Source organism: Pseudomonas sp. B3G-3 (assembly GCF_028640915.1).
GTDB classification, from domain to species: Bacteria; Pseudomonadota; Gammaproteobacteria; order Pseudomonadales; family Pseudomonadaceae; genus Aquipseudomonas; species Aquipseudomonas chlororaphis_I.
In genome coordinates, this window is sequence record NZ_JAQZAB010000062.1 from 1 (window position 1) to 56927 (window position 56927).

Annotated in this window: 48 protein-coding genes, 3 tRNA genes and 1 other RNA gene (1 of these 52 running past the window's edge); 37 read left to right on the forward strand and 15 right to left on the reverse strand. The window is 58.9% G+C overall.

All coding sequences use genetic code 11. The features are described 5' to 3' along the window. Window positions 1–37 precede the first annotated feature (37 nt). Both PVZ80_RS03530 and PVZ80_RS03535 read right to left on the reverse strand, forming a co-directional pair. Window positions 38–1260, reverse strand: a protein-coding gene (locus PVZ80_RS03530) for an IS3 family transposase (RefSeq protein ID WP_202946906.1) whose coding sequence is annotated in 2 segments (ribosomal slippage) — window positions 38–915 and window positions 915–1260 — 1224 coding nt in all. Because the reading frame shifts where the segments join, the coding sequence is not laid out codon by codon here. 67 nt (window positions 1261–1327) lie between these two features. Then, the gene (locus PVZ80_RS03535) at window positions 1328–1681 is read right to left on the reverse strand and encodes a hypothetical protein (protein WP_273863427.1); all 354 of its coding nucleotides are present in this window, start codon (window positions 1679–1681) and stop codon (window positions 1328–1330) included. An 86-nt stretch (window positions 1682–1767) separates the two neighbouring features. Here PVZ80_RS03535 and PVZ80_RS03540 point away from each other — a divergent pair, with 86 nt between their 5' ends. The 3 genes from PVZ80_RS03540 (at window position 1768) to PVZ80_RS03550 (ending at window position 6178) form a co-directional block, all read left to right on the forward strand. Next, on the forward strand, window positions 1768–2751 hold the full coding sequence (locus PVZ80_RS03540; RefSeq protein WP_273863428.1) for a DNA cytosine methyltransferase: 984 nt from the start codon (window positions 1768–1770) through the stop codon (window positions 2749–2751). A 98-nt stretch (window positions 2752–2849) separates the two neighbouring features. Beyond that, complete coding sequence (locus PVZ80_RS03545; RefSeq protein WP_273863429.1) at window positions 2850–5045, forward strand: sensor histidine kinase; 2196 nt, start codon at window positions 2850–2852, stop codon at window positions 5043–5045. Between the two features lie 2 nt (window positions 5046–5047). After that, window positions 5048–6178 (forward strand): hypothetical protein, encoded by a 1131-nt coding sequence (locus tag PVZ80_RS03550; protein ID WP_273863430.1) that lies wholly within the window; start codon window positions 5048–5050, stop codon window positions 6176–6178. Window positions 6179–6515: 337 nt separating this feature from the next. Here PVZ80_RS03550 and ssrA read toward each other — a convergent pair. From ssrA to PVZ80_RS03585, 7 genes are all read right to left on the reverse strand, one after another. After that, window positions 6516–6907: a transfer-messenger RNA gene (ssrA, locus tag PVZ80_RS03555) on the reverse strand. An 85-nt stretch (window positions 6908–6992) separates the two neighbouring features. Continuing rightward, entirely contained in the window at window positions 6993–7274 is a 282-nt protein-coding gene (locus tag PVZ80_RS03560; protein WP_273863431.1) for a hypothetical protein, read from the reverse strand. Between the two features lie 291 nt (window positions 7275–7565). Continuing rightward, window positions 7566–10376 carry an FAD-binding and (Fe-S)-binding domain-containing protein gene (locus PVZ80_RS03565; protein ID WP_273863432.1) on the reverse strand — a complete coding sequence of 937 codons (2811 nt, stop codon included), beginning with the start codon at window positions 10374–10376 and terminating at the stop codon, window positions 7566–7568. After that, window positions 10373–11044: a LutC/YkgG family protein gene (locus PVZ80_RS03570; protein ID WP_273863433.1), complete on the reverse strand. Its 672-nt coding sequence runs from the start codon at window positions 11042–11044 to the stop codon at window positions 10373–10375. Before PVZ80_RS03570 ends, PVZ80_RS03565 begins: the two co-directional genes overlap by 4 nt. Next, window positions 11041–12498 (reverse strand): LutB/LldF family L-lactate oxidation iron-sulfur protein, encoded by a 1458-nt coding sequence (locus tag PVZ80_RS03575; RefSeq protein WP_273863434.1) that lies wholly within the window; start codon window positions 12496–12498, stop codon window positions 11041–11043. The genes PVZ80_RS03570 and PVZ80_RS03575 overlap by 4 nt, the downstream gene beginning before the upstream one ends. After that, on the reverse strand, window positions 12495–13319 hold the full coding sequence (locus PVZ80_RS03580) for a (Fe-S)-binding protein (protein WP_009046915.1): 825 nt from the start codon (window positions 13317–13319) through the stop codon (window positions 12495–12497). Before PVZ80_RS03580 ends, PVZ80_RS03575 begins: the two co-directional genes overlap by 4 nt. Window positions 13320–13463: 144 nt before the next feature. After that, window positions 13464–15149 carry a lactate permease LctP family transporter gene (locus PVZ80_RS03585; RefSeq protein ID WP_038630580.1) on the reverse strand — a complete coding sequence of 562 codons (1686 nt, stop codon included), beginning with the start codon at window positions 15147–15149 and terminating at the stop codon, window positions 13464–13466. Window positions 15150–15410: 261 nt separating this feature from the next. Here PVZ80_RS03585 and PVZ80_RS03590 point away from each other — a divergent pair, with 261 nt between their 5' ends. Beyond that, a complete protein-coding gene (locus tag PVZ80_RS03590) occupies window positions 15411–16178 on the forward strand; it encodes an FCD domain-containing protein (RefSeq protein ID WP_009046918.1) in 768 nt (255 codons plus the stop codon). 81 nt (window positions 16179–16259) lie between these two features. Here the strand turns inward: PVZ80_RS03590 and smpB are convergent, their stop codons facing one another. After that, window positions 16260–16742, reverse strand: a complete 483-nt coding sequence (gene smpB / locus PVZ80_RS03595; RefSeq protein WP_009042112.1) for an SsrA-binding protein SmpB — start codon at window positions 16740–16742, stop codon at window positions 16260–16262. A 117-nt stretch (window positions 16743–16859) separates the two neighbouring features. On the opposite strand from smpB, the gene PVZ80_RS03600 reads away from it, so the two are divergent. From PVZ80_RS03600 to PVZ80_RS03610, 3 genes are read left to right on the forward strand one after another with little or no spacing between them, the layout of a single operon-like run. Beyond that, window positions 16860–18263 (forward strand): sodium-dependent transporter, encoded by a 1404-nt coding sequence (locus PVZ80_RS03600; protein WP_025810026.1) that lies wholly within the window; start codon window positions 16860–16862, stop codon window positions 18261–18263. Between the two features lie 7 nt (window positions 18264–18270). Next, window positions 18271–18705, forward strand: coding sequence for a type II toxin-antitoxin system RatA family toxin (locus PVZ80_RS03605; RefSeq protein ID WP_009046921.1), 435 nt, complete (start codon window positions 18271–18273; stop codon window positions 18703–18705). Further along, on the forward strand, window positions 18698–19018 hold the full coding sequence (locus PVZ80_RS03610) for an RnfH family protein (RefSeq protein ID WP_164485442.1): 321 nt from the start codon (window positions 18698–18700) through the stop codon (window positions 19016–19018). Before PVZ80_RS03605 ends, PVZ80_RS03610 begins: the two co-directional genes overlap by 8 nt. A gap of 58 nt (window positions 19019–19076) precedes the next feature. Here the strand turns inward: PVZ80_RS03610 and PVZ80_RS03615 are convergent, their stop codons facing one another. Further along, entirely contained in the window at window positions 19077–19604 is a 528-nt protein-coding gene (locus PVZ80_RS03615) for an outer membrane protein assembly factor BamE (RefSeq protein ID WP_009046923.1), read from the reverse strand. 98 nt (window positions 19605–19702) lie between these two features. Here PVZ80_RS03615 and fur point away from each other — a divergent pair, with 98 nt between their 5' ends. Continuing rightward, window positions 19703–20107 carry a ferric iron uptake transcriptional regulator gene (fur, locus tag PVZ80_RS03620; RefSeq protein WP_007920840.1) on the forward strand — a complete coding sequence of 135 codons (405 nt, stop codon included), beginning with the start codon at window positions 19703–19705 and terminating at the stop codon, window positions 20105–20107. 90 nt (window positions 20108–20197) lie between these two features. Here fur and recN read toward each other — a convergent pair whose 3' ends face one another. Then, entirely contained in the window at window positions 20198–21871 is a 1674-nt protein-coding gene (gene recN / locus PVZ80_RS03625) for a DNA repair protein RecN (protein ID WP_009046924.1), read from the reverse strand. Between the two features lie 252 nt (window positions 21872–22123). On the opposite strand from recN, the gene grpE reads away from it, so the two are divergent. The 8 genes from grpE to PVZ80_RS03665 all read left to right on the forward strand — a co-directional run bounded on the left by grpE (window position 22124) and on the right by PVZ80_RS03665 (window position 32602). After that, window positions 22124–22690, forward strand: a complete 567-nt coding sequence (gene grpE, locus PVZ80_RS03630) for a nucleotide exchange factor GrpE (protein WP_007920848.1) — start codon at window positions 22124–22126, stop codon at window positions 22688–22690. 102 nt (window positions 22691–22792) lie between these two features. After that, window positions 22793–24709 carry a molecular chaperone DnaK gene (gene dnaK / locus PVZ80_RS03635; RefSeq protein WP_009046925.1) on the forward strand — a complete coding sequence of 639 codons (1917 nt, stop codon included), beginning with the start codon at window positions 22793–22795 and terminating at the stop codon, window positions 24707–24709. 324 nt (window positions 24710–25033) lie between these two features. Further along, the gene (gene dnaJ, locus PVZ80_RS03640; protein WP_009042118.1) at window positions 25034–26158 is read left to right on the forward strand and encodes a molecular chaperone DnaJ; all 1125 of its coding nucleotides are present in this window, start codon (window positions 25034–25036) and stop codon (window positions 26156–26158) included. Between the two features lie 10 nt (window positions 26159–26168). After that, window positions 26169–26975 (forward strand): 4-hydroxy-tetrahydrodipicolinate reductase, encoded by an 807-nt coding sequence (dapB, locus tag PVZ80_RS03645; RefSeq protein WP_273863435.1) that lies wholly within the window; start codon window positions 26169–26171, stop codon window positions 26973–26975. 258 nt (window positions 26976–27233) lie between these two features. Next, complete coding sequence (gene carA, locus PVZ80_RS03650; RefSeq protein ID WP_009046927.1) at window positions 27234–28370, forward strand: glutamine-hydrolyzing carbamoyl-phosphate synthase small subunit; 1137 nt, start codon at window positions 27234–27236, stop codon at window positions 28368–28370. A gap of 104 nt (window positions 28371–28474) precedes the next feature. Continuing rightward, complete coding sequence (gene carB / locus PVZ80_RS03655) at window positions 28475–31696, forward strand: carbamoyl-phosphate synthase large subunit (protein WP_007920860.1); 3222 nt, start codon at window positions 28475–28477, stop codon at window positions 31694–31696. Then, window positions 31693–32169, forward strand: coding sequence for a transcription elongation factor GreA (greA, locus tag PVZ80_RS03660; protein WP_009042122.1), 477 nt, complete (start codon window positions 31693–31695; stop codon window positions 32167–32169). Before carB ends, greA begins: the two co-directional genes overlap by 4 nt. A 28-nt stretch (window positions 32170–32197) precedes the next feature. Continuing rightward, window positions 32198–32602 (forward strand): hypothetical protein, encoded by a 405-nt coding sequence (locus PVZ80_RS03665; RefSeq protein WP_016701662.1) that lies wholly within the window; start codon window positions 32198–32200, stop codon window positions 32600–32602. Window positions 32603–32614: 12 nt separating this feature from the next. Here PVZ80_RS03665 and PVZ80_RS03670 read toward each other — a convergent pair whose 3' ends face one another. Next, window positions 32615–32923, reverse strand: a complete 309-nt coding sequence (locus tag PVZ80_RS03670; protein WP_007920867.1) for a YhbY family RNA-binding protein — start codon at window positions 32921–32923, stop codon at window positions 32615–32617. Window positions 32924–33029: 106 nt separating this feature from the next. Between PVZ80_RS03670 and rlmE the strand changes: the two genes are divergently transcribed. The 16 genes from rlmE to PVZ80_RS03750 all read left to right on the forward strand — a co-directional run bounded on the left by rlmE (window position 33030) and on the right by PVZ80_RS03750 (window position 48537). Then, on the forward strand, window positions 33030–33659 hold the full coding sequence (gene rlmE, locus PVZ80_RS03675) for a 23S rRNA (uridine(2552)-2'-O)-methyltransferase RlmE (protein ID WP_007920869.1): 630 nt from the start codon (window positions 33030–33032) through the stop codon (window positions 33657–33659). Between the two features lie 201 nt (window positions 33660–33860). Further along, window positions 33861–35765 carry an ATP-dependent zinc metalloprotease FtsH gene (ftsH, locus tag PVZ80_RS03680; RefSeq protein ID WP_009046930.1) on the forward strand — a complete coding sequence of 635 codons (1905 nt, stop codon included), beginning with the start codon at window positions 33861–33863 and terminating at the stop codon, window positions 35763–35765. 8 nt (window positions 35766–35773) lie between these two features. Then, on the forward strand, window positions 35774–36625 hold the full coding sequence (gene folP / locus PVZ80_RS03685; protein ID WP_009046931.1) for a dihydropteroate synthase: 852 nt from the start codon (window positions 35774–35776) through the stop codon (window positions 36623–36625). Between the two features lie 16 nt (window positions 36626–36641). Continuing rightward, window positions 36642–37979, forward strand: coding sequence for a phosphoglucosamine mutase (gene glmM, locus PVZ80_RS03690; protein WP_273863436.1), 1338 nt, complete (start codon window positions 36642–36644; stop codon window positions 37977–37979). Window positions 37980–38045: 66 nt separating this feature from the next. Continuing rightward, a complete protein-coding gene (gene tpiA, locus PVZ80_RS03695; RefSeq protein ID WP_016701663.1) occupies window positions 38046–38801 on the forward strand; it encodes a triose-phosphate isomerase in 756 nt (251 codons plus the stop codon). 4 nt (window positions 38802–38805) lie between these two features. Beyond that, a complete protein-coding gene (gene secG / locus PVZ80_RS03700) occupies window positions 38806–39189 on the forward strand; it encodes a preprotein translocase subunit SecG (RefSeq protein ID WP_009042126.1) in 384 nt (127 codons plus the stop codon). A 29-nt stretch (window positions 39190–39218) separates the two neighbouring features. After that, window positions 39219–39304, forward strand: a tRNA-Leu gene (locus tag PVZ80_RS03705). Between the two features lie 96 nt (window positions 39305–39400). After that, window positions 39401–39477, forward strand: a tRNA-Met gene (locus PVZ80_RS03710). Between the two features lie 130 nt (window positions 39478–39607). Then, window positions 39608–40066 (forward strand): ribosome maturation factor RimP, encoded by a 459-nt coding sequence (gene rimP, locus PVZ80_RS03715; RefSeq protein WP_007920877.1) that lies wholly within the window; start codon window positions 39608–39610, stop codon window positions 40064–40066. A 47-nt stretch (window positions 40067–40113) separates the two neighbouring features. Continuing rightward, a complete protein-coding gene (gene nusA, locus PVZ80_RS03720; RefSeq protein WP_009046934.1) occupies window positions 40114–41595 on the forward strand; it encodes a transcription termination factor NusA in 1482 nt (493 codons plus the stop codon). A gap of 26 nt (window positions 41596–41621) precedes the next feature. Beyond that, a complete protein-coding gene (infB, locus tag PVZ80_RS03725) occupies window positions 41622–44135 on the forward strand; it encodes a translation initiation factor IF-2 (protein ID WP_273863437.1) in 2514 nt (837 codons plus the stop codon). A gap of 159 nt (window positions 44136–44294) precedes the next feature. Continuing rightward, window positions 44295–44690: a 30S ribosome-binding factor RbfA gene (gene rbfA, locus PVZ80_RS03730; protein WP_009046936.1), complete on the forward strand. Its 396-nt coding sequence runs from the start codon at window positions 44295–44297 to the stop codon at window positions 44688–44690. Between the two features lie 3 nt (window positions 44691–44693). Beyond that, window positions 44694–45611, forward strand: a complete 918-nt coding sequence (truB, locus tag PVZ80_RS03735; RefSeq protein ID WP_007920884.1) for a tRNA pseudouridine(55) synthase TruB — start codon at window positions 44694–44696, stop codon at window positions 45609–45611. A gap of 141 nt (window positions 45612–45752) precedes the next feature. Further along, complete coding sequence (gene rpsO, locus PVZ80_RS03740) at window positions 45753–46022, forward strand: 30S ribosomal protein S15 (RefSeq protein ID WP_009042128.1); 270 nt, start codon at window positions 45753–45755, stop codon at window positions 46020–46022. 196 nt (window positions 46023–46218) lie between these two features. Then, a complete protein-coding gene (gene pnp, locus PVZ80_RS03745; protein ID WP_009046937.1) occupies window positions 46219–48324 on the forward strand; it encodes a polyribonucleotide nucleotidyltransferase in 2106 nt (701 codons plus the stop codon). 137 nt (window positions 48325–48461) lie between these two features. Further along, window positions 48462–48537 (forward strand) — tRNA-Thr (locus tag PVZ80_RS03750). Window positions 48538–48609: 72 nt separating this feature from the next. Here the strand turns inward: PVZ80_RS03750 and PVZ80_RS03755 are convergent. Further along, window positions 48610–49623: a hypothetical protein gene (locus PVZ80_RS03755; protein ID WP_273863438.1), complete on the reverse strand. Its 1014-nt coding sequence runs from the start codon at window positions 49621–49623 to the stop codon at window positions 48610–48612. A gap of 338 nt (window positions 49624–49961) precedes the next feature. Between PVZ80_RS03755 and PVZ80_RS03760 the strand changes: the two genes are divergently transcribed. After that, complete coding sequence (locus PVZ80_RS03760; RefSeq protein WP_028681642.1) at window positions 49962–50258, forward strand: DUF6388 family protein; 297 nt, start codon at window positions 49962–49964, stop codon at window positions 50256–50258. Between the two features lie 58 nt (window positions 50259–50316). Here the strand turns inward: PVZ80_RS03760 and nadC are convergent, their stop codons facing one another. Continuing rightward, window positions 50317–51165 carry a carboxylating nicotinate-nucleotide diphosphorylase gene (nadC, locus tag PVZ80_RS03765; RefSeq protein ID WP_009046940.1) on the reverse strand — a complete coding sequence of 283 codons (849 nt, stop codon included), beginning with the start codon at window positions 51163–51165 and terminating at the stop codon, window positions 50317–50319. Between the two features lie 342 nt (window positions 51166–51507). Between nadC and PVZ80_RS03770 the strand changes: the two genes are divergently transcribed. From PVZ80_RS03770 to PVZ80_RS33920, 4 genes are all read left to right on the forward strand, one after another. After that, the gene (locus PVZ80_RS03770) at window positions 51508–53712 is read left to right on the forward strand and encodes a DUF1631 domain-containing protein (RefSeq protein WP_273863439.1); all 2205 of its coding nucleotides are present in this window, start codon (window positions 51508–51510) and stop codon (window positions 53710–53712) included. 62 nt (window positions 53713–53774) lie between these two features. After that, on the forward strand, window positions 53775–54335 hold the full coding sequence (gene ampD, locus PVZ80_RS03775; RefSeq protein WP_007922273.1) for a 1,6-anhydro-N-acetylmuramyl-L-alanine amidase AmpD: 561 nt from the start codon (window positions 53775–53777) through the stop codon (window positions 54333–54335). After that, on the forward strand, window positions 54332–55168 hold the full coding sequence (gene ampE / locus PVZ80_RS03780; protein WP_124303439.1) for a regulatory signaling modulator protein AmpE: 837 nt from the start codon (window positions 54332–54334) through the stop codon (window positions 55166–55168). The genes ampD and ampE overlap by 4 nt, the downstream gene beginning before the upstream one ends. 1531 nt (window positions 55169–56699) lie before the next feature. Further along, window positions 56700–56927: the 5' end (the start) of a methyl-accepting chemotaxis protein gene (locus PVZ80_RS33920; RefSeq protein ID WP_394324909.1), read on the forward strand. The gene runs 477 nt beyond the window's last position; only the first 228 of its 705 coding nucleotides appear in the window; the start codon lies at window positions 56700–56702; its stop codon lies beyond the right edge, outside the window.

The following is a 56927-nucleotide window of genomic DNA, read 5'->3' on the forward strand; positions in this document are numbered from 1 at the left end:
TGGACTTGCCCCTATCAAACCGGACACCGGCACCCCGTTAAGTTGATGCCTCAGCCAGGCGCCTGAACTCCCGAGGTGAGCGGTAGTTCAGTGCGCTGTGCGGATGTTCCTCGTTGTAATGCTCGAAGGCGATGGCCAGGTTACGCAGGGCCGTCGCTCGATCGGGCTTGGGCATGTGACGGATGTAGTCACGCTTCATAGTCTTCACGAAGCTCTCCGCCATGCCGTTGCTCTGCGGGCTGCACACCGGAGTTGTCAGGGGCAGCAGGCCGATCTGCCGGGCAAAGCCCCGGGTCTGTTCAGCGGTATAGGCCGAGCCGTTATCGCTCAGCCATTGCACCGGCGATGTCGGTAGCTGGTCACCAAAGCGTTGCTCGATAGCTTCCAGCATCACATCTCGAACATCGTCGCCACTGTAGCCATTTGGGCTGGCCACCCAACTGATGGCCTCACGGTCGCAGCAATCCAGAGCGAAGGTTACACGCAGTTTTTCGCCGTCCTCGCAGCGAAACTCGAAGCCATCCGAACACCAGCGGGTGTTGCTCGTGTCCACCGCGACGCGACCTTCATGACGCCGCGCCACCCCCGGCTGCTTGCGCCGGCGCTCCAGCAACAGGTCGTGGTCTCGCATGACGCGGTATACCCGCTTCACGTTGATCGGTGGCTGGGCCTGCTGCTCATGCTGTCGACGCAAAAGGCCCCAGACCCGGCGATAGCCATAGCTGGGCAATGCGCCGACGGCCTGCTTGATCCGCTCGACCAGGGCCGCATCGTTGAGCGTCCGGCGACGACGCGGCTGCGCCCCCGGAGTGGGCTGTTTGAGCCGAGCCGTCAATTGCGAGCGCGCCACACCGAGACTCTCACTGACCGCTTTCACTGGTCGTCCCCCGGCAACAAGGGTGAGTGCGCAATCCATTTTCGCGAGCGGGCGATCTCCACCGCTTCCTTGAGGATTTCAGCCTCCATGGTCTTCTTGCCCAGCATCCGTTGCAGTTCGCGGATCTGCTTGAGGGCATCGGCCAGCTCGGAAGCAGGCACCACCGCTTCACCGGCACTGACTGCCGAAAGGCTGCCGTCCTGGTAGAGCTTGCGCCAGTGGAACAGTTGGTTGGGATTGATGCCGTTGCGCCGGGCCACCACCGAGACGCTTTGCCCAGGCTCCAGGCTCTCGCGCACCATGGTTAATTTCTCCTCGACGCTCCAACGGCGACGCCGCTCCTGGCCGAGCACTTCGATGCTTTTGTCTTTGCTGGTAGTCATAAACACAGTCGTTTGCCTATCCCTTATGGTAAGGGGGAAACGGTGTCCTGTGTTTCAAGGGGCTCGTTCATTTCCCCAGATGCAGGCTCTCGAAAATCAGTTCAAGAAGGTTGTTGCCATAACGCTTGGTCTCATCTAGTTTTCGCCCCGGCTTCTTGTTGTCGCCGTAGTAGGTAAGCACGCCGGTTGAGAGATCTACATCGTCAGGCCAGTCCTGATCTTCAAGGCTGGAGAAGATCGTTAGCAACAGGGGATCTTCGCGTTTCCCACGGATTCGAAAGCCGCCCTGGTTGCTGAGCTTCAACAGATGAGTCAGCGGTTCATCACTGGCATTGCCATTGCGGCTACCGGCATAGCGAGCATCAATCACCAGATCTGCACTGCTCAGCACATCATGCGAGAAAACCAAGTTATCGCTCATTTTTCAGACTGTCCTTGGTCATAAAAACTTGAATGGTGCCGGTAACCTGGTAACCTGGCTACAACGATAAAACGGAATTTTTTTGTATGGATCAGATACGCGTTTTTGACATGTTTTGCGGGGCCGGTGGTGCCAGCCTTGGGGCTCGTGAAGGTGGAGCTACCATTGTTGGAGGTGTGGATCTTTGGGGACCTGCAGTCGAGTCCTTTCGCCTCAACTTTCCTGATGCACATGTTTTCGAGCAGGATCTGCGCAAGCTCACACCGAAGCAGGTTCTGGCCAAGACAGGCCCCATTGACCTGCTGATTTCATCCCCTGAATGCACACACCACACCTGTGCCCGCGGAGCCAAGCCACGTTCCGAGGAAAGCCGCGATACCGCTTTCCAGGTTATCCGATACGCCAAGGTCATGAAACCTCGCTGGATCACTCTTGAGAACGTTGTGCACATGAAACCATGGTCTCGCTATGGCGAACTTAAGGCCGCATTAGAGAAGCTCAAATACACGGTTCACGAACAGATCATTGATGCATCCCACTATGGTGTTGCTCAACGCCGTCGTCGACTGTTCATGATCGCCGAGCTGCGTGGTCAGCCTCATCCAGTTGAACCCCTCAATCCGTTTTACCGCAACGTATGGGATATCTTGGCATCTGAAGAAAAATACAGGATGACCCCGCTTAGAACAGTCAAGCGTGCAAAGGACACCTTAGCGCGTGCTGACAGAGCGATAGCCGAAGTAGGAGAGGACAAGGCTTTCCTGATCGTCTATTACGGGTCAGATGGTGGTGGTGGTTGGCAGCGTATGGATGAGCCCCTGCGTACCGTTACGACTATCGACCGTTTCGCCTATGTGAAGCCCACTCCGGATGGTCACATGATGCGTATGTTGCAACCAGATGAGCTTCGTAAGGCAATGGGTTTTCCTGACCACTACCAGTTCCCGGACGTGACTAGGCGCGAGAAAGTAAAGCTGATGGGGAATGCTGTTTGCTCACCAGTTATGGAAGCTATCGTTAAGGCTTTGAGAAATAAATTGCTCATGGAATCAAAAAGTAAGGTGGCGTAATTTCTGCGAGGTACATGGATGTTACTTTCTTATGAGTGTTCATATAGGACCCATTACTGCCGATTTAAGGTGGTAATGGGTTTTTTTGAGGATTGAAAATGGCTAATCCGATTTTCAGGCCTAGAGCTAGAATAATGAAAACTCTAGGTGAGGAGCTAATAAGTAGCGATAGTGTGGCTATTATTGAATTAGTTAAAAACTCATATGATGCTGATGCTTCTGATGTCTTGATAAGGTTTACAGGGCCTTTAGATGAAGGGGCAGGAAAAATTGAAGTTATTGATAATGGGAAAGGGATGTCGCTTGACGTTGTTCGGCAGGCATGGATGGAACCAGCCACACCAAGTAAAGTTAAAGAAAAAGAATCTGCGCGTGGTCGTCGGGTTTTAGGTGAGAAAGGAATTGGTCGGTTCGCCGCTTCTCGATTAGCTGCCATGCTTGAGTTGTCAAGTAAACAAGTAAATGATGCGGATGAAGTTTACGCAATATTCGACTGGACGCAGTTTGATGATGATGAAAAATACCTGGATGAAGTTGAGGTCCATGTTGAATCGACAGCGCCAGAGGTTATTTCAAAATTTGGGCCTGTGAGCTTGCTCCCTGCTGCATCGTATAGTGAAGGTGCAGAGTTTTCTTATGGCACGGTCCTGTCGATGTCTGGAGTGAAGAGGAAATGGGGGGAGTCAAGTTTTGAGGATATACAAAGAGGTTTGTCTCGGCTTGTTTCACCCTTTGAAGAAATGCCGGGCTTTCGAATAAAAATTGTTGCTCCTAAAGGGTTTGAGCATTATACAGCCGAGATTCGTCCGCCTGAGGTAATTAAGTATCCGCACTATACGGTTGAGGGAGAGGTTTTTCCTTGCGGTAGATATTCGCTTAAGTATGAAGCTATTGCATCTTCTCAAAAAATTAACCATCAGGGGTTGTTTGTTATACATCCCAAGGCGGGATGGGTAATGAGGGATGATTTTCCTATGGAGGAGATGGACGAGAATTACTCTCCGCCTGCGTGTGGCGGGTTGAAGATTAAGTTGCGGGTTTGGGATCGAGACGAGCTTGGTAATGTTCAGCAGAAAATTGGTGGCACTATTTCTAGTGTCAGAAAGGATTTAGATAATTTTGCTGGAATCAATATTTACCGAGACGGTTTCCGCGTGATGCCATATGGTGAGCCAAATAATGATTGGCTAAGGCTTGATTTAAGGCGTGTGCAAAAGCCGACATATAGAGTCTCTAATAACCAAATCCTTGGCTATATATCTATTTCAGCAGATGGTAATCCTGAGCTTAAGGATCAGTCTAACCGCGAAGGGATGAGGGAGAGTCAAGCATACTCTGATCTTAAAGAGTTAATGGTGTGCATATTATCAAGGCTAGAGGACTTGAGGTATAAGTCGCGTAAGGGCGTTGATGTTAATAAAGGCTCGGGTAGTGGACCGGCACAAGCGGGTTTGTTTGATGCAATTGACCTGAGTCGTTTGAAGGATCACTTGTCTAAACAGCTATCTGAAGATGCTGCAATGAGAGGGATCGTACATGATATAGAAGAGGACTTCTCTCGTAGGATTAATAGTATTAAGTCTGTTGTGTCAAGATATAGTGGTCTTGCAACTTTGGGTAAGCTGGTAGATGCGGTGCTGCATGAAGGACGGCAGCCTTTGGCCTCTATCTCTGGACAGGCCGGTCTCGGTCTCGAGGATCTCGAAGACTATGGGTATGAGGGTAAAGCTAAGCTGGAAAACTCATATGAGAGATTTTCTACGATCCTTGCTCAGTCATCTTCTTTAAGTCAAATATTCAAAAGGATAGAACCCTTTGGAGGAAGAAAGCCGGGTCGCCCTCCTCAGCTTTACCTAGAGAATATTGTTGAAGACTCATTTAAAATATTTTCAGGACGATTGAGAGATGCATCAATTACTTTCAAAGTGTCGGAGACGGAAACGCTTGTTCGTGTTGATCAATATGAAATGCAACAGATTCTAGTTAATCTTATAGATAATAGTATGTATTGGCTTCAATTTGTGCCCAAAGAAAGTCGTAGGATTTTGGTTAATATATCTAGAGTTTCAGATGGGGTTGAAATTTTATTTTCGGATAGTGGTCCAGGTGTTCCTGAGGGTGATAGAGAGTCTATATTTGATGCATATTATTCGACGAGGAAAGACGGGGCTGGCCTTGGTCTTTCTATAGTGGGTGAGATGGTTTCTAACTACTATAGTGGTTCGCTTGAGCTTATGGATAATGGAGCGCTGCCAGGCGCTACCTTTAGAATAAAATTATGTAAAAGGGTTTGATCATGGAATGGAACTTTCTTATTGTTGATGATAGACCGGATCTGGCGAAGCAAACGAGGGATATTCTTTGTAATCCTCGAACTTTAGCCGATGTTCCAGGGCTGGTTGGTGAAAATAATATAGTATGCGATATAGTTTGTGATTTTGACGAGGCTAAATCAAAAGCGCTAAAGATAAAATATGACTTGGCAATTTTAGATTTACGAGATGATGCAAGTAATGATGATTTGAAAGGTAGGGAGATACTAGATTCCTTGCGTGAGGCGCACTTTCTGCCGGTTGTTTTTTATTCAGGATTTGCTCAGAAGGTAGAGACTCTTCGGACGCCGTTTGTAGAGGTTGTGGTTAAAGGGGATGGTGAGGTTGCCCTGCTTAGGGATGCAGTCAAGCGTATATTCTCTACGCGCCTTCCACACCTTATTCGACATATTCATGACCAGCAGAAGGAGTATCTTTGGAGTCACATTGATGAGTTTTGGAAGAACTCAGGGCCAATCTGTGATCCTGAAGATTTAGCTTATTTGCTGGCTAGGCGTTTAGGAAATTCTCTAAAAGGAAGTTCAATCAGGAATTTTTTACAGACTGCTCAAGTGGATGCGGATGTCGTTCATCCTATAGAAATGTATGTTTGGCCTCCTTTAGGTGGAAATAAACAAACTGGCGATTTGCTCAAGTATAAAGAAAGATTCTTTGTTGTGCTTAATCCTGCTTGTGATTTGGCAAATAATAAAGTTGACTATTTGATTGTTGCTGAGTGTGTTTCTCTTGAGGCTTGTAGTGAGTATTTAGAGATACAGGCCGTTAAAAGAGATAATAAAGAGCCTGAGGGGAGTAAGCTTGGGTCGTTGAAGAGTTTGATTTCGGATAACCGTTCTGGCAAAGGGGTTCAGCCCGATCGTTTTAAGTTTTTACCAGAGACTGTTTTTATGAAGGCTTTGGTTGTGGATTTTCAGCAGATTTCATCTTTTGGTTCAGACTCTGATTTTTTTGTGAATGCAGAAAGATTTGCTACTTTGGATACTCCATTTGCAGAGTCTCTATTAAATAAGTTTTCAAGGTACTATGGTAGGATTGGTACGCCTGATATTGAATCAGTCAAATTAACCAGGAAAATTGTAGATGGAATTAAATAATATTCAGTGTTCCTGACAGGCTAGGCTTCCGTTTGGTCTCCTTAGTGTGAGGCTCCGGGTTGGTGTATTTTGCGTTGCCAGGATTGTGCTGCGAAGCATTCAGAGTTTGTCTCACTGCGAGTCTTGGCCTGCTTAATCTTTTTATCTGATCAGCGAAAGATTGGGCGATTCAAAGGGAGCATTCTCTCTGGTCGAGCTGATGGTCGTTTTATTCCCCTACATATGCCCCTTCAACCGTGCCCTGGGGCGAGGGGCGGAAATACGTGCAACAAAAAAGCCGTAAAGCTTTGATTTTTCTAGGCTTTACGGCTTTTTAGGTCTTCCCAGGAAGACAAATTGGTGGAGCCGGGGGGATTTGAACCCCCGTCCGCCAGTACTCCGCTGTCGGTACTACATGCGTAGCCGTGTCTATTGAGTTAACCCTCAGCGACCCGACGGGCAGGGTGCTTTGGGCGAGTTGTGTAAGTTTTAGCCGCTTCGTCCACAACGTACTGCACGGCGATTCTGTTCTGTATGACAATCATTTCGGGTTTACAGACATCCCCTGATGATTGCTGGACCCGAAGGTACCAGAAGGAAGGCTAGCGCCGCTTACGCAGCGAGAGCGTATTCCCCGTAGGTTTCGTCATTGGCAACTATAGGAAGTTGCAACAGTGGATTTACGAGTTCTGTTACCAACTCGGCATGCACCTAAAGTTTCGCAACCGGCGTCGAATCCTAAACGGCCCCGAACCTGCTGTGCATTACCAGCAGGTTTGTAGAGTCTACGCCAAAATGGCCCGCAAGGCCATCCCGAAGGCTGGCTCTGCATGGATCAGTGTTCGCCCTTGGCGCTGTTCTGGATGCTCTGGATCGCGCGGGTGGTCAGGGCGATGCATTCCTTGGTGCCTTCCTCGGTGTTTTTCGCCTGGGCTGCCTGGGCTTGTTGCACGGTGGCGTCGATGTTGGCTTGCAGGTCCGCGGCCTGGATGCTGGTCCGGGCGTCGCGGATGGTTTGCAGGTTCATCTGGCACAGGTCTTCCTGGTTCCCGGCGAAGCTGGGGGAGGCCAGGATCGAAGCGGTGACGAACAGGCCTGACAGTACAGAACGTTTCATATGCGTCTCCTTGAACTGAAGGGCCAGGCGTTGCTGGCCATCAGCACGGATTGCCGAGTTCTCGGGTAACTCCCGTTTTTGGAAGCTCGATCTGTGGACTGCGGTGGTGGGGCAGGGTTCTATTTTTCTGACCGGCGTCATGACCACTGAACATGCGGGCAACACCTAATGCCTGTGTAGGAGCGAAGCTTGCTCGCGATGGTCGTTAACGGTAGCGCGTATTTACTGGGTAAATGCAGCGCTCTCAAGTCCATCGCGAGCAAGCTCGCTCCTACCGTTGGTACATGCCGATCAAGCCGTTCTAGCCCGGGTCACCCGATCCACCAGGTACACCAGCCCGTGATAGTCGATCCCGCCATGCTGGCTCAGGCCGATTTCACAGGTGCGGCTGGTGGAGATGCCTTCGCTGCAATGCTGCACCGCGTCCTTGAGGCTGCGCAGGGCGTGGGCGTTGAGCTGTGGGGTGGTGAAGCCCTTGTCGCCGGCGAAACCACAGCAATGGATGCCTTCCGGGATCACCACGTTATTGCTGCAACGCCGCGCCAGATCGATCAGCGCCTGGCTCTCGCCCAGGTGCTGGGTGCTGCAGGTGACGTGCACGGCGACCGGCGCTTCCTGAGGGGTGAACTCGAGCTTGTCCATCAGGTGGGTGCGGATGAAGCGCACCGGGTCGTACAGGTCCAGGCGCACGTCGCCCAGGTCCTGCACCAGGCGCAGGGTGCAGGGGCTGGTGTCGCAGTAGATCGGGTCGAGGCCGCCGCGGCTGGCGTGGAGCAGGGCGCCGATCAGTTCCTGGCGCTTGTGCTCGGCCTGTTCCGCGTAGCCCTTGGAGGCGAATGGCTGACCGCAGCACAGGTTCTCGACATTGTCCGGGATCACCACCTGGTAACCGGCTTTTTCCAGCAGGCCGCGGGTCTTGTCGTAGAGCGAGCTTTGCTCGTTGTCCCCGGCCGCCGGGCCCATGACCCGCGACACACAGGCCGCCAGATAGACCACCCGTGGCCGCTGGTCGCTGATCGCCGGGCTGAACCGAATGGCCCGCTCCGGCTGCGGCATGGCGCTGGTCCATTGCGGCACCTGGCCCTTGGACAGTTTGGTCAGCGCCGCCGAAACCCTGGCCAGGCGTGGCGCCCCCAACAGCATCCGCGCACCGTTGGCCACATGCAGGGTGAAACGCGCGCCTTGCAAGGTGGTGGCGAAGTGCGAACCGAGCCAGTCAGCCGCCTTGGTGTGGGTGGCGTGCTGGCTGCGCAGTTTCTTCACCAGCTCGCCGGTGTTGATGCCCACTGGGCAGCGCTGGGCGCACAGGCCGGTGGCGGCGCAAGTGTCGATGCCCTGGTATTGATAGGCCGCTTCCAGTTCCGAAGTGTCGATGCCGGCGCGTTTGCGGGCCTGGATATCGCGCCAGATCACGATGCGTTGGCGCGGGCTCAGGGTCAGCCCCTTGGACGGGCACACCGGTTCGCAGAAGCCGCACTCGATGCACTTATCCACAATCTCGTCGGCCGCCGGCAGCGGCTTGAGGTGCTTGAGGTGGATCTGCGGGTCTTCGCTGAGCACCACGTCCGGGTTGAGGATGCCGTTGGGGTCGAGCAGGCGCTTGAGTTGCCACATCAACTGGTAGGCATCGCTGCCCCATTCCAGCTCGACGAAGGGCGCCATATTGCGCCCGGTGCCGTGCTCGGCCTTGAGCGAGCCGCCGAATTCCACCGCCACCAGCTGCGCCACGTCATCCATGAAGGCCTGGTAGCGCGCCACTTCCTCGGCGCTGTTGAAGCCCTGGGTGAAGACGAAATGCAGATTGCCCTCCAGCGCATGGCCGAACAGGATCGCTTCGTCGTAGCTGTGCTTGTCGAACAGCGCGATCAGGCGATTGACGCCGATGGCCAGCTGTTCCACCGGGAAGGTCACGTCTTCGATGATCACCGTGGTGCCGGTCTTGCGCACTGCGCCGACGGCGGGGAAGGTGTCCTTGCGGATCGCCCAGAGTTTGGCGTTTTCCTTCGGGTCTTCGGTGAAGTCGACCTGCTTCTCCACCGGGAAAGGGGCGAGGGACGCCATGATCTGCGCCAGTTGTTCCTGCAGCAGCGCGGATGAAGCAGCACGGGATTCGATCAGCAGCGCGCAGGCATTGGCGGACAGTTGCTGGACGAACGCCGGCATCCCCGGTTTGTCCTGCACCGAGCGCAGGCTGCGGCGGTCCAGCAGTTCCACGGCGGACACCGGCTGGCTTTTCAGCACGGTCACCGCGTTGCAGCAGGTTTCCACATCCGGGAAGACGATCAGTGCCGAGGCCTTGTTCGGGTGGTCGACCACCGTGTCGTAGGTCACCGCGCTGATAAAACCCAGGGTGCCTTCGGAGCCCACCAGCAGGTGGCTGAGGATATCCAGCGGCTCATCGAAATCCACCAGGGCATTGAGGGACAGGCCGGTGGTGTTTTTCAGGCGGTACTTGTGGCGGATCTTTGCGGCCAGTTGGCTGTTGGCACGGGTCTCGCGGCCCAGGCTGGCCAGGCGCTCCAGCAGCTCGCCATGGCTGCTGCGAAAGGCCGCGACGCTGGCTGCGTCTTCGGTGTCCAGGCGGGTGCCGTCGGCCAGTACCAGGCGCAGGCCGGCCAAGGTGTGATAGGTATTTTGCGCGGTGCCGCAGCACATGCCGCTGGCATTGTTGGCGACGATGCCGCCGATCTTGCAGGCGTTGATCGAGGCTGGGTCGGGGCCGATCTTGCGCCCGAACGGCGCCAGCCAGGCGTTGGCCTGGGCGCCGATTACCCCTGGTTGCAGGCGGATCTGCTGGCCCTGGTCGCGGATCTCGCGGGCGTTCCAGTTATCGCCGAGTACCAGCAGCACCGAGTCGCTGATGGCCTGTCCCGACAGGCTGGTGCCGGCGGCGCGGAAAGTCACTGGAACCCGGTCGCGCTGGGCCAGCTTGAGCAGGGCCACCACTTCGTCTTCGGACTCGACGCGGATCACCAGCTGCGGAATCAGCCGATAAAAACTCGCATCGGTGCCGAAGGCCAGGGTGGAGAGCGGGTCGTCGAAACGCCGCCCCTGGGGAATCAGTTGTTGCGCATCACGCAGAAAAGCCGCCGGTAGACTCATTGGTCCTCCAGGATCAGCACCACCAGGTCTTTCGGGCCGTGGGCGCCGTACGCCAGGACCTGCTCGATGTCGGCGGTCTTCGACGGGCCGGACACCAGCAGGGCGTTGGTCGGCATGCCCTGGGCCCAGGCGTATTCCTGCTGGACCTGATAGAAGTTGTCGCGGATCTCGCTGGCCTTGAGCAGGGCGAAATGCACCGGCGGCACCAGGCTCATCAGCCGCGGTTCTTCGCGGGTCGGCCAGAGGATCAGGCTGCCGGTGGCGGCGATGGCGCCGAGGGTGGTGGTGAGGCTGGCCGGGGTGTCGTTGAACAGCTCGGCTTTCCATTGCTCGACCGGCCGATCGTAGGCCTTCAACGTCGGCAGCCCGGGATGCTCGGCCCAGTATTGGCTGACGCGCTGGCCGTGGGGCGTGGTCGGAGCGATCAGCAGGCTCGGCAACTGGCGCTCGCCCAGCAGGCGGGCGAGCAGTGCTGGCCAGTCCTGGGCTGTGGTCTGGTGAATCTCGGTGTGCACCGCTTCCATCTGCTTGCGCAATTGCGGGATGCGCTGTTCCGGTGTGTAGGTATAAGGCTCGGTGACCAGTGCCTCATCGAAGTTATCCACAATCGGCGTGGTACCGGTCAGGCTGCTGCGCAGCTTGCCGAGGATGTTCTGTTTGGCGCTCATCGACGTTCTCCCTGTTTGGCCAGATGCTCGCGGGCTAGGTCGTGCAAGGACCGGGCGGCGGGTTTCGGTGCGCTGTGGTTTTGCGTCCAGGGGCCGACGTTGCTCGGGGTCAGCGCGCGCAGGCGGGTGGCCGCCAGGCTGAACAGGCGATACAGGGTCGGCGAACTGTTGAGCCTGGCCCAGGTGTTCCAGATGAAACGTTCCTTGCGCGAGTACTTGCTGCCCTGGCCGCGCATCACCTGGTGGGGGCTGTCCGGGGCCTTGACGTTCTCTTCGCGCAGGCGGCGCAGCAGGCTCGGGATCGGGATCTTCACCGGGCACACTTCGCCGCAGGCGCCGCACAGCGAAGAGGCGCTCGGATGGTCCGGCACCTTGGCCAGGCCGACCATGTGCGGGGTAATGATCTTGCCGATGGGGCCGGGGTAGACCTCGCCGTAGGCGTGACCGCCGATGCGGGTGTAGACCGGGCAATGATTCATGCAGGCGCCGCAGCGGATGCAGTTCAGGGTCTGGCGCAATTCGCTGTCGGCGAAGGCCTGGCTGCGACCGTTGTCGAGCAGCACCAGGTGCACTTGCTGCGGGCCGTCGAGCTCATGCTCCTGGCGCGGGCCGGAGATCATGTTGACGTAGGTGGTGATCGGCTGGCCCAGCGCCGAGCGGGTCAGCAGCGACAGCAGCGGCACCACGTCGCGCAGGTTTTCGACGACTTTCTCGATGCCGGTGACGGCGATGTGCACCGGTGGCACCGTGGTGGACATGCGGCCGTTGCCTTCGTTTTCCACCAGCAGCAGGGTGCCGGTCTCGGCCACGGCGAAGTTGACGCCGGAGACGCCGATGTCCGCTTCGAAGAACTTCTGCCGCAGGACCCTGCGACCGATCTGAATGAGGTGGTCAACGTCCTTGGTGTACTCCACGCCAAGTTTGTCGTGGAACAAGGACGCGACCTGACCGGCGTTCTTGTGGATCGCCGGCATGATTATGTGTGAAGGCTTCTCAAAGTCGAGCTGGACGATGAACTCGCCCATGTCCGACTCAAGGCATTCAATGCCTTGTTCAGCGAGGACATGGTTCATCTCCATCTCTTCGCTGACCATCGATTTGCCCTTGATCACTTGCCGCGCCTCGTGAGCCCGGATGATCGAGAGGACGATGCCATTGGCCTCGTCCACCGTTTCCGCCCAGTGCACTGTCACACCGTTGCGGGTCAGGTTCTGTTCAAGTTGCTCGAGCAGGTCGGGCAGCTTGGATAACGCACGGGCCTTGATCGCATTGCCCAGGGCCCGCAGGTGTTCGCGTTCGTGGGCATCGCTGAACGACGCCGCACGTTTGGCCATGAGGGAATCCATGGCGCTGCGAAAATTGTTTCGCAGTTGTTGGTCACCGAGGGCCTGGTGGGCCCGGGTGCGAAAATCGTCCGACACGTTGGTCGTCGGAATCAGCTCCGGGGCGCTCATGCGGCACCTCCGGTACGCTGCCAGAGGAAGCTGGCCAGGTGTTGGCCGCGCAGCGCTTCCCGTTGTTTCTCCAGCGAACCGTTGATGTTCATCAAGCAGCCGCAGTCGGCGCTCAGCACCTGGTGGGCGCCGGATTCCTTCAGCGCACGGGTCTTGTCCGCGACCATCGCGCCGGAGATGTCCGGCATTCGGACGCTGAAAGTCCCGCCAAAGCCACAGCATTCGCTTTCGTGGTCGTGCTCTACCCGCTCCACGTTGCCCAGTTGTGCCAGCAGCTCACGACCGTGCAGGTGGGTATTCATCTCACGCCGTGCCGAGCAGGAGGTGTGCAGTGCCACCTTGATCGGCTCGCCACTGTCCTTGAGCTGCACCTTGCACACGTGCAACAGGAACTCCGCCAGCTCGTAGGTGCGCTCGGCCAGGGCCTGCACCTGCTTCAAGGTCTGCGGCTCATCCTTGAACAAGTCCGCATAGTGCTCGCGAATCATCCCCGCACAGGAACCCGACGGCACCACCACCGGATAGTCGCCGGCGAACAGCGCCAGTTGCGAGCGGGCCACGGTGCGCGCCTGTTCGGTGTAACCCGAGGTGTAGGCCGGTTGTCCGCAGCAGCTTTGCCCTTGCGGGTACTCCACGCGAATGCCTTCGCGCTCGAGCAGGTGAATCGCATCCATCCCCGCTTCGGGGTAGAACAGGTCGACCACACAGGTGCCGAACAGGTAGACCCGCGACGGCTTCTCGCTGGGGTACTGGCGCGGTTCGGCCAAGGGCGGTGCGACACGGGTCGCGTTAGGCACGGCGTTGTAAAAAAGCTCGCTCATCAGGCGTGTCTCCGGGTGGTCCCGGTTATCCGTCTGCCGCGGCTGCTGAATATAGAGAGCCAAGCTTTCAGCAGCCTTGCAGACCGGGTTGTGAGTTGCAGACGCCGCACGTGTGGGCCGGCGTCGGTTCTTTCGGTGTCGCGATCAGTGCACCAGCATGCCGGTGAACCAGTAGGCCTGGGCCAGGGTGATCAGGCCGACGATGGTGGCAAAGAATAGGCTGTGCTTGAGGGTAAAGCGGAACAGGTCCGATTCCTTGCCCACCAGGCCGGTGGCGGCGCAGGCCACGGCGATCGATTGCGGCGAGATCATCTTGCCGGTCACGCCGCCGCTGGTGTTGGCCGCTACCAGCAGGGTGTCGTTGACGCCGATCTGGTGCGCGGTGGTGGCTTGCAGCGAGCTGAACAGGGCGTTGGACGACGTATCCGAACCGGTCAGGAACACCCCCAGCCAGCCGAGGAATGGCGAGAAGAACGGGAACGCCGCACCGGTACCGGCCAGCACCAGGGCCATGGTCGAGGACATGCCGGAGTAGTTGGTGACAAAGGCGAAGGCCAGCACCATTCCGATGGAGAGGATCGGCCAGCGCAGTTCGTAGAAGGTCTCTTTAAAAGTGGTCAGACCAGTTTTGAAATTGATCTTCAGCACCAGCATCGAGATCAGCGCGGAGAAGAAAATCGCCGTGCCGGTCGCGGAAATCGGGTCGAGCTTGAACACCGCTGGAATCGCGGTCGGGGTGGCGACGATCGGCGCGCTCTTGATCACCAGTTGATCCAGGTGCGGAATCGCGAAGTTGAATACCCAGCTGTACATCGAGCCGCCGGCGGCGAACATCGCCTTGAACGGCTTGAGGGTCCAGATAGTGACCAGCACGGTGAGGATCAGGAACGGCGACCAGGCCTTGAAGATTTCACCGAAGCTGTACGGCGAAGGCTGGGTAGTGCGCGGCTGGCCGAAACCGCCGTTGCGCACGGCAGCGGCGCCGACGCTGGCGGTGGCCGCGGCGAACGAACGCTTGGGTTGCCAGACCTTGAGGAACAGGGTCAGGGCAATCAGGCTGGCCAGGGCCGAGGTGATATCCGGCAGCTCCGGGCCGATGAAGTTCGAGGTGAAGTACTGGGTCACGGCAAAGCTCAGGCCGGCCACCAGCGCCGCGGGCCAGGTCTCTTTGACACCGCGCAGGCCATCCATCATGAACACCAGCCAGAACGGCACGAACAACGACAGCAGCGGCAGCTGGCGACCGGTCATGGCGCCGATCTTGAACGCGTCGATGCCGGTCACCTGGCCCGCCACGATGATCGGAATACCCAGGGCGCCAAAGGCCACTGGCGCGGTGTTGGCGATAAGGCACAGGCCGGCGGCGTACAGTGGGTTGAACCCCAGGCCCACCAGCAGCGCGGCGGTAATGGCCACCGGCGCGCCAAAACCGGCGGCACCTTCGAGGAAGGCCCCGAAGCAGAAACCGATCAGCAGCACCTGCAGGCGCTGGTCGTCGGTGATCGACAGCACCGAGCTGCGGATGACCTCGAACTGGCCACTCTTGACCGTCAGTTTGTAGAGGAAGACGGCGGCGACGATGATCCAGGCGATGGGCCACAGACCGTAGGCAAATCCATAGCCAGCGGCGGCGAGGGCCATATCGGCAGGCATCTGGAAGGCGAAGATCGCCACCAGGATCGACAACGCCAGGGTAATGCTGCCGGCGACGTGTCCTTTGAGACGGAACACGGCCAGAGCCAGGAAGAAGAAGACGATCGGGATGACGGCGGCGAGGGCGGACAGGCCGAGGCTGCCGAGCGGGCTGTAGAGCTGTTGCCAGGTTTGCATATGGGGTGGCCCCTAATTGTTGTTGGTCAGGCACTGGTCAGCGTATTTGGTTAATTGGTAAGACCAATTTACAATCGCTGTTGGCTAGGGTAAAAGCCTTGTGAGCGGTGTGTCAATTTGCCGCCCTAAAACTTTTGTCGAGGGTGCGGTGCAGATGACTTCTGATCCGCTTGCCGACGTGCGTTCTGATAGGTGCTGGCGCAGCCCCGATAGGCCAGAATAGAGAGCCCGGCGCGCGGTCGGGATCGTGGAGAGTGAGTTATGGGGTTTGATCAGATTCGTCAGCGCCGTTTGTCTGACGACATTGTCGAGCGGCTCGAGGGGATGATCCTCGAGGGCACGCTGAAGTCCGGTGAGCGCCTGCCGGCAGAGCGTGCGTTGGCGGAGCAGTTCGGTGTCTCGCGGCCTTCGTTGCGCGAGGCGATCCAGAAACTCACGGCCAAGGGCTTGCTGGTCAGTCGCCAGGGTGGCGGCAACTATGTGGTGGAGTCACTGGGCTCGACCTTCAGCGATCCGCTGCTGCAGTTGCTGGAAAGCAACCCTGAAGCCCAGCGTGACTTGCTGGAGTTTCGCCACACCCTGGAAGCTTCATGCGCCTATTACGCCGCGTTGCGTGCCACCGACGTGGACCGTGAACGGCTCACGGCGGCCTTCGAGGAATTGCAGGACTGCTATTCCCGGGCAGGTGATGCGAGCCGGGCGGAGGAGGGCGCGGCGGACGCGCAATTTCATCTGGCAATTGCCGAGGCCAGCCACAACGCCGTATTGCTGCACACCATTCGGGGGCTGTTCGATCTGCTCAAGCGCAACGTGGTGACCAACATTGGCGGCATGTACAAGCAGCGCACTGAAACCCGCGACATGCTGATCAGCCAGCACCGCGATCTGTACCAGGCGATTATCGAAGGGCGTGCCGAGCAGGCGCGCGAAGTCTCCAGCCGGCACATTCTGTATGTGCAGGAAGTATTGGAGGAGGTGCGTCAGGAAGTGCAGCGCGTGGCCCGGGCCGAGCGGCGCAAGGGGATTTAGTCTGGAAGGATTCATCGCCGGCCAGCTCGCTCCTGGTAGGAACGAGCTGGCTCGCGATCATGGCATCAAGGCAGAAGGGCGTTACTCTTCCTTGCCCTTGTTGCGCACCGCGCGATGCAACTCACGATCGGAGTCGCGCTCGCGTTCGGTGTGACGCTTGTCGTATTCCTTCTTGCCCTTGCCGAGTGCGATCTCGCACTTGACCATGTGCTTGCTCCAGTAGAGCGACAGGCACACGCAGGCATAACCCTTCTGCTGCACGGCCGCGAACAGCTTCTCCAGCTCGCGTTTGTTGAGCAGCAGTTTGCGCGAGCGCACGGGGTCGGCGATCACATGGGTGCTGGCGGTGGTCAGCGGCGTGAAGTGGCTGCCCAGCAGCCAGGCTTCGCCGTCCTTGAGCAGCACATAACTGTCGACCAGTTGTGCCTTGCCTGCACGCAGACTCTTTACTTCCCAGCCGGCCAGGACCATGCCAGCCTCGAACCGATGTTCGATGAAGTAATCGTGACGCGCCTTTTTATTTTGCGCGATGGTCCCTGTTGGGTGTTTCTTCTGTTTAGCCATAGGGGCGGCATTATAGGCAGTTGCACGCGTGTCGGCTACGGTGAAGCAGCGTGCTTGAGCAGGTTGAGTGAATCCCGGACAATGCGCGCTCTTTTTTCTCGGTTGGGCGCGTTTTTGATGTCGACGGACAAGGTTTCTGTCCACGGCGGCTGGGCCAGTCGCTGGGTTTTCATACTCGCTGCGACTGGTTCTGCCGTGGGCCTGGGCAGTATCTGGAAATTCCCCTACATGGTCGGCGTCTACGGTGGTGGCGCCTTTGTCCTGGTATTCCTGGCCTGCATCGCGCTGATCGGCGTGCCGGTGATGCTGGCGGAAACCCTGATCGGCCGTCGCGCCCGGCAAAGCCCGGCCAATGCCTTGAAGGCGCTGGCCCTGGAAGCCGGGCATTCGGCCAAGTGGTCCTGGGGCGCGTTCGCCGGAATGATCACCGCCTTGTTGATTCTTTCTTTTTACAGCGTGGTCGGTGGTTGGTCGCTGGACTACATCATCGATATGGGCCGTGGTGATTTCCAGGGCGTGACGGCGGATCAGGTCGGCGCCTATTTCGGCAAGGTGATTGCCGACCCCTGGCGGCTGACGCTGTGGCACACGCTGTTCATGTTGTTGTCGGCGGCTGTCATCGCCAAGGGTGTGGTGGCCGGGCTTGAGCGCAGCCTGCGGATCATGATGCCGCTGCTGTTCGTGATGCTGGTGATCCTGCTGGGTTACAGCATGACCACCGGGCATTTCATGGAAGGCGTGCATTTCATGTTCGACTTCAGCACCGACAAACTGCTCGACGGCCTGTTGCCGGCCATGGGGCATGCGTTCTTTTCCCTGAGCGTCGGTGTCGGTTCCATCATGATCTACGGCGCTTACATGCCGAAGCATTCGTCCATTTCCGGCACTATTGTCGGCGTGGCGCTGCTGGATACCTTCGTTTCACTGCTGGCGGGGCTGGCGCTGTTCCCGATTGTGTTTGCCGCCGGGCTGAATCCGAGTGAGGGGCCGGGGCTGATGTTTGTCAGTTTGCCTTTTGCCTTTGGTAATGTGGCGTTCGGCCAGTTGATGGGCGTGGTGTTTTTTGTCCTGGTGGCCATTGCAGCCTGGAGCTCGGCGATTTCGCTGTTGGAGCCGATGGTGGCTTACCTGGTGGAGCGGACCCGAATCCGCCGCGGCTGGGTGACATTCTGGCTGGCGTTTACCTGCTGGTTCGTCGGATTGGGAACGGTGTTTTCCTTCAATATCTGGCAGCAGGCCAAGTTTTTCGTGAACGAAGGCGGGGCTTTCCACCTCTACCAATGGGGGGCGGCGGGTGGTCTGGATTTCTTTGGGGTGATCGATTTCTTCACCTCGCGGATCATGTTGCCCTTGGGTGGCCTCTGCTTTGTGGTGTTTGCGGGTTGGGTGATGGGGCGCGAGGCGGTTCGTGATGAGCTGTCGATTCGCAGCCCGCTGCTTTTTGCCCTGACCCTGTTTTTGATGCGCTATGTGGCGCCCATCGGCATTCTTATAGTGTTTGCCGCCCAGTTGTGGAAATGACGCTGACATGACGACACATATTCAACGCTCGGCCCTGCTGCCTTATCCGGCGCAGTTTTTGTACGACCTGGTCAATGACGTGGCGCGCTACCCGGAGTTTCTACCCTGGTGCTCGTCGGCCGAGGTGCTGGAGAGCAGCGAGGTGCAGATGCGCGCCAGCCTGGCGGTTGCCAAGGGTGGGCTCAGCCAGCATTTCGTGACGCGTAATACCCTGGTGCCGGGCCAGTCGATCGAGATGAACCTGGAAGAAGGGCCGTTCAACCAGTTGCACGGCGTGTGGGTTTTCAAGCCGTTGGGTGACAAGGCCTGCAAGATCAGCCTGGATTTGTCGTTCGACTACGCCGGTCCACTGGTTCGCGCAACCTTGGGACCGCTGTTCAACCAGGCGGCCAATACCCTGGTCGATGCGTTCTGTCAGCGGGCCAAGCAGTTGCATGCTTGAGCCAATGATCGAGGTCGAGGTGGTGTATGCCGCGGTCGACCGGCAGGTATTGCTCAGTGTTGCGGTGCCGACGGGGACTACTGTCCGTGCGGCAGTGAAAGGCTCCGGGATAGGTGCGCAATTTCCAGAGCTGGACCTGGACAGTTGTCCGCTGGGGATCTTTGGCAAAGCGGTTGCGGACCCTGGAACTCAGCCGGTTCGGGCGGACGATCGCATCGAAATCTACCGTCCGTTACTGGCTGATCCTAAAGAAGTTCGACGCCTGCGCGCGGCAAAGGCGGCGCAGGCCCGGGCTCGTACTTCGGAGTCCTGAACAAATCGACAGGCAACAAAAAGCCCGGACTCGCCGGGCTTTTTGATTCCACCACAAATTATTGCGGCGAGGTGTCCAGAGGTTCTGGTGTCGGCACCGGAACGGTTTCGACGTTGTCGACGTCCTTCTGGATCTGATCGAGCAGAGAGCCAGGCTTGGCCGGTTTTTCCGGTTTTGGCTGCTCGGCGTTTTCGCCCGGGGCGGTCACGGTAGTGCCGCTGTCCTTGCCCAGGATGGCTTCGTCGCGGCTTACGCCAGGCATGAAGTCACCGGAAAGGCTGACCAGTTGGTCGTTACCGTTGAAGATAACGCTGACGCGCTCCTGCTGGCGTTCACCGCCACCTGGTTGCAGGCTGTACAGATAATCCCAGCGATCGGCGTGGAACGTGTCGGTCAACAGAGGGTTGCCCATGATAAACCGTACTTGCCGGCGGGTCATTCCCGGGCGTAACTGGTCTATCATGTCCTGCGTGACGACATTGCCCTGCTGGATGTCGATTTTGTAAACCCCGGGGAATGAACAACCGGCGAGTGCGAGCAGTCCCACGAAGGTGAAACTGGTTAGCAAGAGCTTGGTGTTTTGCATCGGTGGGCGACTTCCACTATCTTGGCTGGGACAACGTAAACCCCGATCATACCCGCATTAAGAGGAGCTGCGAAGCAGCATCCGCGAGAAAGCTGACCATGGTTGAAAATAGCGAACTACGTAAAGCCGGCCTTAAAGTGACTCTGCCACGGGTCAAAATTCTACAAATGCTCGATTCCGCCGAGCAGCGACACATGAGTGCCGAGGATGTTTACAAGGCGCTGATGGAAGCTGGCGAGGATGTCGGTCTGGCCACGGTTTACCGTGTTCTGACCCAGTTTGAAGCAGCAGGCCTTGTGGTACGCCACAATTTTGATGGTGGTCATGCTGTATTCGAACTGGCTGACGGCGGTCACCACGACCACATGGTCAACGTGGATTCCGGTGAAGTGATCGAATTCTTCGACGAAGAAATCGAGAAGCTTCAGAAGGCGATTGTCGAGAAGCATGGCTTCGAGTTGGTGGATCACAACTTGGTGCTGTACGTACGCACGAAGAAATAAGCATGTCGCGCGGATGTTGTCCGCGAAACGATCGAAGGCGACCCAAGGGTCGCCTTCGTGCTTTCTGCTCTTTATTAAAGTGGCCGTTATTCAAGCCTTGGCGGTCACCACCATTTTTTTCGCGTGGGCCAGCGACTCCTTGGTCAGGTCGATGCCGCCCAGCATGCGTGCCACTTCTTCGATCCGCTCGGTCTTGCCCAGTTTGGACACCGCAGTATGAGTCGCATCGCTGCCGCGCACCTTGTGCACAAAAAGATGTTGATGGCCCTGGGCTGCCACCTGCGGCAAGTGGGTGACCGTCAAGACCTGGCCGCGCTCGCCGAGGCGGCGTAACAGCTGGCCGACGATTTCCGCGGTCGGGCCGCCGATGCCGACGTCCACTTCGTCGAATACCAGGGTCGGGACGCGGGAGGTTTGCGCGGTAATCACCTGGATCGCCAGGCTGATCCGCGACAGCTCGCCCCCGGATGCCACTTTGGCCAGGGCCTTGAGCGGCTGGCCGGGGTTGGCGCTGACCAGCAGCTCGACCTGTTCGAGGCCATTGGGCTGCAACTCGTCGCTGCTGTTGGCGTGCAGTTCGATGGTGAATCGGCCCCCGGGCATGCCCAGGCGCTGGATTTCCTGTTCGACAGCGCTGGCCAGGCTGGTTGCCGCCTGCTGGCGCAGCTCGCTCAGCTCCCTGGCTTTTTCGTGATAATGCCGGGCAAAGGATTTCAGTTCGTCGCCCAGGCGCTCGATGGACTCATCGTTGGCATCCAGGGTCTCGATTTCCTCTAGCAGTTTCTGTTGCATGGCCGCCACCTCGGTGGGCTGGATCCGGTGTTTGCGAGCCAGGGTATAGATGGCGTCCAGCCGCTCCTCCAGTTGTTGCAGGCGCGCCGGGTCCGCATCGAAATGGTCGACGAAGCGATTCAGTTCGCCGACGGCCTCTTCGACCTGGATTTGCGCGCTGGCCAGCAGGTTGGTGGCTTCCGCCAGGGCGCCGGAGGTGTTGCCGATGCTCGACAGGCGATTGAGGCTCACTGTCAGGGCGCTGAGAACGTTACCCGAATCACTTTCGCTGCAATGCTCGACGACCTGCCGGCAGATGCCCAGCAGGCTTTCGGCATTGGTCAGGTTTTTATGTTCGAGCTCCAGTTGCTCAAGTTCGTTTTCGCCCAGGGCAAGGTTCTCCAGTTCCTCCAGCTGATAGCTGAGGAGCTGGTGGCGAGCCCGCTGCTCGTCCCCGGAGTTGGACAGGCGCTCCAGCTCCTGGCGGGTCTGGCGCCAGCGCTGGGCGGCCAGCGATACCTGGCGGGCCAGGTCGGTGGCGCCGGCGTACTCGTCGAGCAGGCGGCGGTGGGTGTCGGTTTTCAGTAGCGACTGGTGTTCATGCTGGCTGTGGATATCGATCAGCAGCTCGCCGAGGGCCTTGAGGTCGCCTAGCGGGCAGGGGGAGCCATTGATGTAGCCGCGGGAACGGCCTTCGGCGGTGATGACCCGGCGCAGGATGCACGGGCTGTCGTTGTCCAGGTCGCGTTCGGCGAGCCAGGTGCGGGCCTCGGGAATGTCTTCCAGGTCGAAGGTGGCGAGAATGTCGGCCTTGTCGGCGCCAGGGCGCACCACGCCGCTGTCGGCGCGATCACCCAGGGTCAGCCCCAGGGCGTCGAGCATGATCGACTTGCCGGCGCCGGTTTCACCCGTGATGACGCTCATCCCGCGATCCAGTTCCAGATCGAGATGTTCAACGATGGCGTAGTTGTGTACGGACAGGTGCACCAGCATAAAGGCCGCTCCCAAGCTTTAGGTCTGGTTATTTATACAGTGTTTTGTTTTCGACTGACAATGCCCGGCCTTAGCTCGATTCGCTTGCTTGGCAGGTTTTTTTATCGCGTGTGGGAATGGTTGGGGAGAGGCGTTTTGCTTCGCGCGATGATTTTTGCCGAGGGCGCGGCCCTTGAACCTGAAAAATGCGACCCCATATACCGGGGCAGAAGCGTGAGTTGAGCTCACGGACGATATTGAAAGGAGAATTGTATGGCTGACGAACAGACGCTGGATACGCAAAATCTCGACGCCAATCAGGCCCCTGAGGCTTCGGGCGAAGATCTGGCGGCTCGTGTGCAAGTGCTCGAAGAGCAGTTGGCTGGCGCTCAGGATCAGGCATTGCGTGTTGCGGCCGATCTGCAGAACGTCCGCCGCCGTGCCGAGCAGGATGTAGAAAAAGCTCACAAATTCGCCCTCGAGCGTTTTGCTGGCGACCTGCTGCCGGTGATCGACAGCCTCGAGCGCGGTCTTGAGTTGTCCAGCCCGGACGACGAGAGCATTCGTCCGATGCGTGAAGGTATCGAACTGACCCTGAAGATGTTCCAGGACACCCTGAAGCGTTATCAGCTGGAAGCGATCGATCCGCATGGCGAACCGTTCAACGCTGAACAGCACCAGGCGATGGCCATGCAGGAAAGTGCCGACGTCGAACCGAACAGCGTTCTCAAGGTGTTCCAGAAGGGCTATCAGCTCAACGGTCGCCTGCTGCGCCCGGCCATGGTCGTGGTCAGCAAGGCACCCGCACCGGTTTCGCCTTCGATTGACGAGAAGGCTTGAAATCGCGCGCAGGGCCCCCATTTATAGGCCAAGCGTTTAAGTGCTACCGCAGTCGGCCACCACTGCTGCGGCAACAAAATCTAAAGTTTCGGGAGAGTTAACATGGGCAAAATTATCGGTATCGACCTGGGGACTACCAACTCCTGCGTCTCCATTCTTGAAAACGGCAACGTAAAAGTTATCGAAAACGCTGAAGGCGCGCGTACCACGCCGTCCATCATCGCTTACGCCAACGATGGCGAAATCCTGGTTGGCCAGTCGGCCAAGCGTCAGGCAGTGACCAACCCGCACAACACCCTGTACGCGGTGAAGCGTCTGATCGGTCGTCGTTTCGACGAAGAAGTCGTACAGAAAGACATCCAGATGGTCCCTTACAAGATCGTCAAGGCTGACAACAACGACGCCTGGGTTGAAGTGAACGGCCAGAAAATGGCTCCGCCACAGATCTCGGCTGAAATCCTCAAGAAAATGAAGAAGACCGCCGAAGACTACCTCGGCGAAGCTGTGACCGAAGCGGTGATCACCGTTCCGGCCTACTTCAACGACAGCCAGCGCCAGGCGACCAAAGACGCCGGCCGCATCGCGGGCCTGGACGTAAAACGCATCATCAACGAACCAACCGCGGCCGCTCTGGCTTACGGCATGGACAAGGCCAAGGGCGATCACACCGTGATCGTTTATGACCTGGGTGGCGGTACCTTCGACGTTTCCGTGATCGAAATCGCTGAAGTCGATGGCGAGCACCAGTTCGAAGTACTGGCAACCAACGGTGACACCTTCCTCGGTGGTGAAGACTTCGACATCCGTCTGATCGACTACCTCGTGGACGAGTTCAAGAAAGAAAGCGGCATGAACCTCAAGGGTGACCCGCTGGCCATGCAGCGCCTGAAAGAAGCCGCTGAAAAAGCCAAGATCGAGCTGTCCTCGAGCCAGCAGACCGACGTCAACCTGCCGTACATCACTGCAGACGCCACCGGTCCTAAGCACCTGAACGTGAAGATCTCCCGCGCCAAGCTGGAATCGCTGGTCGAAGACCTGGTTCAGCGCACCATTGAGCCTTGCCGCATCGCCATGAAAGACGCCGGTATCGACGTCAGCAAGATCAATGACGTGATCCTGGTCGGCGGCCAGACCCGTATGCCATTGGTTCAGAAGACCGTTACCGATTTCTTCGGTAAGGAAGCACGCAAGGACGTGAACCCGGACGAAGCTGTTGCCATGGGTGCTGCCATCCAGGGCGCGGTACTGGCCGGTGACGTGAAAGACGTACTGCTGCTGGACGTCAGCCCGCTGACTCTGGGTATCGAAACCATGGGTGGCGTGATGACCGCGCTGATCGAGAAAAACACCACGATTCCTACCAAGAAATCGCAAGTGTTCTCGACTGCCGACGATAACCAGGGCGCAGTGACCATTCACGTACTGCAGGGCGAGCGTAAGCAAGCCGCGCAGAACAAGTCCCTGGGCAAGTTCGACCTGGCCGAGATTCCACCGGCTCCACGTGGCGTGCCGCAAATCGAAGTGACCTTCGACATCGACGCCAACGGCATCCTGCACGTAGGTGCGAAAGACAAGGCGACCGGCAAGACCCAGTCGATCGTGATCAAGGCCAACTCCGGTCTGTCCGAGGAAGAAATTCAGCAGATGGTTCGTGATGCTGAAGTCAACGCCGAAGAAGACCGCAAGTTCGAAGAGCTGGCCAGCGCGCGTAACCAAGGCGATGCCCTGGTTCACTCGACTCGCAAGATGATCGCTGATGCGGGCGACAAAGTGACCGCTGAAGAGAAGACTGCGATCGAAGCTGCCGTGGTTGCCCTTGAAGCCGCTATCAAAGGCGACGACAAGGCTGCCATCGACGCCAAGGTCGAAGAACTGTCGAAAGTGTCGGCTCCGGTCGCTCAGAAGATGTACGCCGAGCAGGCTCAGCCGGCAGAAGGCGCAGCTTCGCAGGCTGAGTCGGCCGAGAAAGCCGATGACGTCGTCGACGCCGAGTTCGAAGAAGTAAAAGACCACAAGTAAGACTGCTTGTCGGTCGGCCGGTTGACTGCCTTTGTGCGGTGACTGGTAGGATGTCGCCGCGCGGGAGCTTGCTCCCGCGTTGGCGTGTCTGGAGCAAGCGAATTTTTTACGGCGTGCGGCTCTTTTCGCGCGCTGGCGGTACGGTCGGAAATGCTCCTGCTTTCCGTTCGGGATTACCGCAATTGTCGGCCAGTCTGTTGGTCGTCTATCCAAGACCAGGATCGTTGAATTGACGTGAGTTGGGTCCGGGCCTGTATTGGGGCTCAACGAGTTTGACGAGGCTCAGGAGAGTGTTGTCGAACGTCCTTAAGAGTGCGAAGACTTATGGCAAAGCGTGACTATTACGAAGTATTGGGTGTGGAGCGAGGCTCGAGCGAAGCCGACCTGAAAAAGGCTTACCGCCGCCTGGCGATGAAGCACCACCCGGACCGTAATCCCGGCGACAAAGCGTCGGAAGATATGTTCAAGGAGGCCAACGAGGCCTACGAAGTATTGTCTGACTCGAGCAAGCGCGCGGCTTATGACCAATATGGTCATGCCGGTGTCGATCCGAGTATGGGTGGCGGTGGCGCCGGTTTTGGTGGCCAGAACTTCTCCGACATCTTTGGCGATGTCTTCAGTGATTTCTTTGGTGGCGGTCGCGGCGGCTCCCGTGGCGGCGCTCAGCGTGGCAGTGACTTGCGCTACACCCTGGAGCTGAACCTGGAAGAGGCGGTGCGCGGTACCACCGTGAATATCCGCGTTCCGACGCTGGTCAACTGCAAGCCTTGCGATGGCTCGGGTGCCAAGAAAGGCTCTTCGCCGGTGACCTGTCCGACCTGTGGCGGTATCGGCCAGGTGCGCATGCAGCAGGGCTTCTTCTCGGTGCAGCAGACCTGCCCGCGTTGCCATGGCCAGGGCAAGATCATTTCCGACCCGTGCGACTCCTGCCACGGCGAAGGCCGCGTCGAAGAGTACAAGACGCTGTCGGTGAAGGTGCCGGCGGGTGTCGATACCGGCGACCGCATTCGTCTGTCCGGCGAAGGGGAGGCGGGTACCCAGGGCGGCCCTACGGGCGACCTGTATGTGGTGATCAATGTGCGTGAGCACGCGATCTTCCAGCGCGACGGCAAGCACCTGTTCTGTGAAGTGCCTATCAGCTTCGTTGACGCGGCGCTGGGCGGCGAGCTGGAGATCCCGACGCTGGATGGCCGAGTCAAGCTGAAGATCCCTGAGGGGACCCAGACTGGCAAGCAGTTCCGCGTGCGTGGCAAGGGCGTGGCTCCGGTTCGTGGCGGCGGCGCTGGCGACTTGATGTGTCGTGTCGCGGTAGAAACGCCGGTAAACCTGAGTCGTCGTCAGCGTGAGCTGCTCGAAGAGCTGCGTGGTTCCCTGGCGGACGATAATACCCACTCGCCAAAAACCACTGGCTGGTTCGAAGGCGTGAAGCGCTTCTTTGGCGACCTGTAAGGAGCGCGGCATGCGACGTATAGCTGTAATGGGCGCCGCAGGGCGCATGGGCAAGAACCTGGTGGAGGCTGTGCAGCAACGCTCGCCGCTCTCCGGGCTTACCGCAGCCATCGTACGGCCTGGCAGTTCGTTGGTCGGTGCCGATGCTGGTGAGCTGGCGTCGCTGGGGCGCATTGGTGTGCCGATGTCCGACAGCCTGGAAAAGGTCGCCGATGAATTCGATGTGTTGATCGATTTCACGCTTCCGGAAGTGATGCTGAAAAACCTGGCGTTCTGCCGTAAGGCGGGCAAGGCCATGGTGATCGGTACCACGGGGCTGGGCGCCAAGGAAAAGCAGATGCTGGCCGAGGCGGGCAAGGATATTCCGATCGTGTTCGCCGCCAACTTCAGCGTTGGCGTCAACCTCTCGCTGAAGTTGCTCGACATGGCGGCCCGCGTGCTGGGCGATGATGCGGACATCGAAATCATCGAGGCGCATCACCGGCACAAGATCGACGCGCCTTCAGGTACGGCCTTGCGCATGGGTGAGGTGATTGCCGATGCGCTGGGGCGTGACCTGCAGAAGGTCGCAGTGTATGGCCGTGAAGGTCATACCGGTGCGCGTGAGCGTGAAACCATTGGTTTCGCCACGGTTCGTGGTGGTGATGTGGTTGGCGATCACACCGTGTTGTTCGCCGCCGAGGGCGAGCGCCTGGAGATCACCCACAAGGCCACCAGTCGCATGACTTTCGCCAAGGGTGCGGTACGTGCTGCGTTGTGGCTGGACGGTCGTCCGGCGGGTCTTTATGACATGCAGGATGTGCTGGATCTGCGTTGAGATGCATCCAAAACAGGGCCAGGCTTCGCGCTTGAGCCCTGTTTTTACCCGCTAAGCGATGTTCTGTCGCATTCCTCTGCCTTTAAGGCTCTTTAGCGGTGGACCAAAAAAGCCTTTTTCTGTAAGCTACAGCTTTAGTGTGTCCACTAAAAGCGCGCAGAATAATTCGGTGAAGAAGCGGGGTGACGTGTCCATACGTCACTCCGCTTTTTTACAACCTGCGATCGCCCTTTCAGGCTTTATTTACGGGAGGTCTTCTTGACTAAGCCAGCCATACTCGCCCTTGCTGATGGCAGCATTTTTCGCGGCGAAGCCATTGGAGCCGACGGTCAAACCGTTGGTGAGGTGGTGTTTAACACCGCAATGACCGGCTATCAGGAAATCCTTACCGATCCTTCCTACGCCCAACAGATCGTTACCCTGACTTACCCGCATATCGGCAATACCGGCACCACGCCGGAAGACGCCGAGTCCGATCGTGTCTGGTCGGCCGGTCTGGTGATTCGCGACCTGCCTCTGGTTGCGAGCAACTGGCGTAACACCCTGTCCCTGTCCGACTACCTGAAAGCCAACAATGTCGTGGCAATCGCCGGTATCGACACCCGTCGCCTGACGCGCATCCTGCGCGAGAAAGGTGCGCAGAACGGCTGCATCATGGCCGGCGACAATATCTCCGACGAAGCGGCGATTGCCGCTGCACGCGGCTTCCCGGGCCTGAAAGGCATGGATCTGGCGAAGGTCGTCAGTACCAAGGAAAGCTACGAGTGGCGCTCCAGTGTCTGGAACCTGAAGACCGACAGTCATCCGACCATCGAAGCTTCCGAGCTGCCTTACCACGTGGTTGCCTACGACTACGGCGTCAAGCTGAACATCCTGCGCATGCTGGTCGAACGCGGTTGCCGCGTGACCGTGGTGCCTGCGCAAACCCCGGCCAGCGAAGCGCTGGCGCTCAAGCCTGACGGTGTGTTCCTGTCCAACGGCCCTGGCGACCCCGAGCCTTGCGATTACGCCATCCAGGCGATCAAGGACGTGCTGGAGACCGAGATTCCGGTCTTCGGTATCTGTCTGGGCCACCAACTGCTGGCACTGGCCGCCGGCGCCAAGACAGTGAAGATGGGCCACGGCCACCACGGCGCCAACCACCCGGTCCAGGACCTGGACAGCGGTGTGGTGATGATCACCAGCCAGAACCACGGTTTTGCGGTGGACGAAGCCACCCTGCCGGGCAACGTGCGGGCGATCCACAAGTCGCTGTTCGACGGCACCCTGCAAGGCATCGAGCTGACCGACAAGAGCGCATTCAGCTTCCAGGGCCACCCTGAAGCGAGCCCGGGCCCGAACGATGTGGCGCCGCTGTTCGATCGTTTCATCAACGAGATGGCCAAGCGACGCTGAGTGCTCGCCCCTGAAGGTGGCCCCGGCCTCGGCGGCCCCTTCAGCGCTTCAGAGATTTGATCAAGACGGCTTGCCGACTGACCTGCGGATTTGAGTGACAACCCATGCCAAAACGTACAGACATTAAAAGCATCCTGATTCTCGGCGCTGGCCCGATCGTGATCGGCCAGGCCTGCGAATTCGACTACTCCGGCGCCCAGGCCTGCAAGGCCCTGCGCGAAGAGGGTTACCGGGTCATCCTGGTGAACTCCAACCCGGCGACCATCATGACCGACCCGGCCATGGCCGACGCCACCTACATCGAGCCGATCAAGTGGCAGACCGTTGCCAAGATCATCGAGAAAGAGCGTCCGGACGCTCTGCTGCCGACCATGGGTGGCCAGACTGCGCTGAACTGCGCCCTGGACCTGGAGCGCGAAGGCGTTCTGGAGAAGTTCGGCGTGGAAATGATCGGCGCCAATGCCGACACCATCGACAAGGCTGAAGACCGTTCGCGCTTCGACACCGCGATGAAGGCGATCGGCCTGGAGTGCCCGCGCTCCGGTATCGCCCACAGCATGGACGAGGCCAATGCGGTTCTCGAAAAGCTGGGCTTCCCGTGCATCATCCGTCCGTCCTTCACCATGGGCGGCACCGGTGGCGGTATCGCCTACAACCGTGAAGAGTTCGAAGAGATCTGCGCCCGCGGCCTGGACCTGTCGCCGACCAAGGAACTGCTGATCGACGAATCGCTGATCGGCTGGAAAGAGTACGAGATGGAGGTGGTCCGCGATAAAAAGGACAACTGCATCATCGTTTGCTCGATCGAGAACTTCGACCCGATGGGCGTGCACACCGGTGACTCGATCACCGTGGCTCCAGCACAGACCCTGACCGACAAGGAATACCAGATCCTGCGTAACGCCTCCCTGGCGGTACTGCGCGAGATCGGCGTGGAAACCGGCGGCTCCAACGTCCAGTTCGGCATCTGCCCGAACACTGGCCGCATGGTGGTGATCGAGATGAACCCACGGGTATCCCGTTCTTCGGCCCTGGCTTCGAAAGCCACCGGCTTCCCGATTGCCAAGGTCGCGGCCAAGCTGGCTGTGGGTTACACCCTGGACGAACTGTCGAACGACATCACCGGCGGCAAGACCCCGGCGTCCTTCGAGCCGTCCATCGACTACGTCGTGACCAAGCTGCCACGCTTCGCCTTCGAGAAGTTCGCCAAGGCTGACGCTCGCCTGACCACTCAGATGAAGTCGGTGGGTGAAGTAATGGCCATTGGCCGGACCTTCCAGGAGTCCCTGCAGAAAGCACTGCGCGGCCTGGAAGTGGGTGTCTGCGGTCTGGATCCGAAGCTCGACCTGAGCAACCCGGAAAGCATGAACGTGCTCAAGCGCGAACTGACCGTGCCGGGCGCCGAGCGCATCTGGTACGTGGCTGACGCCTTCCGTGCCGGCATGACCGTCGAGCAGATCTTCGGCATGAACATGATCGACCCTTGGTTCCTGGTGCAGATCGAAGATCTGATCAAGGAAGAGGAGAAGGTCAAGACTCTGGGCCTGTCGGCCATCGACCGCGACCTGATGTTCCGCCTCAAGCGCAAAGGCTTCTCCGACCAGCGTCTGGCCAAGCTGCTGGGCGTGACCGAGAAGAACCTGCGTACCCACCGCCACAAGCTGGAAGTGTTCCCGGTCTACAAGCGCGTCGACACCTGCGCCGCCGAGTTCGCCACCGATACCGCCTACCTGTACTCGACCTATGAGGAAGAGTGCGAGGCAGCGCCTTCGGGGCGCGACAAGATCATGATCCTGGGCGGCGGTCCGAACCGCATTGGTCAGGGCATCGAGTTCGACTACTGCTGCGTGCACGCGGCACTGGCGCTGCGTGACGATGGTTATGAAACCATCATGGTCAACTGCAACCCGGAAACCGTTTCCACCGACTACGACACTTCCGATCGCCTGTACTTCGAGCCGGTGACCCTGGAAGACGTGCTGGAAATCGTCCGCGTCGAGAAGCCAAAAGGCGTGATCGTCCAGTACGGTGGCCAGACTCCGTTGAAGCTGGCGCGTGCCCTGGAAGCGGCCGGCGTGCCGATCATCGGTACCAGCCCTGACGCCATCGACCGTGCCGAAGACCGTGAGCGCTTCCAGCAGATGGTCGAGCGCCTGAACCTGCGTCAGCCACCAAACGCCACTGTGCGTAGCGAAGACGAAGCGATTCGTGCCGCGGCCAAGATCGGCTACCCGCTGGTGGTGCGTCCGTCCTATGTGCTGGGCGGCCGGGCGATGGAAATCGTTTACGAAGAAGAAGAGCTCAAGCGCTACCTGCGTGAAGCGGTACAAGTGTCTAACGACAGCCCGGTGCTGCTGGACCACTTCCTCAACTGCGCCATCGAGATGGATGTGGATGCGGTCTGCGACGGCAAGGATGTGGTGATCGGCGCGATCATGCAGCACATCGAGCAGGCTGGCGTGCACTCCGGTGACTCCGCTTGCTCGCTGCCGCCGTACTCGCTGCCGGCGCACATCCAGGACGAGATGCGTGAGCAGGTCAAGAAGATGGCGCTGGAGCTGGGTGTGGTTGGCCTGATGAACGTACAGCTGGCCCTGCAGGGCGAGCAGATCTACGTCATCGAGGTGAACCCGCGTGCTTCCCGTACCGTGCCGTTCGTTTCCAAGTGCATCGGTGTCTCCCTGGCAATGATCGCCGCGCGTGTCATGGCGGGTAAGACCCTGAAAGAGCTGGGCTTCACCAAGGAAATCATTCCTAACTTCTACAGCGTCAAGGAAGCGGTGTTCCCGTTCGCCAAGTTCCCGGGCGTCGACCCGATCCTCGGCCCAGAGATGAAGTCGACCGGTGAAGTGATGGGCGTCGGTGACACCTTCGGTGAAGCCTTTGCCAAGGCCCAGATGGGCGCCAGCGAAGTGCTGCCGACCGGCGGTACCGCGTTCATCAGCGTTCGCGACGACGACAAGCCGCTGGTTGCGGGCGTGGCTCGTGATCTGATCAACTTGGGCTTCGAAGTGGTCGCCACTGCCGGTACTGCCAAGCTGATCGAAGCGGCAGGCCTGAAGGTGCGCCGCGTGAACAAGGTGACCGAGGGTCGTCCGCACGTGGTCGACATGATCAAGAATGACGAAGTCACGCTGATCATCAACACCACCGAAGGTCGTCAGTCGATCGCCGACTCTTACTCCATTCGTCGTAACGCCTTGCAGCACAAGATCTACTGCACCACTACCATTGCTGCGGGCGAGGCCATCTGTGAAGCGCTCAAGTTCGGTCCGGAAAAGACCGTGCGCCGCTTGCAGGATCTACATGCAGGATTGAAGGCATGAATAAATACCCAATGACCGTCCAGGGCTCCAAGGCCCTGGAAGAAGAGTTGACGTTCCTCAGCAAGGTCGAGCGGCCACGCTTGAGCCAGGCCATCGGTGAGGCCCGTGAACTCGGTGACCTCAAGGAAAACGCTGAATACCATGCTGCCCGTGAGGAGCAGGGAATGGTTGAAGCGCGGATCCGTGACATTGAAGGCCGCCTGCAAAACTCGGTTGTCATCGATGTGACGAGCATTCCCCATACAGGCAAGGTGATTTTCGGCACTACCGTCGAAATCGCCAACGTCGAAACCGATGAAAGCGTCACTTACCAGATCGTTGGTGAGGATGAGGCTGATATCAAGCTCGGAAAGATCTCTGTAGGTTCGCCCATTGCCCGTGCCTTGATCGCCAAGGAAGAGGGTGATGTGGTTGCCGTTAAAACGCCTAGCGGCGTGATCGAGTACGAGATTGTCGAAGTCCGCCACATCTGAACGAGGGCGCCTGCTGAATGCAGGCGCCATGCTTTGGCAACTGACCCAGATGTTGTGGGTTGGTGGTGTGTGGTTATTGCATGTCGGCTTATTGCCGGTGCTGGGCCAGATTGGCCTGGCGCCGCTGCTGATCGAAGAGATCGGCAATGTGCTGAGTGCGCTGCTGGTTGGTTTTTCAGCGGTATGCATCGTTCTTCAGATGCTGGTATTGGTACGTGCTGAAGGGCTGGCGAGCCTGTGGCGGGATATGCGAGGGCAGTTGCTGTTGATGGCGCTATGTGCGTGCACGATGTATTTCGTGGTGCGCTTCGGGCTGTCGGATGTCGAGCGCTGGCAACTGTTCAGCTATCTTGTCTTGGGTTTTTCCGGCCTGGTGCTGGTATTGCAACCGGTGCCTGGATGGAGTGGCAGGGCGCGCGAAGCACGCCCTTGACCCCTGTCGACGTCAGTGGAAGCGATGGACGTTGGACAGTTGCTTGTTTACCTTGGCGTTCTTGCGATAAATCAACGCCATTTTGCCGATGACCTGCACCAGATCCGCTTTGCCGGCCTTGCACAGTTCTGCAATGGCTTCCAGGCGGGACTCGCGTTCGAGGATGTTGAGCTTGATCTTGATCAGCTCATGATCGCTCAAGGCGCGTTCAAGTTCGGCCAACACACCTTCGGTCAAACCGTTGTCAGCCACAGTCAATACTGGTTTCAGATGGTGGCCAATGGATTTGTACTGTTTCTTCTGCTCTTGAGTGAGCGGCATAATCTGACCCCTGCGTCTGATCTTGTAAAAAGCGGCGGCCAGTTTACCCGAGCGCGTCCGGGACCGCCCAGTTAATCACGACCCGTTTTATTTTTTGAGGTGGCCCGTGGCCCGTTCCAAAACAAGCCATAACTGGCTGAAAGAGCACTTCAACGACCCGTTCGTCAAAATGGCGCAAAAAGATGGGTACCGTTCGCGTGCCAGCTACAAATTGCTGGAAATCCAGGAAAAGGATCGTTTGATCCGGCCGGGCATGAGCGTAATCGACCTGGGCGCGGCGCCAGGAGGCTGGTCGCAGGTGACCAGTCGTCTGATCGGTGGACAGGGGAGGCTGATCGCTTCCGACATCCTGGAAATGGACAGCATCCCTGATGTCACCTTTATTCAGGGCGACTTCACCGAAGACGCAGTGTTGGCTCAAATCCTCGAGGCAGTCGGAAATTCCCAGGTGGACCTTGTGATTTCCGATATGGCCCCCAATATGAGTGGTACGCCTGCCGTAGATATGCCGCGGGCGATGTTTCTGTGCGAGTTGGCACTTGATTTGGCGGGGCGGGTTCTTCGTCCCGGTGGTGACTTCCTGATAAAGATTTTCCAGGGAGAAGGTTTCGACGAATACCACAAGAACGTTCGCAAGATGTTCGACAAGGTAGTGATGCGCAAACCGAGTTCTTCCCGTGATCGTTCTCGCGAGCAATATCTGCTGGGACGTGGCTTTCGCGGGCGTATCGAGTAAAGGTTGGTTTTGACCGGGTTGATAGTTTTTTCGTATTTCGCCCCGGAGGCTTAAGCGAATATTGTGTAATCTGGGTTTCACAAAGGGTTACAGACAGCGCCTGCCAGAGCTGTAGGTAATGTAGTAAGTTAGGTCGGTGAATATCATGCGAAGCGCGCGCCAGCAGCGGAGCTTGCTTCAGAGGGTAGTTAATTGAACGATATGGCAAAGAATCTGATCCTGTGGTTGATCATCGCGGCTGTCCTGGTGACGGTGATGAACAACTTCTCCAGTCCTAACGAGCCGCAGACCCTCAACTATTCCGACTTTATCCAGCAAGTTAAGGATGGCAAGGTCGAGCGCGTAGCCGTTGATGGTTATGTGATTACCGGCAAGCGCAACGATGGCGATAGCTTCAAGACCATTCGTCCTGCGATTCAGGACAACGGTCTGATCGGTGACCTGGTGGATAACCATGTGGTCGTCGAAGGCAAGCAGCCTGAGCAGCAAAGCATCTGGACCCAATTGCTGGTCGCCAGCTTCCCGATTCTGGTGATCATCGCCGTCTTCATGTTCTTCATGCGGCAGATGCAGGGCGGTGCCGGTGGCAAGGGCGGGCCGATGAGCTTTGGCAAGAGCAAGGCGCGCCTGTTGTCCGAAGACCAGGTGAAAACTACCCTGGCGGATGTCGCAGGTTGCGACGAGGCCAAGGAAGAAGTGGGCGAGTTGGTTGAATTCCTCCGCGATCCAGGCAAGTTCCAGCGTCTGGGTGGCCGTATTCCTCGTGGGGTGCTGATGGTTGGCCCGCCGGGTACCGGTAAGACCTTGCTGGCCAAGGCTATCGCCGGTGAAGCCAAGGTTCCGTTCTTCACCATTTCCGGTTCCGACTTCGTCGAAATGTTCGTTGGTGTAGGTGCCAGCCGCGTTCGCGATATGTTCGAGCAGGCCAAGAAACATGCTCCGTGCATCATCTTCATCGACGAAATCGATGCTGTCGGTCGCCATCGTGGTGCCGGCATGGGTGGTGGTCATGATGAGCGCGAGCAGACTCTCAACCAGTTGCTGGTCGAGATGGATGGCTTTGAAATGAACGACGGCATCATTGTCATTGCCGCCACCAACCGTCCTGATGTACTGGACCCGGCGTTGCTGCGCCCTGGTCGCTTCGACCGTCAGGTCGTGGTCGGTCTGCCGGATATTCGTGGTCGTGAGCAGATCCTGAAAGTTCACATGCGTAAAGTGCCAATGGGTGAGGATGTCGCCCCGGCGGTGATCGCTCGTGGTACACCTGGCTTCTCTGGTGCTGACCTGGCCAACCTGGTGAACGAGGCGTCGCTCTTCGCTGCCCGTAGCGGCAAGCGCATCGTCGAGATGAAAGAGTTCGAGCTGGCAAAAGACAAGATCATGATGGGCGCGGAGCGCAAGTCCATGGTCATGTCCGAGAAGGAAAAGCAGAACACTGCTTATCACGAAGCTGGCCATGCCATCGTCGGTCGCGTAGTGCCTGAGCACGATCCGGTCTACAAGGTTTCGATCATCCCGCGCGGTCGGGCTCTGGGCGTGACCATGTTCCTGCCGGAAGAGGATCGCTACAGCCTGTCCAAGCGAGCGCTGATCAGTCAGATCTGCTCGCTGTACGGCGGTCGTATCGCTGAAGAAATGACATTGGGCTTTGACGGTGTAACTACCGGTGCTTCCAACGACATCATGCGCGCCAGTCAGATTGCACGGAACATGGTGACCAAATGGGGGCTGTCCGAAAAGCTGGGCCCGTTGATGTACGCCGAAGAAGAGGGCGAGGTCTTTCTGGGGCGCAGTGCTGGCAGCCAGCATGCAAGCCTGTCTGCGGAAACCGCCAAGCTGATCGACTCCGAAGTTCGTAGCATCATCGACCAGTGCTATGGCACCGCTAAGCAGATCCTCACGGATAATCGCGACAAGCTGGATGCGATGGCCGATGCCTTGATGAAGTATGAAACCATCGATGCCGAGCAGATCGACGACATCATGGCTGGTCGTACCCCTCGCGAGCCTCGCGATTGGGAGGGTGGTTCGGGTACCACGCCTCCGGTGGTGCAGAATGAACGTCCAGAAACACCGATCGGCGGCCCGGCTGCTGACCACTAAGGTTTGAAATGACTTCTATGTCGTCCTCGACCCGGTTGCCTTGCGGCAACCGGGTTCTTGATTTGGCCCATACGCATGTCATGGGCATTCTGAATGTAACTCCCGATTCCTTTTCCGATGGTGGCCGCTTCAGCCAGCTGGATGCTGCCTTGCGCCATGCCGAGGGCATGATGCAGGCGGGCGCGACGCTCATCGATGTGGGGGGCGAGTCCACTCGTCCTGGTGCGCGGGCGGTATCGCCGCTTGAAGAGCTGGAGCGCGTAGCGCCTATCGTCGAGCGCATCCATCGTGAACTGGATGTCATTATTTCGGTCGATACCTCCACGCCTGCGGTCATGCGCGAAACTGCGCGCCTAGGGGCGGGGTTGATCAATGATGTCCGTTCGTTGCGACGGGATGGCGCGCTGGATGCGGCGGCGGCCACAGGCTTACCGGTTTGCCTCATGCATATGCTCGGTGAGCCAGGCGATATGCAGGACAATCCGCAGTATCGGGATGTAACCAAGGAAGTGGGTGAGTTCCTGGCTGAGCGTATGGCTCAGTGCGCTGCAGTGGGTATTGGGCCGGAACGGATCATTCTGGATCCAGGTTTTGGTTTCGCGAAGACCCTGCAGCACAACTTGAGCCTGTTCAAGCATATGGACGCCCTGCATGCCCTTGGTCGACCTCTGCTGGTCGGAGTTTCACGAAAGAGCATGATAGGTCAGGCATTGAACCGTCCTGTCGGAGAACGCCTGTATGGCGGGTTGGCTCTTGCCGCTCTGGCAATGTCTAAAGGCGCAAAGATCCTGCGGGTCCATGATGTGGCCGAGACGCTGGATGTCGTGCGGATGATTACAGCTGTGGAATCAGCCGAATAAGAATGATGGAGCACTTATGAGCAAGAAATACTTTGGCACCGACGGCATTCGCGGTCGTGTGGGTGTGTACCCTATTACCCCCGATTTCATGCTCAAACTGGGTTGGGCTGCAGGAATGGCCTTCCGCAGTATGGGTGCCTGTCGCGTGCTGGTGGGTAAGGACACGCGTATTTCCGGCTATATGTTTGAGTCCGCGCTTGAGGCGGGCCTGTCTGCTGCAGGGGCGGATGTAATGTTGTTGGGCCCGATGCCTACTCCTGCCATCGCCTATCTGACCCGTACTTTCCATGCCGAGGCAGGGATCGTGATCAGTGCGTCACATAATCCTCACGACGACAACGGCATCAAGTTCTTTTCGGGTGAAGGTACTAAGCTCCCGGATGAAGTCGAGTTGATGATTGAAGAGTTGTTGGACACGCCGATGGCTGTGGTGGAGTCGAGCAAGCTGGGCAAGGTCTCCCGCATCAATGACGCCTCGGGCCGTTATATCGAGTTTTGTAAGAGCAGCGTTCCATCCAGTACCAGCTTTGCTGGGCTGAAGATCGTGGTCGATTGTGCTCATGGCGCAACCTACAAGGTAGCGCCAAGCGTTTTCCGTGAATTGGGTGCCGAGGTGGTGGTGCTCTCTGCGCAGCCTAACGGCCTGAACATCAACGACAATTGCGGCTCCACTCATATGGAGCAATTGCAGGCTGCGGTATTGGCCGAGCACGCCGATCTGGGTATCGCCTTTGATGGTGATGGCGACCGGGTACTGATGGTCGACCATACAGGTGCCATCGTCGACGGCGACGAACTGTTGTTTATCATCGCTCGGGACCTGCACGCGCGTAACAAGCTGCAGGGTGGCGTGGTCGGTACCTTGATGAGCAATCTGGGTCTCGAGCTGGCCTTGGCTGACCTGGGGATCCCATTCGTGCGTGCCAACGTTGGTGACCGCTATGTCATTGCCGAGCTGCTTGAGCGCCAATGGCTGGTAGGTGGTGAAAACTCCGGCCATATCGTGTGCTTCCAACATACCACCACGGGCGATGCGATCATTGCCGCCCTACAGGTGTTGATGGCGCTGAAACGACGTGATGAAGGGCTGGCGCAGTCGCGTCAGGCGCTGCGCAAGTGCCCGCAGATTCTGGTCAATGTGCGCTTTGGTGGCGGAGCCAATCCCGTCGAGCATCCGGCTGTGAAAGAGGCCTGCGCGCGCGTCACTACCGCGATGGCTGGGCGTGGCCGGGTGTTGCTGCGCAAGTCGGGCACCGAGCCTTTGGTTCGCGTCATGGTTGAGGGCGACGATGAAGTCCAGGTCCGTGGCTATGCTGACGAACTGGCAAAACTGGTTGCGGAAGTTTCTGCCTGATTTCGGCTTGCCAGTGTTGATGCGGTTGGGTAACATCTGCGCCCACTTTGACCGACGAGGTACAGCATGCGTCGCCCTATGGTAGCTGGTAACTGGAAGATGCACGGTACCCGCGCCAGCGTCGCTGAGCTGATCAATGGCCTGCGTCATCTGGCCTTGCCTAGCGGTGTTGATGTCGCGGTATTCCCGCCTTGCTTGTATATCAATCAAGTGATTGATGGCTTGAAAGGCAAGTCGATTTCGGTCGGCGCGCAGAACTCTGCGGTGGAGCCCATGCAAGGTGCGCTGACAGGAGAAATTGCTCCGAGTCAGCTGGTGGATGCAGGTTGTTCCCTGGTGCTGGTTGGGCACTCCGAGCGTCGCCTGATGATGGGTGAGCGTGACGGTACGCTGAATCGCAAATTCGCAGCGGCACAGGCTTGTGGTTTGACACCGGTCTTGTGCGTAGGGGAGACCCTCGAGCAGCGCGAGGCCGGGAAGACTCTTGAGGTTGTCGGGCGTCAGCTGGGCAGCATCATCGAAGAGTTGGGTGTTGGTGCGTTTGCCAATGCCGTTATCGCTTACGAGCCGGTCTGGGCCATTGGTACCGGGCTGACTGCTTCGCCGCAACAGGCTCAGGATGTGCACGCAGCCATTCGGGCGCAGTTGGCGGCAGAGAATTCTGAAGTGGCACGAGGTGTGCGGCTTCTATACGGCGGCAGCGTGAAGGCGGCCAATGCGGTCGAACTGTTCGGCATGCCGGATATCGATGGGGGGCTCATTGGTGGAGCTTCCCTGAATGCAGATGAGTTCGGTGCGATCTGTCGCGCCGCGGGAAACTGAAAAAATGCTGGAAACAGTCGTAGTCGTTTTTCATCTGCTGGGTGCGCTGGGCGTAGTAGCTCTGGTATTGCTGCAGCAGGGTAAAGGTGCGGACGCTGGCGCGTCTTTCGGAGCAGGTGCTTCAAATACTGTGTTCGGAAGCCAAGGTTCCTCTACCTTTCTTAGTAAGTTTACTGCTATACTTGCCGCAGGTTTTTTCATAACCAGCTTGGGGTTAGGTTACTTTGCTAAAGAGAAAGCTCACGAGCTGACTCAAGTAGGTTTGCCAGATCCAGCGGTGCTTGAAGCGCCAAAGCAAAAACCGGCTTCTGATGATGTCCCGGTGCTCCAAGAGCAAAAGTCGGCAACCAATGCGACTGACGTACCTCCAGCTCAAGAGCAGAAGTAAGAAGAGTTTCACGCAGTAACGTAGTCTATGCCGAGGTGGTGGAATTGGTAGACACGCAACCTTGAGGTGGTTGTGCCCATAGGGTGTAGGGGTTCGAGTCCCCTTCTCGGTACCAATTATCAGGAGAGCCCGCTGTTGCGGGCTTTCTTGTAGGTGGAAGGTTACATTGACCCAAAAAGGGATCGGTCGTATACTTCCGCCCCAGCTTTGTCGCGGGGTGGAGCAGTCTGGTAGCTCGTCGGGCTCATAACCCGAAGGTCGTCGGTTCAAATCCGGCCCCCGCAACCAGTTTTAGCGGAGCCCCTTTTCAGGGGCTTTTTGTTAGCTGGACACTTTATAACGCCGCTATTCAACGGCGTTTCCGGGATGGGCGCTTCGCCCATTTTTTATTTGCACAAGCATGCACGAGGGGGTTCAGGTGTCGAGCAAGCTAGAACAGTTGCAGGCCTTGTTGGCCCCGGTGGTCGTGGCCCTTGGCTATGAATGCTGGGGTATCGAGTTTTCGGCTCAAGGTCGCCACTCACTGTTGCGCGTTTATATCGATAAAGAAGGCGGTGTGCTGGTGGACGACTGTGCCATCGTCAGCCGTCAGATCAGCGGCGTTCTGGATGTCGAAGATCCGATCTCCGTTGAATACACCCTTGAAGTTTCCTCTCCTGGCATGGAACGCCCGCTGTTCACCCTTGAACAGTTTGCCAAGTATGTCGGTGAACAAGTGAAGATCAAGCTGCGCTCGCCTTTTGAAGGTCGGCGTAATTTTCAGGGCCTTCTCCGCGGGGTGGAGGAGCAGGACGTCGTGGTGCAGGTGGAAGACCATGAGTTCCTGTTGCCGATCGACATGATCGACAAGGCCCACATAATTCCCAGTTTTGACTGAGACGCGGATCCCGCGGATCCAATGGCTTGCGAAAGGCGAGGCGTACGATGAGCAAAGAAGTACTGCTGGTTGTTGAGTCGGTATCCAATGAAAAGGGTGTACCGGCAAGCGTAATTTTTGAAGCGCTGGAGCTGGCTCTGGCCACTGCTACCAAAAAGCGTTTCGAGGACGAAGTCGATCTGCGTGTGGAAATCAATCGCCACACCGGTGCTTACGAGACTTTCCGTCGCTGGACGGTAGTCGAGGAAGCCGATCTGGACGATCCGGCCGTGGAAACCTGGCCGAGCAAGGTCCAGGAAACCCATCCGGGCGCCAAGGTCGGTGATGTCGTCGAAGAAAAGATCGAATCGATCGAGTTCGGCCGCATTGCTGCGCAGACCGCCAAACAGGTCATCGTGCAGAAAGTCCGCGAAGCCGAGCGCGCTCAAGTCGTTGACGCTTATCGCGAGCGCCTGGGTGAAATCATCTCCGGCACCGTGAAAAAAGTGACCCGCGACAACGTGATCGTCGACCTGGGTAACAACGCCGAAGCGCTGTTGGCCCGTGAAGACATCATCTCCCGCGAGACTTTCCGGGTTGGCGTGCGTCTTCGCGCGCTGCTCAAGGAAATCCGCACCGAGAACCGCGGCCCGCAGCTGATCCTGTCGCGTACCGCGCCGGAAATGTTGATCGAGCTGTTCCGTATCGAAGTGCCGGAAATCGCCGAAGGCCTGATCGAAGTCATGGCCGCTTCCCGTGATCCGGGTTCGCGCGCCAAGATCGCGGTCCGTTCCAAAGACAAGCGCATTGACCCTCAGGGTGCGTGCATTGGTATGCGCGGTTCGCGCGTCCAGGCCGTTTCCGGTGAGTTGGGCGGTGAGCGTGTGGATATCGTCCTGTGGGACGACAACCCGGCGCAGTTCGTGATCAACGCCATGTCGCCGGCCGAAGTCGCGGCAATTATCGTCGACGAAGATGCCCATGCCATGGACATCGCCGTTGGCGCAGACAATCTGGCTCAGGCCATCGGTCGCGGTGGTCAGAACGTGCGTCTGGCTAGCCAGTTGACTGGCTGGACCCTGAACGTGATGACCGAATCGGACATCCAGGCTAAGCAGCAAGCTGAAACCGGCGACATCCTGCGCAACTTCATCGAAGAGTTGGAAGTCGATGAAGAGCTGGCACAGGTGCTGGTTGATGAAGGCTTCACCAGCCTGGAAGAGATTGCCTACGTACCGTTGGAAGAAATGCTCAACATCGACGGCTTTGACGAAGACATCGTCAACGAGCTTCGCGCTCGTGCCAAGGATCGCTTGTTGACTAAAGCCATCGCTACTGAGGAAAAGCTGGCAGACGCCCATCCGGCCGAAGACCTGCTCTCGCTTGAGGGTATGGACAAGGATTTGGCGATGGAACTGGCGGTGCGCGGCGTAATTACCCGCGAAGACCTGGCCGAGCAGTCTATTGACGACCTGCTCGACATCGACGGCATTGACGATGATCGTGCCGGCAAGTTGATCATGGCCGCCCGAGCCCATTGGTTCGAGTAATAGGCGCGGCCTGAGGAGAGAAGTGCATGACGCAAGTCACGGTGAAACAACTGGCCGATGAGGTCAAAACACCGGTAGAGCGCCTGTTGCAGCAGATGCGTGAGGCAGGTCTGCCGCACACCGCCGCCGAGGAACATGTGACCGACAGTGAGAAGCAATCGTTGCTGACTCACTTGAAGAGCAGCCACAAGGTGAAAGTGGAAGAACCGCGCAAGATCACTTTGCAGCGTAAAACCACCAGCACCCTGCGTGTTGCCGGCAGCAAAAGTATCAGCGTTGAAGTACGCAAGAAGAAAGTCTTCGTACAACGCAGCCCGGAAGAAATTGAAGCCGAGCGCCAGCGTGAACTGGAAGAACGTCGCGCAGTAGAAAATGCTGCACGTCAGAAGGCTGAAGAAGAAGCCAAGCGTCGCGCCGAAGAAGAAGCGCGTCGCCAGCCTGCTGCTGCGCAACCTGCTGCCGTTGAAGCGGTCGCTGCACCTGCAGTGGTTGCCGAGCCGATTGTTGAAGACGTCCCTGTTGTCGCTCCAGCGCCGGTCGCTGAAGTACGCAAGAAGGACGAGCAGCGTCGTCCGGACAAGAGCCGTAACGACGACAACCGTCGTGGTGGCGATGGCGAGCGTAAAAACGCTCCGCATCGTGCTTCCGTCAAGGAAAAGGCTCCGGCTCCACGCGTTGCCCCACGTACTACCGACGAAGAAAGCGATGGCTTCCGTCGTGGTGGTCGCGGCAAGGCCAAGCTGAAGAAGCGTAACGCTCACGGCTTCCAGAGCCCGACTGGCCCTGTCATTCGTGAAGTGAAGATCGGCGAAACCATCACTGTTGGCGATCTCGCCCAGCAGATGTCGGTCAAGGCTGCCGAAATCATCAAGTTCATGTTCAAGCTGGGCACCCCGGCCACCATCAACCAGGTACTGGACCAGGAAACTGCCCAGCTGGTTGCTGAAGAGCTGGGCCACAAAGTGACCCTGATCAGCGACACCGCCCTGGAAGATTCCCTGGCCGAGTCCCTGAAGTTCGAAGGTGAAGCGGTTCCTCGTGCGCCGGTAGTGACCGTAATGGGTCACGTTGACCACGGTAAGACCTCGCTGCTCGATTACATCCGTCGTGCCAAGGTCGCAGCTGGCGAAGCCGGCGGCATCACCCAGCACATCGGTGCGTACCACGTTGAAACCGAACGCGGCATGGTCACCTTCCTCGACACCCCGGGTCACGCCGCGTTTACCGCCATGCGTGCTCGTGGTGCCAAGGCGACCGACATCGTGATCCTGGTGGTTGCAGCGGACGACGGCGTGATGCCGCAGACCGTTGAAGCCGTTCAGCACGCCCAGGCGGCTGGCGTACCTCTGGTAGTCGCGGTGAACAAGATCGACAAGCCGGGTGCCGACCTCGATCGCATCCGTAGCGAACTGTCGGTTCACGGCGTGACTTCCGAAGACTGGGGTGGCGACACTCCATTCGTTCCGGTTTCCGCGAAGATGGGTACCGGCGTCGACGAATTGCTCGAAGCCGTACTGCTGCAGGCCGAAGTGCTCGAACTGACCGCCACGCCTTCGGCTCCTGGCCGTGGTGTCGTGGTTGAATCGCGTCTCGACAAGGGCCGTGGCCCGGTGGCGACCGTACTGGTTCAGGACGGTACCCTGCGTCAAGGCGACATGGTGCTGGTCGGCTCGAACTATGGCCGCGTGCGCGCCATGCTCGACGAGAACGGCAAACCGATCAAGGAAGCAGGTCCGGCCATTCCGGTCGAGATCCTCGGCCTGGACGGTACCCCGGACGCTGGAGACGAGATGAGCGTGGTTGCCGACGAGAAGAAAGCCCGTGAAGTGGCTCTGTTCCGTCAAGGCAAGTTCCGCGAAGTCAAACTGGCTCGCGCTCACGCCGGCAAGCTGGAAAACATCTTCGAAAGCATGGGCCAGGAAGAGAAGAAGACGCTCAACATCGTCCTCAAATCCGACGTCCGTGGTTCGCTGGAAGCTCTGCAAGGCGCTCTGAACGGCCTGGGCAACGACGAAGTGCAAGTGCGCGTAGTCGGCGGCGGCGTCGGTGGTATCACCGAAAGCGACGCCAACCTGGCCCTGGCTTCCAACGCTGTACTGTTCGGCTTCAACGTGCGTGCCGATGCCGGCGCTCGCAAGATCGTCGAGCAGGAAGGTCTGGATATGCGTTACTACAACGTGATCTACGACATCATCGAAGACGTCAAGAAAGCCCTGACCGGTATGTTGGGCAGCGACGTTCGGGAGAACATCCTGGGTGTTGCCGAGGTTCGTGACGTATTCCGTTCGCCGAAGTTTGGCGCGATCGCCGGTTGCATGGTGATCGAGGGTGTCGTTCACCGTAACCGTCCAATCCGTGTACTGCGTGAAGACATCGTTATCTTCGAAGGCGAGCTGGAATCCCTGCGCCGCTTCAAGGACGACGCTTCCGAAGTACGTGCCGGCATGGAATGCGGTATCGGCGTGAAGAGCTACAACGACGTCAAAGTCGGCGACAAGATCGAAGTCTTCGAGAAGGTTCAGGTTGCTCGCAGCCTCTAACTCGCGCACTTCAAGAGCCATGATGGCCAGTCGCATGCAAATGCACGGCGCATCGTCCGGACTCTAAACGCAACGCCCGGTCTGGCTTCTGTCAGGCCGGGCGTTTGCCGCTTTCAGACCTTGCGGGTTTCACCGCCAGGCAGCAACAGGTAACAAGACATGGCAAAAGAATACAGCCGTACCCAACGTATCGGCGACCAGATGCAGCGTGAGCTCGCTCAGCTGATCCGTCGTGAAGTCAAAGATCCGCGCGTCGGCCTGGTCACCATCACCGCCGTTGAAGTCAGCCGTGACGTCGGTCACGCCAAGATCTTCATCACCGTGATGGGCCAGGACAACGCTGACGATATCGCCCAGAGCATCAAGGTGCTCAACTCGGCCGCCGGCTTCCTGCGCATGCAGCTGGCTCGCGAAATGAAGTTGCGCAGCGTTCCACAGCTGCACTTCCACTACGACGAAAGCGTCGTACGGGGCGCGCATCTGTCGGCCCTGATCGAGCGCGCCGTGGCCGAAGACAGCCAGCACGCCGCTGAACCCGAAGACGCCAAGGAGTAAGCGGTGGCTCAGGTCAAGCGTATCCGTCGTAACGTCAGCGGTATCATCCTGCTCGACAAGCCGCTGGGGTTCACCTCCAACGCGGCGCTGCAGAAAGTCCGCTGGTTGCTCAATGCCGAAAAGGCCGGGCACACCGGCAGCCTCGATCCCCTGGCCACCGGCGTGTTGCCGTTGTGCTTTGGCGAGGCGACCAAGTTCTCGCAATACCTGCTCGATTCCGACAAGGGGTACGAAACCCTCATGCAGTTGGGCAAGACCACCACCACGGCCGATGCCGAGGGTGAAGTCCTGCAGACTCGCGAAGTGACCGTTGGTCGCGCCGATATTGAAGCGGTGTTGCCGGAATTTCGCGGGCAAATCAGCCAGATACCACCGATGTACTCGGCCCTCAAGCGTGATGGCCAGCCACTTTACAAGCTGGCCCGTGCAGGCGAAGTGGTGGAGCGCGAGGCGCGTTCTGTTACTATTGCGCGCTTGGAATTGCTGGCCTTTGAAGGCGATACTGCGCGGCTAGCGGTGGACTGCAGCAAAGGCACCTATATCCGGACCCTGGTGGAGGATATCGGTGAGAAGCTGGGTTGCGGTGCTTACGTCGCGGAACTGCGTCGCACCCAGGCCGGTCCTTTCAGTCTGGCCCAGACCGTCACGCTGGAAGAGCTTGAGGCGGTACATGCCGAAGGCGGCAACGAAGCAGTGGATCGCTTCCTGATGCCATCGGACAGCGGCCTGTTGGATTGGCCACTGCTGCAGTTCTCCGAGCACAGCGCGTTCTACTGGCTCAACGGCCAGCCGGTACGCGCTCCCGATGCGCCGAAGTTCGGCATGGTGCGGGTACAGGATCACAACGGTCGCTTTATCGGTATCGGTGAAGTGAGCGAAGACGGGCGCATCGCGCCGCGTCGACTGATTCGGTCGGAATGACCGGAAACCAGCCTGTGTAACAGCAGGCTGGAGAGGGTGGCTGTTAACAGGCACGGTCACAGCTCATTTATAGATACAGGGATTTGTCCCTGGCCTGTTGGTGGCGTTCCTTGGAACGTTGCCTTTTGAGAGGAAAGCCAAATGGCACTCAGCGTTGAAGAAAAAGCTCAAATCGTAACCGACTACCAGCAAGCTGTTGGTGACACTGGTTCGCCAGAAGTGCAAGTTGCACTGCTGACCGCCAACATCAACAAACTGCAAGGTCACTTCAAGGCCAACGGTAAAGACCACCACTCCCGTCGTGGTCTGATCCGCATGGTTAACCAGCGTCGTAAGCTGCTGGACTACCTGAAAGGCAAAGACCTGAGCCGCTACAGCGCTCTGATCGGTCGCCTGGGTCTGCGTCGCTAATCAGCGATTGCGCTAGAGGTTGGTTGTTTGCCGTGCGTCAGTGGGTTTCCCGCAGGCGCATGGCAGGCTCCCAGCCTCAAGTTTTATCTGGACAGTAGTTTTACCTGGACAATAAAGGCCGGGCCGATTCCCGGGATTGCCCAAGAATTTCGCAAGAAACCAGTTCCCCCAAGAGCCACAAAGAAGGTAGGACACCGTGAACCCGGTAATCAAAAAATTCCAGTTCGGTCAGTCGACCGTTACCCTCGAGACTGGCCGTATCGCCCGTCAGGCCTCCGGCGCAGTATTGGTCACCGTTGACGACGACGTCAGCGTATTGGTGACCGTGGTTGGCGCCAAGCAAGCCGATCCAGGCAAGGGTTTCTTCCCTCTGTCTGTTCACTACCAGGAAAAGACTTACGCTGCCGGTAAGATCCCTGGCGGTTTCTTCAAGCGTGAAGGCCGTCCTTCCGAGAAAGAGACCCTGACCTCGCGTCTGATCGACCGTCCGATCCGCCCTCTGTTCCCAGAAGGCTTCATGAACGAAGTGCAGGTTGTCTGCACCGTGGTTTCCACCAGCAAGAAGACCGATCCGGACATCGCTGCGATGATCGGTACCTCGGCTGCGCTGGCCATCTCCGGCATTCCTTTCGACGGTCCGATCGGCGCTGCCCGCGTTGCGTTCCACGAAAGCACCGGCTACCTGCTGAACCCGACTTACGAGCAGCTTCAGGCATCTAGTCTGGACATGGTCGTAGCCGGTACCGAAGAAGCGGTACTGATGGTTGAATCGGAAGCCAAAGAGCTGACCGAAGACCAGATGCTGGGCGCCGTACTGTTCGCCCACGACGAATTCCAGGCTGTTATCCAGGCCGTCAAAGAGCTGGCTGCCGAAGCCGCCAAGCCAACCTGGGACTGGGCTCCTGCTCCAGAAGCCACCGACCTGCTGGGCGCTATCCGCGCCGAGTTCGGCGAAGCGATCTCCCAGGCCTACACCATCACCGTCAAGGCCGACCGTTATGCTCGCCTGGGCGAGTTGAAAGATCAGGTCGTCGCCAAGCTGTCCGGCGAAGAAGGCCAGCCTTCCGCTGCCGACGTCAAAGCCGCTTTCGGTGAAATCGAATACCGCACCGTTCGCGAAAACATCGTCAACGGCAAGCCACGTATCGACGGTCGCGACACCCGCACCGTACGTCCGCTGAACATCGAAGTCGGCGTTCTGCCGAAGACCCACGGTTCGGCGCTGTTCACCCGTGGCGAGACTCAGGCCCTGGTCGTCGCGACCCTGGGTACCGCCCGTGACGCACAGCTGCTGGACACCCTGGAAGGCGAGAAAAAAGACCCCTTCATGCTGCACTACAACTTCCCTCCGTTCTCGGTGGGCGAGTGTGGTCGCATGGGTGGCGCTGGTCGTCGTGAAATCGGTCACGGCCGTCTGGCCCGTCGTTCGGTTCAGGCCATGCTGCCAGCCGCCGACGTGTTCCCTTACACCATCCGCGTAGTATCGGAAATCACCGAGTCCAACGGTTCCAGCTCCATGGCTTCCGTTTGCGGTGCTTCCCTGGCGTTGATGGACGCTGGTGTGCCGATGAAGGCGCCGGTTGCCGGTATCGCCATGGGCCTGGTTAAAGAAGGCGAGAAATTCGCCGTTCTGACCGACATCCTGGGTGACGAAGACCACCTGGGCGACATGGACTTCAAGGTAGCCGGTACCGCCAAAGGCGTCACCGCGCTGCAGATGGACATCAAGATCAAAGGCATCACCGAAGAAATCATGGAGATCGCCCTGGGCCAGGCCCTGGAAGCTCGCCTGAACATCCTCGGCCAGATGAACCAGATCATTGGCCAGTCGCGTACCGAGCTGTCGGCCAACGCTCCGACCATGATCGCGATGAAGATCGACACCGACAAAATCCGTGATGTCATCGGTAAAGGCGGCGCGACCATCCGTGCGATCTGCGAAGAGACCAAGGCTTCGATCGACATCGAAGACGACGGCTCGATCAAGATCTTCGGCGAAACCAAGGAAGCCGCAGAAGCCGCGCGTCAGCGCGTTCTGGGCATCACCGCGGAAGCCGAGATCGGCAAGATCTACGTTGGTAAGGTTGAGCGCATCGTCGACTTCGGCGCATTCGTCAACATCCTGCCTGGCAAAGACGGTCTGGTTCACATCTCCATGCTGAGCGATGCTCGCGTCGAGAAAGTGACCGACATCCTGAAAGAAGGTCAGGAAGTGGAAGTACTGGTACTGGACGTGGACAACCGCGGCCGTATCAAGCTGTCCATCAAAGACGTAGCAGCAGCCAAGGCTTCGGGCGTTTAAGGCTCCCGTCGTTGTAAGCTGAACAAGCAAACGCCCCGACTGGTTCGGGGCGTTTTGCTATCTGCCGTTTGTACCTTGCTCCCTGCCGGGCAGGCGATATGGCAAAACCCCGGCCTCGGTGCTAGGTTTAGCCCAGCGCCCGTGTAGCTCAGCCGGTAGAGCAGCGCACTCGTAACGCGAAGGTCGCAGGTTCGATTCCTGTCTCGGGCACCAATTGGCAAGCTCAAGTCGTACAAACAACAAAGCCCGCATCGCGCGGGCTTTGTCGTTTTTACTGGCCTTGAATCACTTCACTTTGCTTCTCAGGTCCTCGAGGCTGCGTTTGAGTTGGTCCAGGTTCTGGCCCTGATTGCTGACCTCGCTCTTGAGGCTGGACAGCTCGCTGGAGTTCGAACTGGAGCTTGAGCTGCTGCCACGCTTGAGGTCATCGATCTGACTGGCCAGCTTATCCAGGGTGCTGGCCTGACTGCTGACCGTGCTCTTCAGGCTAGACAGTTCGCTGGAGCTCGAACTGGAGCTAGAGCTGTTGCCACGCTTGAGTTCCTCGATCTGCTTGCCGAGCTTGTCCAGTTCACCGGCCTGACTGCTGACCGTGCTCTTGAGGCTGCTCAGTTCGCTGGAGCTCGAACTGGAGCTAGAGCTGTTGCCACGCTTGAGTTCCTCGATCTGCTTGCCGAGCTTGTCCAGTTCACCGGCCTGGCTTCCGACCGTACTCTTGAGGCTGCTCAGCTCGCTGGAGTTCGAGCTGGAGCTTGAACTGCTGCCGCGCTTGAGCTCCTCGATCTGTTTGCCGAGCTTGTCCAGTTCGCTGGCCTGGTCGCTGGTAACGCGCTTGAGGTTGTTCACTTCACTGGCGCTCGAACTGGAGCTGGAGCCGCTGTTGCGCTTGAACTCTTCAAGCTGGGTTTCCAGTTTTTTCAGCTGGTTGGCTTGCTCGCCGGTGGTTTTCTTGAGGTTGCTCATCTCACTGGCGTTGGAGCTGGAGTTGCTGCCGGTGTTGCGTTTGAGCTCTTCGATCAGGCGCGCCTGGCTGTTGACCAGGTCCTTGAGCTTTTCCAGCTCGGCGGTGCTGCTCTTGAGGTCGTCCTGGAGCTTTTGCAGGTCGTCCACGGTGAAGCCGCTGGGGCGCACGGTGAACTTGAGGTCCACTTCCTGGTGCAGGGCCGAGATCCTGTCCGAGTACGAGGCGCTGCTGGAGTTGAATTCGACGGCCTGGGCGGGGAGTGACAGGCTGCTGAGGATCAGGGTAGAGAGACTGGTGGCGAGGAAGGCGGACGAACGCTGAGTGCGGCTGAACATCACTGGGTTTCCTTGTGAAGTGCCGATATGGCACATCGCTATGACTGCGTTCCTACCTTCTTGTTCCTGGAGTGAGAAGACGGGGCGGGGAGAGGAATGTAACAACGTATTTTTCATGAAAGTGCCTTGAGCGAACGGACAGGTTTTTTGTCGGTGCGCTGTAAGGATTCGTAGGCATCCGCAGACAAAGGCCCTATATTCGCAGCCTGTCTGAATGGTTTTCAGATGATCCCGAATGGTTCACGGCCAGATAAATCGGCTTTCACAGCGCTTTTTTGCGGCAAAGAGATCCCAACGATCCAGATCCATCTTCCATTCCCATGATCAGAGAGAACGAGATGATTCCTAAAGAAGCCAGAATTGACGTAGCCCTTGAAAAGTACCTGGCTGCCACGCCTTCCTTGCAGGAAGAAATCAGCGACCTGAGCCCGCAGGAGCAGAAGCAGCAGGCCCAGTGGGCGTTCGAGGACGAAGCGGAGTCGCGCGGCATCGAACCGTGGGAGCTTGTGCTGGAGTTGGTGGCCGAGTCGCCCGAGGAACTCAAGGCCATGCGCCTGGAGGTCCATCAAGAAGTGGCCGAGGCCCTGGGTATGGACCTTAAGGACTACCTGGAACTCAACGAAATCGACGACTGATGCAAAAACGCCAGCCTTTCAGGGGCTGGCGTTTTTCTTTGGGGTATCGCGCAAAGAGTCAGAGGCTCAAGCGCATCGACAAATCGACCGCCTTCACATCCTTGGTCATCGCCCCGATAGAAATGTAATCGACGCCGGTCTCGGCGATCGGGCGCAAGGTGCTTTCATTGATCCCGCCGCTGGCTTCCAGCTTGGCCTTGCCGGCATTCAGGCGAACCGCCTCGCGCATGTCGTCCAGGCTCAACTCGTCGAGCATGATGATGTCCGCGCCCGCCGCCAGGGCTTCCTTGAGTTCTTCCAGGCTTTCCACTTCGACTTCCACCGGCTTGCCCGGAGCGATCTTGTGGGCGGCGCTGATCGCCTGGGCGATGCCGCCGCACGCGGCAATATGGTTTTCCTTGATCAGGAAGGCGTCGTACAGGCCGATGCGGTGGTTGTGGCAGCCACCGCAGGTCACCGCGTACTTCTGCGCCAGGCGCAGGCCTGGCAGGGTCTTGCGGGTATCCAGCAACTTGACCTGGGTATCGGCGACGAAATCGGCGTAGTACTGCGCGCGGGTGGCCACGCCGGACAGCAACTGCAGGAAGTTCAAGGCGCAGCGTTCGCCGCTGAGCAGCGAACGGGCCGGACCTTCGAGGTGGAACAGGGCCTGGTTGGGGCTGACGCGCTCGCCGTCACGCACCTGCCAATGCACGGCGACCCGCGGGTCGAGCTGGCGGAACACCGCGTCGACCCAGGCCGTGCCACTGATGATCGCCGCTTCGCGGGTGATGATGGTGGCTTTGGCCAGGCGTTCGGCCGGGATCAGTTGCGCGGTGATATCGCCGCTGCCGATGTCTTCCAGCAACGCACGGCGCACGTTGGCTTCGATTTCGGCGGTCAGGTCGGCGAGGCGTAGATTCGGCATAACGGGCTCCACAAACAAAGTGGCCCGATTATAGGGCCATGGCGCAAGCGAACCCAAGGCGAGCGCCTTCCCGTGGCTGCATTTGGTCGCCTGGCATGAGCCGTTTGCCGGAAAGGGCGGTCGCTATATGAGCGCTATTTCAAAGCCCGCGCAGAGTCTGCTGGCACAAGAAGGGGCTTTTGCCAGATAATCCGACTTCTAATTGACGTCATAGCTTTGACGTTTGTTTGGCTCCCCACTATTTGAAATGCAGCGGTGCGTATCGATGCCCGCTGGGACTCGACTGTGAGCGTCGAGCGACCTTTCATTGCGCGGCAGAGAAACACCTTTCAGGAGGCTTGGATGCACAACGACGGGAATGTAGTGCCTTTGCACAAGGCGGCTACGGATCAGGCGAACGCTTCGCCGCTCGCCCGCCTGCCTGTGATTCTGCTTCAGGTCCGTGACAAGGCCGCCCAGCAACTGCGCCATGGCCTGCAGGAACTGTTCGATAACGCCGACGACACCTTGTTCGAGATGGCCGACCGGGCCCAGAACAATGTCGACCAGAACACCTTTTTCGAAGCCATGCGCGACCTGCGCCTGAAACGCAAAAGCATCGAGCGCGGCTTCCTGGAAAAACTCTTCGAGGCCTTTGTCGGCCTGGTCCAGTACGACCCCGCGCCAGCGATCGCCCAGGCCGTCGCCTGCGTCCCATCCGCCGATACCTGCCGTGACGACCTGGAGCGCACCGTGGCCCTCGAGGCGATGGTCGCCAAGGCGGGCAACCGTGACGGTTTTGCCCTTGGCCAGCTCACCGCGCGCCTGAACGTGCTGCTGGGCAAGCACCTGGATGACCGCAGCAACCCCCTGGGCCCGGCCATGCTCTGCGAGTATTTCCTCGAATCCGGGCGCAACCTGGGGGTGGAGATCAAGGTCAAGCTGATCATTCTCAAGCTGTTCGAGCGTTATGTGCTCAGCGAGGCCGACCAGCTGTACGCCGAAGCCAATCAGCTGTTGGCCGCCACTGGGGTGTTGCCGGAGCTCAAACCGGCGCCGGCGCGCCGGGCCCTCGACCAGGCGGCCGCGAGTATCCAGGCCACACCCGAGCCCGGCGTGGCGCAGATGGACGAGAGCGTTCAGGAAGTGTTCGCCGCCTTGCAGGAGCTGCTGTTGCATGTCCGCGGCAGCGTGGTGCCGACCCTGGAGGCGAGCGCCGAAACCCAGCCGATTTCCACCCGTGACCTGCTGCGCCTGCTGTCTCACCTGCAGCACTATGTGCCGGCTGGCACCCAGGACGATTTCGACCTGCGTAACCACTTGGAACAACTGCTGACCCGGGTCAGCGTGAAAAGCGGCAAGTCGCGGGTGGTCGGAGTGGCCGACGAGGATGTGATCAACCTGGTGGCCATGCTCTTCGAGTTCATCCTGGCCGATCGCAACCTGCCGGAATCCTTGAAGACCCTGATCGGCCGCTTGCAGATCCCCATGCTCAAGGTCGCGGTGCTGGACAAGAGTTTCTTCAGCCGCAGCAGCCATCCCGCCCGCCGCCTGCTCAACGAAATCGCCGCGGCGGCCATGGGCTGGGGCAGCTGCGACGATTATCAGCGCGACAGCCTGTACCTGCGCATCGAACAGGTGGTGCAGCGGCTGTTGAGCGATTTTGTCGACGACCCAGCGATTTTTTCCGAGCTGCTCGCCGAGTTTCTCGCCTTCACCAGCGACGAGCGGCGCCGCAGCGAGCTGCTGGAGCAGCGCACCCGTGACGCCGAAGAGGGGCGGGCCAAGGCCGAACTGGCGCGGCGTCGCGTCGAGCAGGCGTTGAACGAGGGGCTGCTGGGCAAGGTCCTGCCCCTGACCGTCGTCGAGTTCGTGCAACAGGCCTGGAGCAAGGTCCTGTTGCTGACCTGTCTCAAACATGGCGAGCACTCCAGCGAATGGCGCGAGGGGTTGCAGACCATGGAGCAACTGATCTGGAGCGTGCAGCGCCACACCGACCCGGATGCCGCCATGCAACTGCTGGCGCTGGTGCCCGACCTGCTCAAGGCGCTGCGCGACGGCTTGAACAGCGCGGCGTTCGATCCGTTCGCCACCAGTGAGTTCTTCAGCCAGCTGGAAGCCTTGCACCTGCAGGTATTCGAGGGCTTCGGCGAGAACGCCGGGCAGCATCGGCCGGGGGGGGCGGACGAGCAGCCGGCGATGGTCGCGGTCGAGGAACACATCGTCCTGCCCAGCGCTGAAGAGGGCCCGCTGGAGGCCGCGCCCCTGGCGCTGGCGCCCAACGATCCCGGATTGCTACGGGTCGAACAGCTGCGGCTGGGGGCCTGGGTCGAATTCCTCGAGGACGAGGACAACAGCGTGCGCTGCAAGCTGGCGGCCATCGTGCAACCCGGCGACAAGTACATCTTCGTCAACCGCACTGGCATGAAGGTGCTGGAGCGCACCCGGGTCGGCCTGGCCCTGGAGTTTCAGCGCAGGGCCGTGCGTCAGCTGGACGACACCTTGCTGTTCGACCGGGCGCTGGAGTCGGTGATTGGCAGTTTGCAGCGACTCAATCGCGGCAAGTGATCGCAACCTGGGCGCGGAACGCGGCATACTGAGCCGTCACAGGCTTCGTTGAAGGAATCGGTATGCAGTTGGACCCCGCAAGCGGCTGGTGTCACGGCGTTCGCCATTGCCCGTCACCCAATTTCAACGCACGCCCCGCGGATGAAATCTCCCTGCTGGTGATCCATAACATCAGCCTGCCGCCGGCCCAGTTCGCGACGGGCAAGGTGCAGGAATTCTTCCAGAACCGTCTTGATGTCACAGAGCATCCCTATTTTGCCGGGATCGCCGACCTGCGCGTGTCCGCGCATTTCCTGATCGAACGTGACGGAACCGTCACTCAGTTTGTCTCCTGTCTGGACCGCGCCTGGCACGCCGGCGTGTCGTGGTTCGACGGGCGCGAAAGCTGCAATGATTTCTCCCTGGGGATCGAACTGGAAGGTACCGACGAGTTGCCGTTCACCGATGCCCAGTACGACGCGCTGATTGCCTTGACCCGGCAGTTGCAGCAGGCCTTCAAGGCCATCACCCCACAGCGGATTTGTGGGCACAGCGATATCGCTCCGGGGCGCAAGACCGATCCGGGGCCCGGATTCGACTGGGTACGCTATCGCGCGGCCCTGAACGAAGGGGAAGGACAATGAGTTTTCTGGTGTTGTTGCTGGCGGTCTGGATCGAGAAGTTCTCGGCCTTGCGCCAGCGTGTTCAGCATGACGAGCCGTGGTTGCACCAGCTGTTCCGGCAAGAGGCCAGCCCGCGTCTGGCCAAGCGTCCCTGGTGGGTGCTGGCCCTGCTGGTGCTGTTGCCGGCAATGGTGCTGGGGTTGCTGTTGCTGGTCCTGGAGCCGCTGGCCTACGGCCTGCTGGCGTTGCCGGTGCATCTGCTGGTGGTGATCTACAGCCTGGGGCGGGGCGACCTGCTGGGCGAACTCGGGCCGTTTCGCGATGCCTGGCGCCGCGAGGACCTGCAAGCCGCGGCGCACGTCGCCAAGCGCGACCTGGACATCTGCGCCGACAGTGGCGAGCAGTTGCTCGGGCAGGTTCAGGGGCACCTGCTGTGGCAGGCCTACCAGAGCTTTTTCGCGGTGATCTTCTGGTACTTCCTGCTGGGCCCGGTGGCCGCATTGAGCTATCGCCTGCTGGCGCTGGCCGCCGAGCACAGCAAGAACCCGGCGGTCGCCGAGCGCGCCGGGCAGCTGCGGCATGCCTTCGACTGGTTGCCGGTACGCCTGCTGGCGGCCAGCTTCGCCCTGGTGGGCAACTTCGTCGCGGTCAGCCGCGTGATGCTCCACGAACTGCTGAACTGGAACATCAGCGCCGCGCAGCTGGTGGAAAAGGTCGGCCTGGTCGCCGCGGAAATCCCCGCACCGATCACCGGGCCGGACGGCATTCTCAGCCTGGACCGGATCTGGGAGTTGTTGCTGCGGGCCGCGGTGCTCTGGTACGCCGCTTTCGCCCTGTGGACCGTGCTGCCCTGACGGCGAGCCGCGAGTGAGCGCTGGCGAGCCTCTCCGGTCTTGCCAGCGCAGATAAAGCCTTCCTTCTGTCCGCCGTCCCCGCGGTTAACCTTAAGTTACAAACCCTTTTGCCGATTTGAGCTATACAGAAGCAGCGCCAAATAGTGGCTATCTGCCGTCTTCGCGTACCTGCCAATAAAAATAAAAGCAAAAAGGGAGACTTCTTGTGAAGAGCTTGCTCTATCCCGCCATTGCCCTGATGAACCGCCTGAGCTTCGGCATGAAGTTCAGCCTGATCAGCGTGCTGTTTTTTCTGCCGATGCTGGTCACCAACTTCTATCTGGTGCGCGATTCCTACCGTGAGTTCCAGGGCACCCAGGTCGAGCTGCAAAGCCTGGACCTGCTGGGCAGCAGCCTGACCCTGCGCCGCGACCTGGAAACCCTGAACAACCTGGTGCAGATCAACGCGACCCTGGGGCAGTCCGGCAAGGCCGGGGATATCGAGAGCAAGATAGTCACCCTGGAAAAGTCCGTGCTCGAACGCTTGCAGGGCCTGGCCGCCGTCACCGTGGACCCTGAGCAGATCGGCGTGTTCGACGGCAAGCGCGATGAAATGATCGCCGCCTTCAAGGCGCAGCAGGCGGAAAGCTCGCTGCAAAGCAAAAGCGCGCTGATCGGCAAGCTCTTGGGCAGTGCGCAGATTTTCAGCCAGATCATCGCCAGCCAGTCCGGCCTGAGCCGCGATACCCAGAGCGATGTGCGGCAGTTGAGCGAACTGGTGACCAGCGTCACGCCGCAGGTCACGCAGATTCTTGGCGAAGGGCGGGCGATGGGCGCGTATTCCCTGGGCCAGGGCTTTCTCAACTCATCCGCCAGCACCCGCTTCGACGAGTTGCTGGTGCAGATTGAGAAACTCCAGGCCGAATACGGCCTGAAACTGCAGGATGCGCTGGGCTCGAGCAAGGCCGCCCAAGGCGCGCTGGACGCCCTGGCCAGCGCCAGCAAAGGCAGCCTCAAGCAAGCCAGCGAGCTGTTCGAAGAACAGGTGGTGATGGCCGATACCCTGGACGCGCCCTGGCAGGGCTTTTATGACCAGGTCAGCGGGCTGATGGCGCAGACCTACCAGCTCAACGAGGCGACCCTGAAGTTCCTCGGCGAGGAATTGCAACAGCGGCTGGGGCAGAACCGTACGCAGATGGTGCTGCTGGTGGTGGCGCTGGCGGCGGTGTTCCTGCTGATCTTCTATCTCTATGGCGCGTTCTACGTCTCGACCCGCACCACCCTCAAGCGCCTGGGCGCGATGATGGACAAGGTGGCGGCCGGTGACATGACCGTCACCTTCAACGCCCAGAGCCGCGACGAGCTGGGAGAGTTGGGCACGGTGTTCAACGGCACCGTGGCGAAGATCCACGACCTGATCGAGCTGGTGGGCAAGACCGTCGGCGAGGTCGAACGCCAGGCCGGGCAGGTGGAAGCCGTGTCGGCCCAGAGCAACCAGGCGGTCGCCGGGCAGCGCAGCCAGATCGAACAGGTGGCGACGGCGATGAACCAGATGTCCGCCACGTCCCAGGAAGTCGCGCGCAGCGCCGCCGCGGCGGTCAGCAGCGCCCACAGCGTCAACGACGAGACCATCAGCGGGCGCGGGCTGGTGGAATCCCAGCAAGGCAGCATTGCCCAGCTGGCCAGCGAGATCGACCAGTCGGTGCTGGTGATCAATCAGCTGGCCAGCGACAGCCAGGCCATCAGCCGGGTGCTGGAGGTGATCAAGAGCATCGCCGAA

Bases quoted from the DNA above. Each gene is read 5' to 3' on its own strand.
- PVZ80_RS03535 (WP_273863427.1), bottom strand. From the start codon at position 1,681: ATGAGCGATAACTTGGTTTTCTCGCATGATGTGCTGAGCAGTGCAGAT.
- PVZ80_RS03540 (WP_273863428.1), top strand. From the start codon at position 1,768: ATGGATCAGATACGCGTTTTTGACATGTTTTGCGGGGCCGGTGGTGCC.
- PVZ80_RS03545 (WP_273863429.1), top strand. From the start codon at position 2,850: ATGGCTAATCCGATTTTCAGGCCTAGAGCTAGAATAATGAAAACTCTA.
- PVZ80_RS03550 (WP_273863430.1), top strand. From the start codon at position 5,048: ATGGAATGGAACTTTCTTATTGTTGATGATAGACCGGATCTGGCGAAG.
- PVZ80_RS03560 (WP_273863431.1), bottom strand. From the start codon at position 7,274: ATGAAACGTTCTGTACTGTCAGGCCTGTTCGTCACCGCTTCGATCCTG.
- PVZ80_RS03565 (WP_273863432.1), bottom strand. From the start codon at position 10,376: ATGAGTCTACCGGCGGCTTTTCTGCGTGATGCGCAACAACTGATTCCC.
- PVZ80_RS03570 (WP_273863433.1), bottom strand. From the start codon at position 11,044: ATGAGCGCCAAACAGAACATCCTCGGCAAGCTGCGCAGCAGCCTGACC.
- PVZ80_RS03575 (WP_273863434.1), bottom strand. From the start codon at position 12,498: ATGAGCGCCCCGGAGCTGATTCCGACGACCAACGTGTCGGACGATTTT.
- PVZ80_RS03580 (WP_009046915.1), bottom strand. From the start codon at position 13,319: ATGAGCGAGCTTTTTTACAACGCCGTGCCTAACGCGACCCGTGTCGCA.
- PVZ80_RS03585 (WP_038630580.1), bottom strand. From the start codon at position 15,149: ATGCAAACCTGGCAACAGCTCTACAGCCCGCTCGGCAGCCTCGGCCTG.
- PVZ80_RS03590 (WP_009046918.1), top strand. From the start codon at position 15,411: ATGGGGTTTGATCAGATTCGTCAGCGCCGTTTGTCTGACGACATTGTC.
- smpB (WP_009042112.1), bottom strand. From the start codon at position 16,742: ATGGCTAAACAGAAGAAACACCCAACAGGGACCATCGCGCAAAATAAA.
- PVZ80_RS03600 (WP_025810026.1), top strand. From the start codon at position 16,860: ATGTCGACGGACAAGGTTTCTGTCCACGGCGGCTGGGCCAGTCGCTGG.
- PVZ80_RS03605 (WP_009046921.1), top strand. From the start codon at position 18,271: ATGACGACACATATTCAACGCTCGGCCCTGCTGCCTTATCCGGCGCAG.
- PVZ80_RS03610 (WP_164485442.1), top strand. From the start codon at position 18,698: ATGCTTGAGCCAATGATCGAGGTCGAGGTGGTGTATGCCGCGGTCGAC.
- PVZ80_RS03615 (WP_009046923.1), bottom strand. From the start codon at position 19,604: ATGCAAAACACCAAGCTCTTGCTAACCAGTTTCACCTTCGTGGGACTG.
- fur (WP_007920840.1), top strand. From the start codon at position 19,703: ATGGTTGAAAATAGCGAACTACGTAAAGCCGGCCTTAAAGTGACTCTG.
- recN (WP_009046924.1), bottom strand. From the start codon at position 21,871: ATGCTGGTGCACCTGTCCGTACACAACTACGCCATCGTTGAACATCTC.
- grpE (WP_007920848.1), top strand. From the start codon at position 22,124: ATGGCTGACGAACAGACGCTGGATACGCAAAATCTCGACGCCAATCAG.
- dnaK (WP_009046925.1), top strand. From the start codon at position 22,793: ATGGGCAAAATTATCGGTATCGACCTGGGGACTACCAACTCCTGCGTC.
- dnaJ (WP_009042118.1), top strand. From the start codon at position 25,034: ATGGCAAAGCGTGACTATTACGAAGTATTGGGTGTGGAGCGAGGCTCG.
- dapB (WP_273863435.1), top strand. From the start codon at position 26,169: ATGCGACGTATAGCTGTAATGGGCGCCGCAGGGCGCATGGGCAAGAAC.
- carB (WP_007920860.1), top strand. From the start codon at position 28,475: ATGCCAAAACGTACAGACATTAAAAGCATCCTGATTCTCGGCGCTGGC.
- greA (WP_009042122.1), top strand. From the start codon at position 31,693: ATGAATAAATACCCAATGACCGTCCAGGGCTCCAAGGCCCTGGAAGAA.
- PVZ80_RS03665 (WP_016701662.1), top strand. From the start codon at position 32,198: ATGCTTTGGCAACTGACCCAGATGTTGTGGGTTGGTGGTGTGTGGTTA.
- PVZ80_RS03670 (WP_007920867.1), bottom strand. From the start codon at position 32,923: ATGCCGCTCACTCAAGAGCAGAAGAAACAGTACAAATCCATTGGCCAC.
- ftsH (WP_009046930.1), top strand. From the start codon at position 33,861: ATGGCAAAGAATCTGATCCTGTGGTTGATCATCGCGGCTGTCCTGGTG.
- folP (WP_009046931.1), top strand. From the start codon at position 35,774: ATGACTTCTATGTCGTCCTCGACCCGGTTGCCTTGCGGCAACCGGGTT.
- glmM (WP_273863436.1), top strand. From the start codon at position 36,642: ATGAGCAAGAAATACTTTGGCACCGACGGCATTCGCGGTCGTGTGGGT.
- tpiA (WP_016701663.1), top strand. From the start codon at position 38,046: ATGCGTCGCCCTATGGTAGCTGGTAACTGGAAGATGCACGGTACCCGC.
- secG (WP_009042126.1), top strand. From the start codon at position 38,806: ATGCTGGAAACAGTCGTAGTCGTTTTTCATCTGCTGGGTGCGCTGGGC.
- nusA (WP_009046934.1), top strand. From the start codon at position 40,114: ATGAGCAAAGAAGTACTGCTGGTTGTTGAGTCGGTATCCAATGAAAAG.
- infB (WP_273863437.1), top strand. From the start codon at position 41,622: ATGACGCAAGTCACGGTGAAACAACTGGCCGATGAGGTCAAAACACCG.
- rbfA (WP_009046936.1), top strand. From the start codon at position 44,295: ATGGCAAAAGAATACAGCCGTACCCAACGTATCGGCGACCAGATGCAG.
- rpsO (WP_009042128.1), top strand. From the start codon at position 45,753: ATGGCACTCAGCGTTGAAGAAAAAGCTCAAATCGTAACCGACTACCAG.
- PVZ80_RS03755 (WP_273863438.1), bottom strand. From the start codon at position 49,623: ATGTTCAGCCGCACTCAGCGTTCGTCCGCCTTCCTCGCCACCAGTCTC.
- PVZ80_RS03760 (WP_028681642.1), top strand. From the start codon at position 49,962: ATGATTCCTAAAGAAGCCAGAATTGACGTAGCCCTTGAAAAGTACCTG.
- nadC (WP_009046940.1), bottom strand. From the start codon at position 51,165: ATGCCGAATCTACGCCTCGCCGACCTGACCGCCGAAATCGAAGCCAAC.
- PVZ80_RS03770 (WP_273863439.1), top strand. From the start codon at position 51,508: ATGCACAACGACGGGAATGTAGTGCCTTTGCACAAGGCGGCTACGGAT.
- ampD (WP_007922273.1), top strand. From the start codon at position 53,775: ATGCAGTTGGACCCCGCAAGCGGCTGGTGTCACGGCGTTCGCCATTGC.
- ampE (WP_124303439.1), top strand. From the start codon at position 54,332: ATGAGTTTTCTGGTGTTGTTGCTGGCGGTCTGGATCGAGAAGTTCTCG.